Source organism: Candidatus Saganbacteria bacterium (assembly GCA_016223245.1).
GTDB lineage: Bacteria > Margulisbacteria > WOR-1 > XYC2-FULL-46-14 > XYC2-FULL-37-10 > JACRPL01.
Window position 1 is genome coordinate 1 of sequence record JACRPL010000016.1, and the last position, 57671, is coordinate 57671.

Annotated in this window: 62 protein-coding genes, 2 tRNA genes and 1 pseudogene (1 of these 65 running past the window's edge); 54 read left to right on the forward strand and 11 right to left on the reverse strand. The window is 42.5% G+C overall.

The genetic code is table 11. The features are described from left to right. The 13 genes from HZC34_06140 to HZC34_06200 all read left to right on the forward strand — a co-directional run. A partial coding sequence (locus tag HZC34_06140) for a hypothetical protein (protein MBI5701403.1) occupies positions 1-960 on the forward strand: 960 nt, incomplete at its 5' end. Between the two features lie 24 nt (positions 961-984). Further along, positions 985-2058, forward strand: coding sequence for a hypothetical protein (locus HZC34_06145; protein ID MBI5701404.1), 1074 nt, complete (start codon positions 985-987; stop codon positions 2056-2058). Positions 2059-2210: 152 nt separating this feature from the next. Next, positions 2211-2399, forward strand: a complete 189-nt coding sequence (locus HZC34_06150; GenBank protein ID MBI5701405.1) for a hypothetical protein — start codon at positions 2211-2213, stop codon at positions 2397-2399. A gap of 180 nt (positions 2400-2579) precedes the next feature. Continuing rightward, on the forward strand, positions 2580-3776 hold the full coding sequence (locus HZC34_06155) for a hypothetical protein (GenBank protein MBI5701406.1): 1197 nt from the start codon (positions 2580-2582) through the stop codon (positions 3774-3776). A 19-nt stretch (positions 3777-3795) separates the two neighbouring features. After that, complete coding sequence (locus HZC34_06160) at positions 3796-4119, forward strand: hypothetical protein (GenBank protein ID MBI5701407.1); 324 nt, start codon at positions 3796-3798, stop codon at positions 4117-4119. A gap of 56 nt (positions 4120-4175) precedes the next feature. Next, positions 4176-4367, forward strand: a complete 192-nt coding sequence (locus HZC34_06165; protein ID MBI5701408.1) for a hypothetical protein — start codon at positions 4176-4178, stop codon at positions 4365-4367. A gap of 380 nt (positions 4368-4747) precedes the next feature. After that, the gene (locus HZC34_06170; protein ID MBI5701409.1) at positions 4748-6433 is read left to right on the forward strand and encodes a hypothetical protein; all 1686 of its coding nucleotides are present in this window, start codon (positions 4748-4750) and stop codon (positions 6431-6433) included. A 69-nt stretch (positions 6434-6502) separates the two neighbouring features. Then, a complete protein-coding gene (locus tag HZC34_06175; protein MBI5701410.1) occupies positions 6503-7735 on the forward strand; it encodes an ATP-binding protein in 1233 nt (410 codons plus the stop codon). 383 nt (positions 7736-8118) lie between these two features. Further along, on the forward strand, positions 8119-9189 hold the full coding sequence (locus HZC34_06180; protein ID MBI5701411.1) for an ATP-binding protein: 1071 nt from the start codon (positions 8119-8121) through the stop codon (positions 9187-9189). 120 nt (positions 9190-9309) lie between these two features. Further along, positions 9310-11001 (forward strand): hypothetical protein, encoded by a 1692-nt coding sequence (locus tag HZC34_06185; protein MBI5701412.1) that lies wholly within the window; start codon positions 9310-9312, stop codon positions 10999-11001. Between the two features lie 3 nt (positions 11002-11004). Then, entirely contained in the window at positions 11005-11559 is a 555-nt protein-coding gene (locus HZC34_06190) for a hypothetical protein (protein MBI5701413.1), read from the forward strand. Between the two features lie 9 nt (positions 11560-11568). Then, positions 11569-12579, forward strand: a complete 1011-nt coding sequence (locus HZC34_06195) for a hypothetical protein (GenBank protein MBI5701414.1) — start codon at positions 11569-11571, stop codon at positions 12577-12579. A 1-nt stretch (position 12580) separates the two neighbouring features. Continuing rightward, a complete protein-coding gene (locus HZC34_06200; GenBank protein MBI5701415.1) occupies positions 12581-14134 on the forward strand; it encodes a hypothetical protein in 1554 nt (517 codons plus the stop codon). 17 nt (positions 14135-14151) lie between these two features. On the opposite strand, the gene HZC34_06205 is transcribed toward HZC34_06200, so the two are convergent. Continuing rightward, complete coding sequence (locus tag HZC34_06205; protein MBI5701416.1) at positions 14152-14415, reverse strand: type II toxin-antitoxin system RelE/ParE family toxin; 264 nt, start codon at positions 14413-14415, stop codon at positions 14152-14154. Then, entirely contained in the window at positions 14416-14631 is a 216-nt protein-coding gene (locus tag HZC34_06210) for a hypothetical protein (protein ID MBI5701417.1), read from the reverse strand. A gap of 170 nt (positions 14632-14801) precedes the next feature. Between HZC34_06210 and HZC34_06215 the strand changes: the two are divergent. The 21 genes and pseudogenes from HZC34_06215 (at position 14802) to HZC34_06315 (ending at position 29489) form a co-directional block, all read left to right on the forward strand. Continuing rightward, a pseudogene (locus tag HZC34_06215) lies at positions 14802-14996 on the forward strand (dihydroxy-acid dehydratase). Positions 14997-15399: 403 nt separating this feature from the next. Then, positions 15400-15714, forward strand: coding sequence for a nucleotidyltransferase domain-containing protein (locus HZC34_06220; GenBank protein MBI5701418.1), 315 nt, complete (start codon positions 15400-15402; stop codon positions 15712-15714). Beyond that, on the forward strand, positions 15698-16084 hold the full coding sequence (locus HZC34_06225; protein ID MBI5701419.1) for a HEPN domain-containing protein: 387 nt from the start codon (positions 15698-15700) through the stop codon (positions 16082-16084). The genes HZC34_06220 and HZC34_06225 overlap by 17 nt, the downstream gene beginning before the upstream one ends. Positions 16085-16255: 171 nt before the next feature. Next, positions 16256-17899, forward strand: coding sequence for a dihydroxy-acid dehydratase (gene ilvD / locus HZC34_06230; protein MBI5701420.1), 1644 nt, complete (start codon positions 16256-16258; stop codon positions 17897-17899). 28 nt (positions 17900-17927) lie between these two features. Then, on the forward strand, positions 17928-18254 hold the full coding sequence (locus HZC34_06235; protein MBI5701421.1) for a nucleotidyltransferase domain-containing protein: 327 nt from the start codon (positions 17928-17930) through the stop codon (positions 18252-18254). Next, positions 18244-18657 carry a HEPN domain-containing protein gene (locus HZC34_06240; GenBank protein ID MBI5701422.1) on the forward strand — a complete coding sequence of 138 codons (414 nt, stop codon included), beginning with the start codon at positions 18244-18246 and terminating at the stop codon, positions 18655-18657. The genes HZC34_06235 and HZC34_06240 overlap by 11 nt, the downstream gene beginning before the upstream one ends. Further along, complete coding sequence (locus HZC34_06245; protein MBI5701423.1) at positions 18654-18896, forward strand: hypothetical protein; 243 nt, start codon at positions 18654-18656, stop codon at positions 18894-18896. Before HZC34_06240 ends, HZC34_06245 begins: the two co-directional genes overlap by 4 nt. Further along, positions 18886-19542, forward strand: coding sequence for a nucleotidyl transferase AbiEii/AbiGii toxin family protein (locus tag HZC34_06250; protein MBI5701424.1), 657 nt, complete (start codon positions 18886-18888; stop codon positions 19540-19542). The genes HZC34_06245 and HZC34_06250 overlap by 11 nt, the downstream gene beginning before the upstream one ends. Before the next feature lie 164 nt (positions 19543-19706). Continuing rightward, positions 19707-19901 (forward strand): hypothetical protein, encoded by a 195-nt coding sequence (locus HZC34_06255; GenBank protein MBI5701425.1) that lies wholly within the window; start codon positions 19707-19709, stop codon positions 19899-19901. Between the two features lie 171 nt (positions 19902-20072). Then, positions 20073-20396 carry a nucleotidyltransferase domain-containing protein gene (locus HZC34_06260; GenBank protein ID MBI5701426.1) on the forward strand — a complete coding sequence of 108 codons (324 nt, stop codon included), beginning with the start codon at positions 20073-20075 and terminating at the stop codon, positions 20394-20396. A gap of 105 nt (positions 20397-20501) precedes the next feature. Further along, positions 20502-22352 (forward strand): hypothetical protein, encoded by a 1851-nt coding sequence (locus HZC34_06265; protein ID MBI5701427.1) that lies wholly within the window; start codon positions 20502-20504, stop codon positions 22350-22352. A 6-nt stretch (positions 22353-22358) separates the two neighbouring features. Next, positions 22359-22766: a nucleotidyltransferase domain-containing protein gene (locus HZC34_06270; GenBank protein MBI5701428.1), complete on the forward strand. Its 408-nt coding sequence runs from the start codon at positions 22359-22361 to the stop codon at positions 22764-22766. Positions 22767-22768: 2 nt separating this feature from the next. Then, positions 22769-23176: a DUF86 domain-containing protein gene (locus tag HZC34_06275; GenBank protein ID MBI5701429.1), complete on the forward strand. Its 408-nt coding sequence runs from the start codon at positions 22769-22771 to the stop codon at positions 23174-23176. Between the two features lie 3 nt (positions 23177-23179). Continuing rightward, positions 23180-24859, forward strand: a complete 1680-nt coding sequence (gene ilvB / locus HZC34_06280; GenBank protein MBI5701430.1) for a biosynthetic-type acetolactate synthase large subunit — start codon at positions 23180-23182, stop codon at positions 24857-24859. Between the two features lie 64 nt (positions 24860-24923). Beyond that, on the forward strand, positions 24924-25415 hold the full coding sequence (gene ilvN, locus HZC34_06285) for an acetolactate synthase small subunit (GenBank protein ID MBI5701431.1): 492 nt from the start codon (positions 24924-24926) through the stop codon (positions 25413-25415). Positions 25416-25472: 57 nt separating this feature from the next. Then, positions 25473-26450 carry an ATP-binding protein gene (locus HZC34_06290; GenBank protein ID MBI5701432.1) on the forward strand — a complete coding sequence of 326 codons (978 nt, stop codon included), beginning with the start codon at positions 25473-25475 and terminating at the stop codon, positions 26448-26450. Positions 26451-26509: 59 nt separating this feature from the next. Beyond that, positions 26510-27508 carry a ketol-acid reductoisomerase gene (gene ilvC / locus HZC34_06295; protein MBI5701433.1) on the forward strand — a complete coding sequence of 333 codons (999 nt, stop codon included), beginning with the start codon at positions 26510-26512 and terminating at the stop codon, positions 27506-27508. 12 nt (positions 27509-27520) lie between these two features. Further along, positions 27521-28747, forward strand: coding sequence for an aspartate kinase (locus HZC34_06300; GenBank protein MBI5701434.1), 1227 nt, complete (start codon positions 27521-27523; stop codon positions 28745-28747). Continuing rightward, a complete protein-coding gene (gene plsY, locus HZC34_06305) occupies positions 28737-29339 on the forward strand; it encodes a glycerol-3-phosphate 1-O-acyltransferase PlsY (protein MBI5701435.1) in 603 nt (200 codons plus the stop codon). The genes HZC34_06300 and plsY overlap by 11 nt, the downstream gene beginning before the upstream one ends. After that, positions 29325-29398, forward strand: a tRNA-Pro gene (locus HZC34_06310). The genes plsY and HZC34_06310 overlap by 15 nt, the downstream gene beginning before the upstream one ends. 14 nt (positions 29399-29412) lie before the next feature. After that, positions 29413-29489, forward strand: a tRNA-Pro gene (locus tag HZC34_06315). Between the two features lie 264 nt (positions 29490-29753). On the opposite strand, the gene HZC34_06320 is transcribed toward HZC34_06315, so the two are convergent. From HZC34_06320 to HZC34_06330, 3 genes are all read right to left on the reverse strand, one after another. Continuing rightward, the gene (locus HZC34_06320) at positions 29754-30029 is read right to left on the reverse strand and encodes a hypothetical protein (GenBank protein ID MBI5701436.1); all 276 of its coding nucleotides are present in this window, start codon (positions 30027-30029) and stop codon (positions 29754-29756) included. A gap of 8 nt (positions 30030-30037) precedes the next feature. Further along, positions 30038-34771: a hypothetical protein gene (locus HZC34_06325; protein MBI5701437.1), complete on the reverse strand. Its 4734-nt coding sequence runs from the start codon at positions 34769-34771 to the stop codon at positions 30038-30040. A 238-nt stretch (positions 34772-35009) separates the two neighbouring features. After that, a complete protein-coding gene (locus HZC34_06330; GenBank protein MBI5701438.1) occupies positions 35010-35237 on the reverse strand; it encodes a helix-turn-helix transcriptional regulator in 228 nt (75 codons plus the stop codon). 164 nt (positions 35238-35401) lie between these two features. On the opposite strand from HZC34_06330, the gene HZC34_06335 reads away from it, so the two are divergent. From HZC34_06335 to queA, 12 genes are all read left to right on the forward strand, one after another. Beyond that, positions 35402-35962 (forward strand): DNA-processing protein DprA, encoded by a 561-nt coding sequence (locus HZC34_06335; protein MBI5701439.1) that lies wholly within the window; start codon positions 35402-35404, stop codon positions 35960-35962. A 128-nt stretch (positions 35963-36090) separates the two neighbouring features. Beyond that, positions 36091-36663: a M23 family metallopeptidase gene (locus HZC34_06340; protein ID MBI5701440.1), complete on the forward strand. Its 573-nt coding sequence runs from the start codon at positions 36091-36093 to the stop codon at positions 36661-36663. Between the two features lie 3 nt (positions 36664-36666). Continuing rightward, positions 36667-37368 (forward strand): 16S rRNA (cytidine(1402)-2'-O)-methyltransferase, encoded by a 702-nt coding sequence (rsmI, locus tag HZC34_06345; GenBank protein ID MBI5701441.1) that lies wholly within the window; start codon positions 36667-36669, stop codon positions 37366-37368. 73 nt (positions 37369-37441) lie between these two features. Then, positions 37442-39268, forward strand: a complete 1827-nt coding sequence (locus HZC34_06350; GenBank protein ID MBI5701442.1) for a TonB-dependent receptor — start codon at positions 37442-37444, stop codon at positions 39266-39268. 3 nt (positions 39269-39271) lie between these two features. Beyond that, complete coding sequence (locus tag HZC34_06355) at positions 39272-39937, forward strand: diphthine--ammonia ligase (GenBank protein ID MBI5701443.1); 666 nt, start codon at positions 39272-39274, stop codon at positions 39935-39937. Between the two features lie 83 nt (positions 39938-40020). Next, positions 40021-40275 (forward strand): type II toxin-antitoxin system HicB family antitoxin, encoded by a 255-nt coding sequence (locus HZC34_06360; protein MBI5701444.1) that lies wholly within the window; start codon positions 40021-40023, stop codon positions 40273-40275. 260 nt (positions 40276-40535) lie between these two features. Beyond that, positions 40536-40973: an energy transducer TonB gene (locus tag HZC34_06365; GenBank protein ID MBI5701445.1), complete on the forward strand. Its 438-nt coding sequence runs from the start codon at positions 40536-40538 to the stop codon at positions 40971-40973. Between the two features lie 127 nt (positions 40974-41100). Next, positions 41101-41472: a hypothetical protein gene (locus tag HZC34_06370; protein MBI5701446.1), complete on the forward strand. Its 372-nt coding sequence runs from the start codon at positions 41101-41103 to the stop codon at positions 41470-41472. Further along, positions 41466-41897, forward strand: coding sequence for a hypothetical protein (locus HZC34_06375; GenBank protein MBI5701447.1), 432 nt, complete (start codon positions 41466-41468; stop codon positions 41895-41897). The genes HZC34_06370 and HZC34_06375 overlap by 7 nt, the downstream gene beginning before the upstream one ends. Next, the gene (locus HZC34_06380; protein MBI5701448.1) at positions 41882-42445 is read left to right on the forward strand and encodes a VCBS repeat-containing protein; all 564 of its coding nucleotides are present in this window, start codon (positions 41882-41884) and stop codon (positions 42443-42445) included. Before HZC34_06375 ends, HZC34_06380 begins: the two co-directional genes overlap by 16 nt. A gap of 8 nt (positions 42446-42453) precedes the next feature. Further along, positions 42454-42675, forward strand: a complete 222-nt coding sequence (locus HZC34_06385) for a DUF2905 domain-containing protein (GenBank protein MBI5701449.1) — start codon at positions 42454-42456, stop codon at positions 42673-42675. Then, positions 42672-43850: a tRNA preQ1(34) S-adenosylmethionine ribosyltransferase-isomerase QueA gene (gene queA, locus HZC34_06390; protein MBI5701450.1), complete on the forward strand. Its 1179-nt coding sequence runs from the start codon at positions 42672-42674 to the stop codon at positions 43848-43850. Before HZC34_06385 ends, queA begins: the two co-directional genes overlap by 4 nt. 9 nt (positions 43851-43859) lie before the next feature. Here the strand turns inward: queA and HZC34_06395 are convergent, their stop codons facing one another. Genes HZC34_06395 through HZC34_06405 form a run of 3 tightly spaced genes read right to left on the reverse strand, consistent with a single transcriptional unit; the run spans position 43860 to position 47631 of the window. Then, the gene (locus tag HZC34_06395; GenBank protein ID MBI5701451.1) at positions 43860-45896 is read right to left on the reverse strand and encodes a hypothetical protein; all 2037 of its coding nucleotides are present in this window, start codon (positions 45894-45896) and stop codon (positions 43860-43862) included. A 60-nt stretch (positions 45897-45956) separates the two neighbouring features. Then, a complete protein-coding gene (locus HZC34_06400; GenBank protein MBI5701452.1) occupies positions 45957-46916 on the reverse strand; it encodes a type IX secretion system membrane protein PorP/SprF in 960 nt (319 codons plus the stop codon). Continuing rightward, the gene (locus HZC34_06405) at positions 46909-47631 is read right to left on the reverse strand and encodes a hypothetical protein (protein ID MBI5701453.1); all 723 of its coding nucleotides are present in this window, start codon (positions 47629-47631) and stop codon (positions 46909-46911) included. The genes HZC34_06400 and HZC34_06405 overlap by 8 nt, the downstream gene beginning before the upstream one ends. A 75-nt stretch (positions 47632-47706) precedes the next feature. Between HZC34_06405 and tgt the strand changes: the two genes are divergently transcribed. Next, positions 47707-48807 (forward strand): tRNA guanosine(34) transglycosylase Tgt, encoded by a 1101-nt coding sequence (gene tgt / locus HZC34_06410; GenBank protein ID MBI5701454.1) that lies wholly within the window; start codon positions 47707-47709, stop codon positions 48805-48807. Continuing rightward, positions 48804-49577, forward strand: coding sequence for a C39 family peptidase (locus HZC34_06415; protein MBI5701455.1), 774 nt, complete (start codon positions 48804-48806; stop codon positions 49575-49577). Before tgt ends, HZC34_06415 begins: the two co-directional genes overlap by 4 nt. 150 nt (positions 49578-49727) lie before the next feature. Here the strand turns inward: HZC34_06415 and HZC34_06420 are convergent, their stop codons facing one another. Then, entirely contained in the window at positions 49728-50393 is a 666-nt protein-coding gene (locus HZC34_06420; protein MBI5701456.1) for a nucleotidyl transferase AbiEii/AbiGii toxin family protein, read from the reverse strand. Then, positions 50390-50587, reverse strand: coding sequence for a hypothetical protein (locus HZC34_06425; protein MBI5701457.1), 198 nt, complete (start codon positions 50585-50587; stop codon positions 50390-50392). The genes HZC34_06420 and HZC34_06425 overlap by 4 nt, the downstream gene beginning before the upstream one ends. A gap of 91 nt (positions 50588-50678) precedes the next feature. Here HZC34_06425 and secD point away from each other — a divergent pair, with 91 nt between their 5' ends. From secD to HZC34_06455, 6 genes are read left to right on the forward strand one after another with little or no spacing between them, the layout of a single operon-like run. Further along, complete coding sequence (gene secD, locus HZC34_06430) at positions 50679-52010, forward strand: protein translocase subunit SecD (GenBank protein ID MBI5701458.1); 1332 nt, start codon at positions 50679-50681, stop codon at positions 52008-52010. After that, the gene (gene secF / locus HZC34_06435) at positions 52007-52882 is read left to right on the forward strand and encodes a protein translocase subunit SecF (protein ID MBI5701459.1); all 876 of its coding nucleotides are present in this window, start codon (positions 52007-52009) and stop codon (positions 52880-52882) included. The genes secD and secF overlap by 4 nt, the downstream gene beginning before the upstream one ends. A 15-nt stretch (positions 52883-52897) precedes the next feature. Then, on the forward strand, positions 52898-55057 hold the full coding sequence (locus tag HZC34_06440; protein ID MBI5701460.1) for a DNA translocase FtsK: 2160 nt from the start codon (positions 52898-52900) through the stop codon (positions 55055-55057). Continuing rightward, entirely contained in the window at positions 55054-55866 is an 813-nt protein-coding gene (locus tag HZC34_06445) for a cobalamin-binding protein (protein MBI5701461.1), read from the forward strand. Before HZC34_06440 ends, HZC34_06445 begins: the two co-directional genes overlap by 4 nt. After that, positions 55863-56825 (forward strand): iron ABC transporter permease, encoded by a 963-nt coding sequence (locus HZC34_06450; GenBank protein ID MBI5701462.1) that lies wholly within the window; start codon positions 55863-55865, stop codon positions 56823-56825. Before HZC34_06445 ends, HZC34_06450 begins: the two co-directional genes overlap by 4 nt. Further along, positions 56822-57601, forward strand: coding sequence for an ABC transporter ATP-binding protein (locus HZC34_06455; protein MBI5701463.1), 780 nt, complete (start codon positions 56822-56824; stop codon positions 57599-57601). The genes HZC34_06450 and HZC34_06455 overlap by 4 nt, the downstream gene beginning before the upstream one ends. On the opposite strand, the gene HZC34_06460 is transcribed toward HZC34_06455, so the two are convergent. Then, positions 57584-57671 carry the final stretch of a DNA-3-methyladenine glycosylase gene (locus HZC34_06460; GenBank protein MBI5701464.1) on the reverse strand. 431 nt of this gene lie beyond the right edge of the window, so 88 of the gene's 519 nt are visible here — the last part of the coding sequence; its start codon lies beyond the right edge, outside the window; it ends in the stop codon at positions 57584-57586. The genes HZC34_06455 and HZC34_06460 overlap by 18 nt on opposite strands.

Below are 57671 nucleotides of genomic sequence, written 5' to 3' on the forward strand. Positions count from 1 at the left end.
ATAATCGCAGATGGCTATGGCAAAAATCCAATTAATTTCGATGTGTCCGATCTTAAAGGCTACAAACAGCTGGATATCACTCTCAAGCTTGGCGAAGGCGCAGGGCTGCTCCCTCCTATGGGAACTGTCCCATTGACGATCGATAAAGAAGGCAATGATATTAAATTGAGCTGGGATTTCGCAGCTTATGGGAACGATATACTTATTTATTATTTAAAAGGTGATGGGACAGGGCAATATACGAACTCTTTTGCTTCTTGGGCTCCCGCCTCTTTATATAACCCTAGTAGTGTGATTGGAAGCCTTTATGATAAAAACCAATTTCTTGACGGCGACAAAGAAAGGTATTATAAGGCTATTAAAAACGATCAAATCCCGGAGGCTAAAGTGCCGGTTGCATGGGCAGTCGGGAAAATTATTATTGACGTTTCCAAGGGGTATGATTTTATTTCTATGCCGCTTATTCCATTTAAGGGGACGTCAATTTCTAATGTATTCATGGGACAGCTTGATGTTCAGGGGGTGGAATCCTATAGTTTTGACGAATTAACCGTTATGATGTCTAAGGCAAACTTTACAAATGGCGCATGGGCCTATTCTCCAAATGTTCCTTTTGGCATTAGTTCCGGAAAGTCATATTGGCTCCAGCTTCCGGCCGACCAAAAATTATCTCTAATTGGAGCCGTGAAGACAACGCCATTTACGAAGGCAATGCCGGCAAATGGCTATGTAACACTGGGGGCTACTCTTCCTACTCTGATCGATTTTCAGACCGTAGGTTTGACAGCTAAAAATGGGGATCAGATTTACTATTTTAACAATATAACGAAACTATTTGAAAAGATAAGCGATTCCGGCGGATGGCAAAATGCTACGCCAGGACAGAAAGTATTTAGCTTCATTCCGGCGGCGGGCTATTGGTATAAGAACGAAGGAGCCTCGTTCGACTGGATCAAGTAAATTGAAATTAAAGGGGGAATTATTATGTTATTAAAGAGGTGGGCGGTCTTATTTTTGATCCTGGCTTTCGCATCTCCTGTTTTTGCGGGCGGAGCGACTGTTTCCGGAGCGGTTACAAAGCACGATGGCTCGGCCGTAGCTCAATCTAACTTTGTGGCGTGTTACGATAATTCGGTAAGCCTTATGCCAAGCGGGGCTGTTGGAGCATTGACAAGTACTACTTTTACAAATCCCTTGGTTCTTGGAGCCGACGGCAGTTTTAATTTTTGGGATGGAAGATCGTCTTTAACGGTCGGCATGTTGGCGGTTGAAGGCGTGGACATTGCATCGGTAATCACGGCAAAAGGATATTATGGATTTGGATCGTATAGCCTTGGCGCCGTTACAAGTACGCCAACAACGCCTACGGTCAATATCAAATGCAATTATAAGGCGGATTCTCCGTATGCCCCTTCGATCACTAAATTCGAAGAAGTATCGGCGACCGATCCGGTAAAAAATACTAAAACTTCATCGTTAAAGGTTACGGCGAACGAAGGTTCGGGTTCTACAGGCGATAGGGAGATTAAATCTCATGGATGGAAGTATTGGATCCCAGCCGATCCCGCCAACGCGATGGCCTCTGCTCCGCCAACTGAAGTTGCGGGTGCTACATCGACTGTATTGGATCTGGATTCGACAAAGGTTACACCCGGCAAACAATACGCATTTATCTGTAAAACCATAAATCAATGGGGGGAGACTTGGAGTAGCCCGCAACTTTACACAATCGGCTCCGGCGGCACTGGCGGCGTTGCGACATCTTTCACCTATGACCTGTTAAAATCGGAAGCCGGGAAAGTTGTTATTAACGCAATTTCTTCTCCAAAAGATATACAGGCATTCGAATTGGCTAAATTGATAAATGCGGCAAAGTCGGGCGATCCGGCAAAGCCGGCGAACGTCGTTATTGCGATCGGGCACTGGACAGGCGCCGCCTCCGAAGCATTTATAGTAGACGACAAGTCCGGCGCGAGCAAAGGATTTACGATACGAGCCGGCGAAGGCGTCCAGGTTTATGTTAATGACGATGTTAAGGGGTTTAAGCTAAGTAACTAAAGAGGAGGAGTGAGCATGGAGCCGTTGTCAATTGTATATCTTTCACTAATAATTATATCAATAATAATGCTAGTCGTTTATTTTTTGTTCGGCAAAAATACGCCAAAAGGGATCTTGTAGGATAAAAATGGCATTAAAGAAAGGGTTTAAATATGAGCGATAGATATAAAGAATTTTTAATCGATCTAATAGCAAAATCATTCCAAATAATCTTTGCTGTTATGATCATTGCGCCTATCGCAACTAGATCGTTCGATATCCCGTTATTAATTTCCGGCTCGGTTATAGCGATAATTTTGATATTATGGGGCGGGAGTATTTCCGCAAAAATGGAGGAATAAAATGAGCGAAATGGCATGGTACTGGGTTTTTATCGGAATATTTCTTGTTGTTTTATTCGGTTTTATGACTTTTGTTTTTCCAAATCTTGTCGCGAGAAGGAAGCATTAGCGAGTCAATTTTGGCGGGGTTAAAAGTTCCGAGAGAGAAGACCGAAAATTAAAAGTCGGAATTTGAATAATATGAAAAAATTATTATATATTTTAATATTTACATTGTTGGTCATTGGAAATTGGTCATTGGTCATTTGCGCAGCGTCTCACGCGGCGTATTATTACCCCCAGTATTGGATCGGCGGGACAATACAAGACCCTGACGCGAAAGCGACGGGCATGGCCGTTTATTTTTATGAATTCCTGAACAAACTTCAGGATGGGAGCGGGTTTGCCTATGGGCTAGCTGAAAAAGATAAATATTTATTAAATGCCGGCAGTACGCCGATGACCGATCCGTTCTTGTTCCTCGGCGGGACCGACTATCACGTCTTTATCCCGAACAGCAATCAAGCCGATCCGGCAAACGGATATGGCGCAGATAAAGTCGATGTGAAATTATCAAGGTCGGGGATCGATTATGCGAACCTTGTGCTTACCAAAGGCGGCGGCAAGATTGACGGCAATTATGTATTTCCTCCGGCTCCGGCGGCAGGCCCGGGGGCTGGCATAGCGTATCCTCCGCCGTTATTCGATTATATAAAATTCGGCAACCGAATTTACCAAAAGGCGTTGGTTGAAAAGGGTGATAAGTTCATAGTGCCTGCGACGCCAAAAATATTGGCGAAAGTCCAAAGCGAGCTTGCCTTAAAATCCGGGTCATTATCGATCAAGATCAACGAATCCGGCGGGCCTACGCCAGCACTCACAATTGGCGAGACAAAAATAACCAACAAAGAGCTGTCTGCATCGGGTGTTGGCGCAAAAAGCGTAAATGCCCTGTCTTTTTCATACGATGTGCCTGAGGAAAACAAATTGGGCGAAGGGGTTAATACTATAAAGATATACGTCGAGAACGCCGACGGCACAGCTACGTTTGAGGTCGCGACAGTTACCGTCATGTCAGGCCCCGCGTCGATACTGGGGCCAGTGCTTACGTTCCCATCGCCTTTCTCCCCGACAAAAGATAAGACGGTTACGATCCAATATACCCTTTCGACGGCAGCCGACATCGATGTCCATATCTTCTCGCCGACAGGCGAAATTGTCAAAAAATTCATACTGCTTTCGGGGCAGGAAGGCGGCAACGCGGGCGTCAACAAGATAACCTGGGACGGCGTGAAGCCAACAGGCCTGACGCTCGGCAATGCTATATATTCCGGCGTCGTTGTAAGCCATGCGCAGGGAAAGATCCTTGGCAAGTTCATGTTGAGCGTTGTTGATTGATCTTTGAGGAGACAATTAAATGGCCGAAGAAAAATTAAAAAAAGAATATTTTGAAATACTCTTAGAGGGCATAAGAAGCGATGTTAAGCTTGTTCTTGAAGGACACGCCGTATTAAATAAAAAGATCGATAATGGGTATGCTGTATTAAATCAAAAGATCGATAATGGGTATGCTGTATTAAATAAAAAGATCGATGATGTTAAAGAGCTGGTAAAAGCGGTGGACAAAAAAGTGGACCAGAATTACAAGATGCTGGATTATGATATCAAACAAGTGGGAAAGAGCGTCGGCGAAGTCAAAGAAAAGCTTAACGAGCATATACGTATGCCGGCTCATGCGTGAAATGGTTATCAGGCCGGTTTCAGGTTGTTGGTCGATATTATAGGGAGAAATTGCAAATGAACAAGGAAGCAAAAAAATATTTTGTCGATATATTTGCGAGAATGTCCCAAGTAATATTTACGCTTGCAATAGTTTCCCCTTTTTTCATAAATCTTTTTAGCTTAACAACGTTTATTTTTGGCGGAGTGTTTTTTGGTGTTATAGTTTTTTTGGGGTATCTTATTTCCAATTCAATATCGGAGGGATAGATCATGGTTAATGAGGCCGCTTTATATTCATTTTTGTCTATTGTCATATTAGGGGCTATCGTAGTAACGATATTTTCTGTATTTTCCGGCAAGCCTCCAAAAGGGATGTTGTAGGGGAAAATGGATATAAGGAGATCAGGTAAAAAACCTGATTATCTGATCATCAGATATTCTGCCTACTGATAATCTGATACTCTGGAGACTAGTTAGGAACCTGCGAGTGAACCCTGCCTGCCGGCAGGCACGGTTCGCGGTTCCTAACTAGTCTCATATTGGCAGTTAGATAGAGTTGCCATTCGTAAGGAATGATTTTTGGCAAGTTTTTGTTATCGGTTGTTGATTGATGAAAAAGGGGGAAAATTGATGAAAAAGGGGGGAATATGAAAAATAAAATACTAGTTTATTCGCTGTTAGTTGTAAGCTGTATGTTCCTGCTGTCTGCTGTCTCATTAGCGGAAATACCGAGGACTATTAATGTCCAGGGGCGTGTTAGCGATAAAGGCATTCCAATTTCTGACGGGAAATATCAAATGTCTGTTGACTTTACGGACAAAGATGGGAACACGATCGCAGATGGCACGGAAAAAATATTTAATGATAAAGAAATAAAGAATGGCATGTTTAATTTGCAAATTAATTTGACTGGTGCCAATGATTGGCAATTAAAATTTGATAAGCCTTATTGGGTTCTTGTTGAACTTCCGAACTTAGGCTTGAAGTTTTTGCAACCCTTAACCTCCGTTCCATACGCCTTAAACGCGGATAGCCTTGGCGGCCTCCCTGCGACTTCGTATGCCACAAAAGATGCAAGTGGAAAGATCATTGGCGCATCGGGAGATTTTGTGAAAAAGAGCGGGGATGATATGAGCGGGGTACTTGGGATTTCAGCTAAGGATGAAACAGCGGCTTTACGCGTTACGGACGACAGGACGACTATTACTCCTCCATGGTTTGGAATACCTTTTGGTGCTATTGCCGCCAAGGGCGATGGAACGGTTGGCTTAAGCGCATATAGTAAAAACAATATGGGGATTTATGCTAAATCAGATTCAAAGGCAGGAATATTTGGAGTTGGGAAAGAAGCAGGCGTACATGGTGAAAAATCCAATGATGTCTTTGGCGAGCTTGGGACTGCTCGTTATTTCGCAGGCGTTTATCCGCCCATGGGCGTTTTTGGAACATCAACGGATATAGGTATTTATGGCTCAGTGGGGGAATCCTCCAAAGCGACGACATTGTCAGGCAAAAAGATCCCGTCAATTGGTGTTGCAGGCTGGTCGCCTGATGGGAGAGGGGTTAGCGGTGGAAGCTCCACTGGGAGTGGCGTCTATGGAAGTAGCTGGTATGAATTTCCGGATACTAGCTTATGGGTAAACAATAAGGATTACGCAGCAGGTGGATATTTTGAAGCACAAAAAGGATTTGGAGTAATTGGAACTTCTTTTTCGAATAATGGCGGAAATGGTGGCGGAGTTTTGGGAAGAAGTTTGGATACAAACGATGTTGTATCAGGCTTTTTTGCGAAAAATTTTGGTGTTGCAGGAATTAGCAATAAAGGAAATGGTGTTTTTGGCGTTAGCAGTATGAACGATGGAATTTATGGGTACTCGCATGATAAAAACCATGCTGGGGTCTACGCGACGAATGCTGCCGCCACAGGAAACGCGATAAAAGCAGATGGAAAAGTTCAAATTGGATCGACAAAGGACCAATATTATGCTGATGTTGTTTTGGAAATTAATAAAGGGAAAATACAAATAGATAACGAAAGTAAAACAACTACTGTTGGGCCTGCAGCTTATTCAATTCATAATGTGGAGATAAATAAAATCGTCGGGAAAGTAACATTAAACGCTTCCAATTCCAATTCTTACAATGGCGTAACTGTAACTAATGGTTACGTGAAAAAAGATTCTATAATATTATTAACTATTTTTGACTCAAGCTTTTCTCCCGCATCGGCGCACGACCAAGCTCTAGTTATCACTAAGCAATATGATGGGGGCTTTGAAGTTGTTTTCAGGTCAAAGCCAATAGGTGGATTTAATTTTCTAGTGATCAATTAGTAAACTGTAATCTTAGCCGCAAACGCCTATCCGCTTGACAATTATACTTAAATAAACTATACTTTATATATGCAAGGTAAAAATAATGTTCTAATTAGAAGCTTGGAAGAAGTAATTAATAATACAATAAAAGAGAAGCACTCCGCTCTTGTGTTCGGGCCGCGCCAGGTAGGGAAGACAACGCTAATAAAAAAGTGCCTATCAAAAACAGAAAATCTGGGATCGTATTATCTGCAAAACCCCGAAATACGGGAACAATTTGAGAAAGACCCTTCTTTGCTAATCCGCCAGGTTGAAGCTATTGACGGGAACCCGTATATTTTTGTCGATGAAGCCCAGAAGGTGCCGGAACTTTTTGACTCGATGCAGTACTTGATCGACGACAAAAAAGCGCAATTCTTGATCACGGGGTCTTCCGCTAGAAAATTGCGGAGGAAGGGAGCAAATATGCTTCCTGGCAGGGTGAAATCCTGCCGCTTAGACCCGCTAAATTGGGGCGAATTCGGATGGATAAAAGGAAGCCATATCAAGGAATTAAAAATTGACAATATCAATTCGAGAGTTGACTATTCGCTGGAAAAAATGCTTGTTTTCGGAGCCCTGCCCGGCATTGTATTGATCGAAGATGAAGAAGAAAGAAAGGATATCCTGAAATCGTATTCGAATATTTATTTGGAAGAAGAGATCAGGGCGGAATCCTTGAGCAGAAAGATCGGGGCATTTTCAAGGTTCCTGGAACTGTCGGCAAACGAATCGGGGACAAGCCCGAATCTGTCGAAGCTTTCAATGGAAGCAGGGGTAAGCGCTCCTGCCATCAAAGAATTTTATAACCTGCTTGTTGATACGCTTGTGGCTGAAAAAGTCGAACCATACCTGAAAAATGCGAGAAAAAGGATACTATCATCGCCAAAATATTATTTCTTCGATATCGGGGCAAGAAATGCCGTGTCCAGGATGCCATTGAAAATGGAATTGGTAAATACGCAAAAAGGGACGCTTTTTGAGCATGCTGTAATTCTGGAAATCATCAGAAGAATAAGAGTATTAGGCGAAAATTATAAAGTTTGTTTCTGGAGGACAAGTGGAGGGGCTGAAGTGGATTGTATCCTCGATCTTGGGGATAGAGTTGTACCTATAGAAATCAAGGCCAGCAAGAAGGTCGCATTATCCGAGGTTAAAGGCTTGGAAATATTTTTGAATGATTATCCCGAGGCCGAAAATATTGGTTTTGTAATTACCATGGGGGATAGGCCGGAGAAAATAACAGATAGAATAATTGCTGTTCCGTGGGATTACATATAGTCGCTCACTTTTAATTGATCGGCGCATCATCCATCCCTATAACGATCTAATAATAGATATTTTATTTTTGATTCAAGTTTTAAAGCTTCACCGGCACAGGATCAAGCGCTTGTCATCGCAAAACAATATGATGGCGGCTTTGAAGTTATGTTTAGGCCAAAGCCCACGGGCGGCTTTAATTTTCTTGTTATAAATTAAATTCATAGGCCCGTATTTGTAGTTTCTTTATCCGCCCAAAGTAATTTTTGGGCGAGGTTTTTTTGAGTATGAGGAATGTAAATACTTGAAACTTGACAAATACAAGGAATATGGTATGATTATTGCAAATGTTGCCACGCTATTATCAGAATTTAGAGGAATATCTACATCCCAATAAGGTTTTGGTGATATATGGTGCAAGGCAAGTTGGCAAAACTACGCTTCTCCAAACTTTTTTCAAGAATACTAAGCTTAAATATAAAATAGACTCTGGTGATAATATTAAGGTTCAGGAAATATTGGGTTCACAAGATTTTTCAAAAATATTGGATTACGCGTCAGGGTATCAGCTTATAGTATTGGATGAAGCGCAAAGGATCCCGAATATCGGAATGGGGCTCAAGATTCTTGTCGATCAAATCCCGGGGATTCTAGTGATCGCTACAGGGTCTTCTTCTTTCGAGCTTTCCGGCCAAATTGGCGAGCCGCTAACCGGACGGAAAAGAACCCTTACAATGTATCCATTGTCCCAAATAGAGCTGCTCAAGCTATTTAATGCCCATGAATTAAATGAAAAGCTAGGCGAATGGCTCATTTTCGGAGGATATCCAGCAGTCATTACTTCAAAAACAAGAGAAGAGAAAATTAGCGTACTTGAGGAATTGGTGAATTCCTATTTGTTGAAAGATATACTTGAACTCGAGAAAGTTAAAGGAGCCCAGGTGCTAGTTAATCTTCTCAGATTGCTTGCTTTTCAGGTTGGGAACGAGGTTTCTTTGTCCGAACTCGCGAATAAATTGAATATTGATTATAAAACCGTGGCTCGGTATATAGACCTTTTTGAAAAAGCTTTTGTCCTATTTGGCTTGTCTGGATTTTCGAGGAATTTAAGGAAGGAAGTTACAAGGAAGAAGAAATATTATTTTTATGACAATGGCATCCGAAATGCCATCATTTCAAATTTTAATAATCTTGATATGCGCGATGACATAGGAAAATTGTGGGAGAACTTTTTAGTCTTAGAAAGGCTTAAAACACAGGAATATATGCAGGTACACGCAAATAACTATTTTTGGAGAACTTGGGACGGGAAGGAAATTGATTGGATCGAAGAGAGAGAAGGGAAACTCTTCGCTTATGAATTTAAATACAAAAAAGATAAAGTTGGCTTGCCTAAAGATTTTATAACCTCATATCCAAATTCGGCATGGGAAATAATAACATCTGATAATTATTTGCATTTTCTCCTGACTTAGGACACCCCCACTAATTGTGCAAAAGGCCGCGCATAAAAAAACCGTGCGAGGCGTTTCAATTATTCCTGCTGCACAATGGCTTGCCCCCCCCCCAGAAATATGCTATTATTTGCCAATAAGATGAAAAGAGTATTGTATATTTTATTGGTCATATTATTGGCAATTAGCTCAAGCGCTTTTGCAGCTACCCCGCATATTATAACTGTCCAAGGCAGATTGTTGCGATCTGGCGGCATCCCCGTCAACGGAATTAAAACCGCGACCTTTATGATAATCGAGGAGCCAAATTTGTTATTATGGTTGAGCGATCCAATGCAAGTAACCCTAATAGCGGGTGTTTTTTCAGTTGATCTCGACTTGGATAAGGTTGATGACGAAAGCTTGAGCTCCCCGAATCTATTAACTTTTGATAAGCCTTGTAAAATAATTACTAATATTGATGGAACGGTTTTTGAACAAAAGATCGCTGCGGTTCCTTACGCCTTAAACGCGGAGAAACTTAACGGTATGAATATCACGAAATTTGCAACACTGGATGCGAGCGGCAATATTATCGGCGCGAAGGCGGAAAAGTATGTAAAAAAGACTGGCGATGTAATGAGCGGCGGGCTTATTATATCAAGCGGCGGGGCAGATTTTGGGCTAGTGGCGAGCGGTGAAATCGGGGGTGTTAAAGGAACATATCTGGACAATAGCGATGCTATTGGGATGCTTGGTTACGGCAAAAAGCTGGGATTTGCAATTGTTGAGGGGAAAAAAATCAGCAAGGGAACCGAATTTTATGGCGCATACGGTAAATTCACCGATCTCGCGCAAGGAGGTCTTGGCGTCCAATTCCCCGGGAAAAAATCGTTCGGAGCCTGGGGTGTCGGCGGCGTTGCTGGGGGTTATTTTGAAAGCCAAAGCGGATATGGCTTGATTGCGATCGCAAGCAATGGGTCCGAAGGCGGGGCTTTGGGCGGCTATAATGTATTTGATACATCTGATACTAAGTTTGGAGTTGCAGGAATAAGCGATTCTGGCAATGGAGTTTATGGCGATGGCGACGCGGCCTATGGCGGGGAAATAAACGGGATATTTAAGAAAGCCGGTGTTTTTGGAAAAGGCGGGGCTAAGACGAGCGGTGTTCTGGGGTATTCTGAAGTCGACAACCCAAATCGCGCAGGAGTTGTCGGTATCAATCCTAACGGATACGCGGGGATATTCTCCGGCATTAAAGGCATGAATGTATCAGGGTCTCTTGAGGTAAAAGGTGATATCCGAGGAATTGATTGGATAAGCTTTGCACCATTTGATAAAAATTGGCCTGCACCTTTCCCGACCGACCTGGCCGACACCGTGATAGGTTATTCGAGCGGCGGCATGTTTGAAGAAGCTGTTCAGGTTGTTTCTCCAACAGAATCAATGGACCCGTATATTGTCTTTGCAAGCTCCTATCTTAACACTCCTAAGAGAGGAAAGATATTGATCAAGGCAACAGGGACTGTTCAGACTTCGGATGACGGCAACTCTCCATTTTGGGTTTCGGTCAAGCTTTTACAGACAACTTACCAAGGAACGACGAAGAAAGAATTGCCAGGCGATCTTATTACAGTGGCAGGCACAAAAGCCAGCAAGATATTCAAGTATCCGTTCACTGTACAGGGGATGTTTGATGTTTCATCTGGTTTCCCAACCTTGTTTAACCCTAATAACTACGCCGCGCTTATTAGCAATCAATTTACTTTATCTTGCGCCATGAAAACTTACGGCGGAAAGCCTTTAAATATTACGGGAAACATTCAGGCAATTTATATGCCGAATATTAATTAAATCATGAAAAAATTATATAAATTAATAATTACATTGTTGGTCATTGGCCATTGGTCATTGGTCATTATCGCACCGGCGGCCGCTATTCCCAACAAAATAATTAACATCCAGGGAAAACTGACGGACGATCACAATAAGATCGTCAAAAGTGTAAAACAGATCCGTGTCAGCATGGTTGATTCGAACAATCAAAGCATTTGGATTTCGCCTGTTATCACCATAACGGTAAATAATGCCGGAATATTCAATGCTGAATTTGACCTATCTTCCGCAACAGGCGTTGATTTTAATTCGCCTTACAGCCTTATTATTAATGTTATCGATGATGCCGACAAAGTTACGACTCTCAATCCGCAGTCTTTGACCTCTGTTCCTTATGCTTTAAATAGTGACAAATTTAACGGCCTTTCATCTTCGAGTTTTGTCGTGCTCGATGATTTTGGGGAAATTGCTGGTGAACTTGCGGGCAATGTTAAAAAATCCGGGGATTCAATGTCCGGGAGCCTCAAGATAACAGGCGGTGAAAGCGATGATTATGGCGTCGAGGCAAGCGGGTAGTCGGGCGCAGTGAAAGGGACATGGATAGGGGATAATAATTTCTTCGGGGTATTAGGCGGCTATAGTTACAAATATGGGGACGATGTGTCTTTGCCCGGGGTGTATGGGCAGCATTCAAGTTATACTGGCGCTGCCAGAGGAGGCCTTGGCGTTATAAGAAATATTCTATGGTCTTTTGGTGTTTGGGGAAAAGGGCTGACCGCGGGCGGATATTTTTCTAGCGCGAACGGGACAGGTGTCCTTGGAAAATCTACGGGAACCGGCGGAATATTTGGCGCTTATAATTCAAATTCGACAACTGACAAGTATTATGGAGTCGCAGGTGTTAGCGTTGCAGGCAACGGGGTGTATGGCGAGATAACTAGCGATACGTTTAGCAGCGAGTGGAAAGCAGGGGTTTACGGCAAAGGAGGCGCAAAAACCTCTGGAGTTATGGGATACACAACAACAGATAAAGACAATGCGGCGGCAATTGTCGGGATCAATCCAAAAGGATACGGAGGGGATTTTACAGGAAAAAACGGCGTAAAAATAAATGGGCCGCTTGAAGTTTCGGGCGGGATACAAGGCAAGGGGCTTCACTGGGCGGAAAAAGGAATTACCGCATCTAATTTTTTTACCAAGACAAGCATTGGCGGTTATTATTACCATAAAATGATCAAGCATATATATGTGACATTCCCATATTCAGGCTATGCCCTTGTTCAAGCAAGCGGCATATTCTCAAACAATGACGAAAGTTTTTCCCAAATGTCCGCGCAAATAACCGACAACGAGTATTTGGATCCTGACGGAAAAAACTTTATTATTGATGGATCGGTCGCTGTTGTGGGATTAACAAATCCAACTGGGCAAGGATTCTATCCATCGTTTCCATTTGCGTCATCAAGGGTTTTTGGAGTGGAAGGAGGCAAGTCGTATCATTTTCATTTGATCGGATTTCTAAAAACAACGAAAAGCGACGTTAAATTTAATTTTGATGGCGCCCTTAATTGCATGTTCTTCTCGAGGAAATACTGATATGAAAAGATTATCTATGAATATAATTATTACATTGTTGGTCATTTATCATTGGTCATTTGTCATTTGTGCGCCTGCGCGCGCGGATGTCCCCAAAATAATGAATATCCAAGGCAAATTGACCGATCCGAATTCCAAGGCTGTTTCCGGGGCCAAAAAATTAAGATGTTCTCTGGTTGACAATAAAGGCGCGGCTGTTTTCAATTCTAAGGTTTATGATATCCCGCTAAATAGCGACGGAGTGTTCAATGTGGATATTGACATATCTTCCACTCTCGCAGATTTTAATTCGCCATATACTTTGAATATTATTATTATCAATGAAGACGGGTCGACTTCTATTCTTGAGCCTAAGGCTCTAACTTCCGCACCATATGTATTAAATGCCGGAATGCTCGGAGGGCTTAAGCCCGCCTCTTTTGCGGCAAAAGATGCGGATGGCAAAATAGTCGGGTCGGTCGCCGGTTATGTCAAAAAAAGCGGGGATGAAATGAGCGGGGGCTTAAAAGTGAACGCCGGTAAATCTAATTTCGGGATCGAATCAAGCGGAAAAACGGCAGGGGTCAAAGGTTTATCGGCTTCAAGCGGCGATAGGTGGGGAGCGCTTGGCGGAGAGAATTATGGCGTTTACGGTCAGTCAACGGCTAATGCGATAGGCATAATAGGCGTTTATGGCGTTTATGGCGTTTATGGCTCTGGAAAAACGTTTGGAGGGTATTTTCAAAGTTCAACAGGTATTGGCGCTATCGGGAAAACAACCGGCGCTAATGGCGGAGTGTTTGGCGGATACAACACCGCAGAGGCTAATGATAAATGGTTTGGGGTTGCAGGGGCAAGCGATTCGGGAAACGGGATATATGGCGAAGTAGCCAGTAATACTTTGGACAGCGATTGGAAGGCCGGAGTTTACGGCAAGGGGAGCAATACGACGAGCGGAGTTTTTGGATATACTGATTCAACGAGTGGCGCAGGCGTTAAGGGCGTAGATAATAGCGGATATGGGGCGATATTTTCGGGGGAAAAGGGCGTAAAAGTCGACGGACCTGTAAATATTTCAGGGACAATTACCGCAAACAATTTGCCGGGAATTGCTTACGATAACTATTTTAATTTTTCTAATACCAATCTAAAGTCGAGCACGGCAGTAATCATTAAATCTGTTGAAATAGATGTGCCTGCTCCCGGGTATATATTGGTCCAATCAAGCGGAACCTTGTATTCATACGCCACTACCGATGTTTTAATTGGCTTAGGAATACTTAATATTGATAATTTCTCTTCTCAAGTCTTTTATGATGTATACTTTGGGACAAATCCATTGGTTTCGTATGTTTTTCTAGCGGATAATTCGAAATTTAATTTTTCATGCCAGTTTGAAGCAAAAAAATCGATGGGCCCCAATATATATTTCCCATTTTCTACAAGCAATGTATTTGAAACGAAAACTGCCGGCAAACAAAAGTTTTATTTGACGGGATATCTTAAACATTCTGCTTCTTCCGGCCGATTAGATGTTTCAGGCTCGATACAAGCTATCTATTTCCCAAGCAAGTAGTTTAATGTTCTACGATTTTACCGATAAATATCTTTCCGATGCCCAATTCGAAGTATTATTATAGTTTTGCTTTTTTGCTCAACGTCGTACAGCACCCTATAATCCCCGATACGGATACGGAATTGTGCTACATCGTCAGCAATAAGGCGTTTCACTCCATCAGGAAAAGGGATTGATTCCAGTTTCATAATTGCCGCATCAATACGTTTAACCTCAAAATGATCAATTTTTTTAAGATCTTTCTTGGTGCGAGGAGTGATAAGTATCTGATAAGCAGACATTTAGTTCCGTCCGACTAAAAGACGATATTTACGATAGGGAACGGCTTTTCCTCTATTGTGATCTTTTCTGCCTTGACGAATAGATTTTTTTAGCTGTTTGGAAGTTGTCTCAAGGATTATATCCTCCACCAGCGACCAGTCCTTCAATATCTCTTCTTGGAGTCTTTCTATTCTGCCCAATTTCTTTAAAATAAGATTTTTTGACGCTTCCGTCATTTTTTCACCCAAAATAATTTTAGCATATATTTCTGATCGAGTCAAAAAGGGATTGGAATTGAGTCCATCCGTCCCTATCTTTTTTATGTTATAATTTATAGACTTAGGAGCTGATTTTATGCGAAGCGATAATATTAAAAAAATGGGGCCGCCCCGCGCCTTAGTCCACCGGCCTTCCTGCCATTTGTGATTGGATCGCCATGGGACACAAGGGGATGCATTATTCTCTGCCATCGAGAGAACTCATAGCAGACACAGTTGAAACAGTAGCCGAAGCCCATCAATTAGATGGTCTTATTTTGCTAACTGCTTGCGACAAGATAACACCCGGGATGCTTATGGCGGCGGCACGGTTGAATATCCCTTCTATGTTAATCATTGTTGTAGCCAGGCTTGATAAAGTTATGGGAGAGTTGGAGAAATTCCGCGAAGATAGGGTTCTCGCAAAGAAAAAAGACGACGACCAGGACGAGAAATTGGCGGCGCATGAAAAGAGATTGCTTCGCGTTGAGTCAAAGGTTGGAGTTTAGAACCGGATACCCAGGGAATTTGGATAATAGGAACAATAATTTTTTCCAAATAACCTAATCTCCCAATTCCCAGTCGCAAATTTCCCAATTACCAAATTTCCTCGACAACGCGATTGCCCAAAAACCGCATCATTATGGTATAATTCACAAAAGAAGAGAAAAAAGGTATGACGCTATTAGTTGAGGCCAGGGCTTCAGCGTGATTTGTTCAGCCGCGCTCGGGGTAAAGGAAAAAAAGATGGACGAAGAAATAAAAAATATAACAAAGCGGATCGCCGAAAAATTTAATCCCAGAAAACTCATTCTCTTTGGCTCGTCTGCTTTAGGTGCGAGAAAAGAAAATAGCGATGTGGATTTATGCGTAGTTAAAGACTATATCCAAGATCGGACAATGGATTCAGTCGCGATCAGGAAAATTATTGGGAAAAATTTGATACCTTTTGATATTGTAGTTTTAGGCAGAGATGAATATGACAGCCGGAAAAATATTTGGGGAACTTTGCAGTATGAGATAGATAAAAAGGGAATAGTTCTTTATGAGCGCAGAGATTGAAAAAGAGAAAGCCGTAATAATAGGCGAATGGGAGCGGAGAGCGCTTGATGACCTTGTATCGGCGGAAATCATATTGAAGGAGAGCGATAAATATGAGATTTCCGTCTATCATTCGCATCAGGCAGTTGAAAAATTTTTGAAAGCAAACCTGTTAAAACTGGGGCAAACATTTAAATTCACCCACGATATTGATGTTTTGTTCGAACAAGTTTTTGGCGATGATAAAGATAAGGCGGCAGCCGAAAAAATCGCCCATCTTAACGCTTTATATCCGTCTTTAAGATATCCCTTTGGGGAAAAGATAACCAAGGACCAGGCGATTAATTGCCTGGCGATAGCAAAAGAAGCGATTAGCCGGTTGCGAAAATAGTCGTGGCGGTGGAAGGCTATGGGAAATAAGGGGGTTAGACATAGAAGATAGAAGCTTGTTTCAAGAATCCACAGTCCAGCATCCAATTTCATAATTAGCTTCCGAAACTATGGCCAAGATAACCTCAAACGATTATTTCATGTTATAATTGCTTCCTCAGGGGGTATCATCATGCGAAGCGATAATATTAAAAAAATGGGGCCGACCCGCGCCTTAGTCCACGCGACAGGCGTTTCTGATAAAGAACTTTCAAAACCATTTATCGGCCTTGCTTCCTCATTTACCGACTTGGTGCCGGGGCATGTTGATATGCGATCGCTTGAAAGAGTTATAGAAAAAGGGATACATGCCGGCGGCGGAGTTTCATTCACATTCGGCCTTCCTGCCATTTGTGATGGGATCGCCATGGGACACAAGGGGATGCATTATTCTCTGCCATCGAGAGAACTCATAGCAGACACTGTTGAAACAGTCGCAGAAGCCCACCAATTGGATGGTTTAATATTGCTCACCGCTTGCGACAAGATAACACCCGGAATGCTAATGGCGGCCGCGCGATTAAATATCCCTTCTATTATAGTTACAGCAGGCCCAATGCTCGCAGGTTGTTATAAAGGCGAGAGGCTTGATCTTGTCCACGACGCTTTCGAGGCAGAAGCGGCTTACAAGCAGAAAAAAATATCAAAAAAAGATTTCGATAGTTTAATTTTAAGCGCGTGTCCCGGAGCCGGTTCGTGTTCCGGTTTATTTACCGCAAATACTATGGCCTGTGCGACGGAAGCGATGGGAATGTCCTTGCCATTCTGCGGGACATCCCTTGCCGTATCTTCCAAGAAAAAAATGATCGCCTATGAAAGCGGCAAAAGGATAGTTGAGTTGGTATCCGAAAATCTTACTCCAAGAAAGATCATGAACATGAACTCATTCATGAATGCGATACGCATCGATATGGCGCTTGGCGGATCGACGAATGCTGTATTGCATCTGACAGCGATCGCGCAGGAAGCGGGGATCGATCTGACGCTTGATATATTTGACAAGATAAGCCGTGAAACCCCGCATATTACAAATATCCGCCCCGGCGGAAACCATTTTATGGAGGATTTTGAGAATGCCGGCGGCATTCCCGCCGCTTTTTCCGTCCTTCAAAAACTCTTGAAAGATAATCCAACAGTTTCAGGGATGTCGGTCAAACAGATCGCAAAATCTGGAGTTGTTTATGATCGCGAAGTCATAAAAACATTGGACAATCCGTATCATAAGCAAGGAAGCCTCGCCGTTCTTAAAGGAAACATCGCTCCTGAAGGGGCAGTTGTAAAACAAACCGCGGTTTCACAGAAAATGATGAAATTTTCGGGAGAAGCGATTGTTTTTGATTCCGAAGATGCGGCGCAAAAAGCGATCGTTTCCGGTAAAGTCAAAAAAGGGCATGTTGTTGTCATAAGATATGAAGGGCCAAAAGGCGGACCCGGGATGCGGGAGATGCTTTATCCAACATCGGCTATCGCCGGTATGGGGCTTTCTGATTCAGTCGCATTAATTACTGATGGGCGATTTTCCGGTGGAACAAGAGGTCCATGCATTGGCCACGTCGCGCCGGAAGCCGCTTTAGGCGGACCGATCGCGGCTGTAAAAAATGGGGACGTTATTGATATAGATATTCCGAACAGGAGAATAGAGTTGCGGGTAACGAGCAGCGAGTTGAAAAAACGATTGGCGGCTGTAAAACCGCATGAGCCGAAGATCAAAGCCGGGTGGCTTGCGAGATATCAGAAGCTTGTAACTTCGGCAAGTGTGGGCGCTATACTTAAGTAGGATAGCAGGAGGTCACTCTGAAGGGAAAATGAAAACAGATAAAATTGATGAAAGTTTAATTAAAGATGCCGCGGCTAAGATAGCGGCAAAGCTTAATCCTAAAAAAATTATTCTTTTTGGGTCGCATGCATGGGGGAAAGCTTCGGGAAGCAGCGATTTAGACCTTTTTATAATAGCACCTTCGGTTTTACGTCGAGATGAAAGGGGGGTTGAAGTTTCCAAACTTTTTCCAGATAGGTTGTTCCCACTCGACGCGCTTGTATATACCCCGGAAGAAGTTGAGCAAAGTTTAAGGCGAAAAAATCCGTTTGTGAAAGAAATTTTGGAAAAAGGGAAAATTCTCTATGGCGCCTGATTCTTTAAATTTTGAGGATTGGTTTTTAAAAGCGGGAAATGAGATAAAAGCCGCTGATGGGATTTTCTTCTATTATGAAGATCCGCCGACGGACATGATCTGTTATCATGCCCAACAGGCGGCGGAAAAAACGCTTAAAGCTTTTTTGATCTATAAGTCCGAACTGGCCCCCAAAACGCATGATTTGGTTGAACTTGTAAATTTGTGTATTAAGCAGGACAAGGATTTTTTAAGCCTGAAAGAGCTTATTGAAGTTTTAAATAAGTATTATATTGAATCAAAATATCCACCGGACAATCCTATTATTTATTCTAAAGACGAAGCAAAGAGCGCTATAGCGCTAGCAAAAAACATTTTGAAATTTTCAAAAAGCAAGGTCTCAAAAGGGGCGGTGTTAAGATGAGCCTCCCAAAATATTTCAAAGGAATATTGTGGTTCGCAGATTTCAATAAACTCTCCCTAAAAGAGGACAGAAATATTATTTTGTTCCAAGCGCTTGAGAAGGGTAGAATGGAGCACCTCAAATATCTGAAAAACAAGCTTGGCGCAAAAGCGATCGTTGATTTTGCAAGAAAAAATTCGAATAAATTCAGCAGGAAAAGCGTATTAACTTTCGCGGAAACGGTTTTTGGTGGCAAATAGGATGCAGCCGCTTCACTTTGAGGTCCTTGATGAGAAAAGAATTAAAGCGTTCAAGGATATTTCCGCTATATTGGACGAAAAATATTATCTTGCCGGTGGCACAGCGCTGGCTCTTCAGCTCGGGCATAGAAAATCCTATGATTTTGATGTTTTCGGGAACAAAGATATAACTTTTGCCGTTAAAAAAAAGATTATAAAAGGGCTTAGCGGCTATAAGATCAAAACGCTTGTAGATTCCTCCGATGAATTAAGCCTTATCCTTAATGAAGAGATCAAACTTACAGTCCTGAATTATTATTGGGATCCGATAAAGTCGCTTGTAAAGCTTAAAGGCTATCTTCCTCTTCTTTCAATATTGGATATCGCGGCAACAAAAGCATACGCACTTGGAAGAAGAGGCAATTACAGAGACTATTTCGACCTTTATATTATCATAAAAAATGAGTATGCGACTTTAAGAGCCATAATTTCTTGCTGTAAAAAAAAGTATGGAGAACTCTTCAGCGAAAAGATGCTTCTTGAGCAATTGACCTATATTGGCGATCTGGACGAAAAAGAAAAACTCATGTTTTCTTCGGAGAAATTTGTTCCGTCGAGGAAAATAATAGAGTTCTTTAAAAATAAGATCAAGGGGAACTCGCATTAAAGAAGCGTGCTATACTTAGGAAGGCGTAATGCGTAACGCGCGATGCGGGATGCGAGGGGGAATTATATGAAAGACGCAGCTGTTAATTGGTTTGCAAAGGCAGATCTGACAAAATATGCGCAAGCAGGAGATATTGTTGATCGATTTGTAAAATAAATGTTAAAATGAAAATAACAAAAAGATCGAAAGAATATTTTATAGATAATATTTCGCGGACAAACCAGGTTGTTTTTACAGTGCTCATAGTCGGCACATTTGTAACAGGGTTCAATATTATTGTTTTTATTATCGGCAGTATTATTTTTCTTTTACTTTTGCTTGCAGGAACTTTTTTAACATCAAAAACGGAGGATCAATAATATGAACCAATATTTAAGCTTGGTGCCGATGGTGATATTTTTAGTTGTAGTTTTGATCTTTGTGGCTATTGTTGCGTTTAGCGGCAAGCCGCCGAAGGGGATACTATAGGGGCTATCGGCGCAAGCAGGAGATCAGGCAAAAAATCTGATAAAGTGAAGGCAGGGCATAATATGGCAAAAGAATATGAATTAGTTGTAAATAATTTTTTGGATAGGATAAGCGCCTTAAGGCCAAGCATCAGCAGCATGTATCTTTTCGGTTCGCATGCAAGAGGGACCGCTCGACCGGATTCTGATTATGATATTCTCATTGTTGCGCCTAAAAAAAATAAGGAATTAAAAAGCAAGCTGTATGACGCTGTAATGGATATTGAGTTGGAAAAGGGCGCGGACATTTCGTTGAAAGTGTTAAAACAGGACCAATTTGACAGGCTTCGGGAATTTAACACGCCATTCATTAAAAATGTTTTAAAAGAAGGGATTAAAATTGCATAACAGCGCGTTAATAAAAGAATTTATTTCGGAAACTAAGAAGATTTTAAAGATCTAGAAAGAAGTTCCTGTTGACTGTTGTTGATTGATAATTAGGAGGAAATAATCATGAAAAAATTAATATTGTTCCTGGCCCTGTGCTCTGCTTTCTGCTTTCTGCTGTCTGCTGTCTTATTTGCCGATGTGCCGAGGACAATAAATATCCAGGGGCGATTGACGCAAAAAGATGGCGCGCCGATAAAAGACGGCCACTATGATTTCACGTTTTTCTTGGTAGATGAAAATAACAACTTCATGTCAACGATACTTAACGGTATAAACCCGATAGTAAATAATACAAACAAGCAAACTCTTACTATAGATAAAAATGGGATATTCAATGCAATCCTTGAATTTGATCCAACATTTAGTTTTGATCCCGCTGTTTATCAGATCAAAAAAATTGTTTTGGTTTCCAATGTCATAATTGACCCAGGTCAGCCCAAGGGGGTTGGCTTTGCGCAAGATATTACAGCTGTCCCTTATGCGATAAATGCTGCAAATGCCGATAAGATCGGCGGAAAAACTTTTGATGAAGCGCTAAAAGCAAGTGGTGTTTCCGTAGGCGGTGGAGGCGTTGTTAACGAAAAATTTGATCATTTGTATGTTGGCGATCAAAACAAAAATCATATAACTATGGTACCGCAAGGCAATAGTCTGGCTATATATGCTAAAGGAAATTATGTTGGCATTAATGCTGTTGGTTATAGTTTTGGCGGAACATTTGAAGCTGATCCTGTTAAAGGAGTAGGGGTTTCTGGAGCTGGTGGAATTGGCGTGCAGGGCATTGGCGCAACATATGCTGGTGGTATTTTTTATGGGCCAAATATAGGCGTTTTCGGTGCGTTATCTAGCGGACCACAAAATGGAAATAATTATGGCGTCTTAGGTGTAACGTCTATTGCTGCTGGGAAGTATCTTCCTGGCACCATTAATTCTTATGGGGTTGCAGGAGTATCAGATACGGGAACTGGCGTTTTCGGAAAGAGCGATCAATGGATAGCGATAGATGCAAAAACTAACTCGACAAAAGTTGAAGTGGCGGCTGTACATGGAGAAGCATCCAATTTTAAAGTGTTTGGCGAACTTGGGGTATCCCGTTATTTCGCAGGCGTTAATCCGCCCATGGGCGTATTTGGAACATCAACGGATATTGGCGTTTATGGTTCCGTCGGAGATTCCACCAAAGTGACGACATTGTCAACAAAAAACATCCCATCAATTGGTGTAGCTGGCTGGTCGCCAGATGGGAGAGGCGTGAGCGGGGGCAGCAGTAGCGGGACGGGGGTGTTTGGGGTCTCACAAGATGGTCTAGGCGGCAAATTTGAAAGCAAAAGCAGTGATGGTATTCATGCTTCGGGTATTTATGGAGTGTATGGCCTAAGTACTTCAAAAGATGGGATAGGAATATATGGCGCAAATGTTAATGGTATTGGAGTTAGAGGATGGAGCAGTACATCTATTGGAGGAAAATTTGAAAGTGTGAATGATGCAGGAATTTCAGGATATAGCATGAAAAGCAATGGCGTCCATGGGATTAGCGATCAATCATACGGTGTCTATGGAATTAGCAAAAGCGATTTAACCGCCGGAGTGCGCGCGCAAAACCAAAATGGCGGCCCCGCATTGTTTGTTGACGGCCCAATTCAAATGCCTGCAGGCAACGCCTCTGTAACTAGCGGCTCGCCCACAGCGACAATAAATAAGGCTGTTGGCAGGGTAAATATTTCCGGGACATCCCAGTTTGATGTAACGGTAAATAATTCTTATGTGCATAAGGATTCTATTATATTATTGACTATAATAAATTCTAATTCTAATTATGATCAGGCTGTGACGATCAAAAATCAAGTTAACGGGGCATTTACTGTCGGGTTCCGCTCAATAACTCAAGGGTTCAATTTTCTTGTTATAAATTAATCTATAATGAATAACACGTATATTAATAAGGAATTGCTTGCAATACTGGATAAATATAGCCCCATGCTAGTATATTATTTTGGGTCGGCGTCAAGGGACAAGATGGGGCCCATGAGCGACATTGACCTGGCGGTTTTATGGCCTGAAAATGAAAATACCCCAATGGTAAAAAGCTTGATCCTGCAAAACGAGATCCAAAGCCGGCTAAATAATAAAAAATACGAAATTGGCTGCCTGAATAACCAATCTTTGAGCTTTTGCTATTCGGTAATATCAACAGGCAGATGCATATATGGTTCGGATCCGAACAGGGTCGCTTATGAAACAAAGATATTGGACGAATATCTTGATTTCGGATATTTGTCCGATATTTATAACAAAGAATTCGACAAAAGGATACTTAAAAATGGATAATCATGGTCAATATTGAAGAAATACACCATAGGCTCTCGGAAATAAAGGAAGCGCTCGATTATCTTGAAAGCTCGCATGAACAAATGCGGTCGAGCAGGGATAAGTTTTTACTTGGAAGATATTTCTTGCAGGTAATGCTTGAGGCTGTATTCACGATAGGCAACCAAATAATATCCGATGCCGGGCTCAGAAAACCTTCAAATTATAAGGATATCCTGCTGATATTAAAAGAAAATGGCATAATAAGCGCAAATGAACACGAAACAATGATAAAATTTGCGGACCTAAGGAACCGGCTTGTGCATACTTACTGGAAAATTTCTTCAGAAGAACTTTTGGAAATAAGCTCTGATCTTATGATATTCCATAATTTTTCAGGAATTATAGTGAGATATATTTCAAAAAAATAACAAATGGAAAGCTCAGGCGCAAAAGCGCTCCTCGAATCCCTAAAGCACGAAGGCGTGGATATCATATTTGGATATCCAGGCGGCACTGTCCTGCCTATCTACGACGCGCTCTACACTTTCAAAGATATTAAACATATCCTCGTTCGCCATGAGCAGGGGGCGGCGCATGAAGCTGATGGATATGCCCGCGCAACAGGCAAAGTTGGCGTGTGCCTTGCGACATCAGGACCAGGCGCTACAAATTTGGTTACGGGAATTGCAACAGCAAACATGGATTCGGTTCCTATGGTTGCCATTACAGGCCAGGTTGCAACAAATTTAATAGGAAAAGATTCTTTCCAGGAAGCGGATATTACCGGCATCACAATGCCGGTCTCAAAGCATAGTTTTCTTGTAAAAAACGCGGATGACCTGCCAAGGATCGTAAAAGAAGCTTTTTATATAGCAAAGTCGGGAAGGCCGGGGCCGGTGATCATCGATATCCCAAAGGATATACAACTTAAGAAGATAAAATTTAATTATCCGGATAAAGTTGATATTCCAAGCTACAAGCCGAACATGGCCGGCCACCCGAAACAGATAAAAGAAGCCATCGCGCATATCGTGGCATCAAAAAAACCTGTCATTTATGCCGGAGGCGGGGTTATCTTGTCTAATGCCGCGCATGAATTGAAAGAGTTCGCAGAAAAATACAATATTCCTGTCACAACTACACTTTTGGGCAAAGGGGCTTTTCCCGAAACCCACGAGCTTTCCTTGGGGATGCTCGGGATGCACGGGACAGCATTTGCTAATTACGCCGTGACGGACTGCGATTTGCTAATTGCGATAGGTGCCCGTTTTGATGATCGAGTGACTGGGCATATTGAACATTTCGCGCCGAACGCAAAAATCATCCATATCGATATCGACCCTGCTGAAATAGGAAAGAATGTAAAGATCGATGTCCCGATAGTCGGCGACGTTAAAAATGTGCTTAAAGCGATACTAGGAAAAGCCTCTCCAAAAGGAGCATGCGAAGAGTGGATGAGCCAAATTGCCGATTGGAAGGCCAAGTACCCGCTTTCTTATAAGCAAGTTGGCGGCAGTATTAAACCGCAATATATTATCGAACAGATATACGAATTGACAAAAGATAAAGATACAATAATCTGCACAGAGGTTGGCCAGAATCAGATGTGGGCGGCAATGTTCTATAAATACACAAGGCCCAGGTCTTTCATAAGTTCCGGGGGACTGGGTACTATGGGATTTGGACTTCCTGCGGCGGTTGGGGCGCAATTCGGGCGGCCGGACGCGATCGTCTGCGATATCGCGGGGGACGGTTCGATCCAAATGAATATCCAAGAGTTAACTACCGCGGTAAATAATAGATTGCCGATAAAAATTTTTGTTTTGGACAATTCTTTTTTAGGGATGGTCAGGCAATGGCAGGAAATTATCCACGGGAAAAGATATTGCGCGACAAACCTTTGCGCGAATCCCGATCTTGTGAAAATAGCTGAAGCGTATGGCGCCAAAGCTTTTCGCGTTGAGCAACCGGAAGAAGTAAAAGAGGCGATCAAGCGCGCGTTAGAGATAAAAGACGGGCCGGTCCTGGTTGACTTTGTTGTGGCAAAAGAGGAAAATGTTTTTCCTTTTGTCCAGCCGGGGCAAGCGATCAATCAGATGCTGATTGATTAATGACAAATTACAAATGCCATGCCTACCGGCAGGCAGGTCAAATGACAAATGATGGAGTTGTTTTATGAAACACACTATTTCTGTAATTGTTGAAAATAAACCCGGGGTGCTCTCGAGAGTATCGGGTCTTTTCGCGCGAAGAGGTTTTAATATCGAATCTCTTGCGGTGGGAGTGACCGAAGATCCGCAGGTTTCCCGTATGACAATTGTTGCCGAAGGCGACGAAGCGGACCTCGAGCAGATAATTAAACAGCTCTACAAACTTATTGATACGGTAAGGGTTTTTGACCTGCCGGCAGATAGATCTGTCGAGCGGGAATTGGCATTGATAAAAGTTTCCGCTAACGACAAGACAAGATCGGAGATAACCCAGATCGCAGACGTGTTTCGCGCAAGGATTGTCGATGTTTCGGACAATTCGATCATTATCGAGATCTCGGACGAACACTCGAATGTTGAAAGCATCGAAACAATGCTGCAAAAGTTTGGCATTAAGGAAATGGTAAGGACGGGAACGATCGGATTGCTGCGCGACTTGACACAAAATACAGTCTAGAGTAAGCTACATACACTATGTGTTAGTTGATTGCAGTATTGGCATATGGAAGGTGGAATGATGTATTTCAACCCGCAAGTAAAAGAAAAAAAAGAAGATTTTTATAATTATCAAATATTGCAGGAAGAGCTCAAAAAAGCTGTTTTAGATAAGTTGATCCCACTGATAGCAGTCTATGGGTTGAGGCGAACAGGGAAAACCAGCTTGATCCATGTGGTTCTTAATTCGCTGAAAAAGAAATATGTGTGGCTAGATGGGCGGGATATAGAATCCAGAGAAGATTTTCAGGTAAAAATTGCGAATGAAGTTAGGAAAATGAAGCGATTCAGCATAAAAACCATTTCCATTAAAGGTTTGCAGGTGGATATCGGGCTATTCAAAGAAGGGCTGAATTATTTAAATCAACGCAAAACGATCTTGGTAATAGATGAAGCCCAGTTATTAAAAAGAGCCCATTTAGATAAAATTGTCGCCTATATTTACGATAATTATCCGGATATTAAGATCATTCTATCGGGATCCGAGATCGGCATGTTGATGGCTTTTCTTGGGAAAGAAGATGCGCAGGCGCCGCTTTTCGGCAGGGCTGTTTTTGATATCCATACCCATAGGTTGGAAAAGGAGAATTCATTAGGCTTTTTAAGTATTGGCGCAAAACAAGCTAAATTAAATTTCAAAGAAAATGAAATCATGGAAACGATCGCCAATCTGGATGGAATAATCGGATGGCTTACAAAGTACGGCTGGTATCGGTTGAATTTTTCGCACAAAGAGGCCTTGCGCAAGACGATCCAAGACGGCAAGTATATCGCTAAAGAGGAATTCGGCAGGTTTTCGATCCGGTCGGAAAAGAAATATAATTCAATTTTAAGAACATTAAAAGGCGGGGCTGGATGGGAAGAGATAAAAAAGAAAACAAGGATTTCCGATAAACAACTCTCATCGATGTTAAAAAGAATGACAAGCTATGGTTTTATCGAAAAGCATGACCGGATATATACCATTGCGGACCCTCTTCTCGAGGCCGCTTTTTAAGATTTAGAAAGATGTAAGGACGGGAACGATCGAATTATTAAGAGGAGGAGTGGAGTAAAATGGCAAAAGTATACTACGAAAAAGACGCGGATCTCAATGTTTTGAAGGGTAAAAAGATAGCGATAATCGGTTTTGGGTCGCAAGGAGCCGCGCAATCGCAAAATCTTAAAGACAGCGGACTCGATGTAGTTATAGGACTAAGAGAAGGTTCGGCTCATTGGGAAAAAGTTAAAGAAGCAGGATTAACCCCAATGACTATCGAAGAAGCCGCAAAAGCGGCCGATATCGTCCAAATTTTAACCCCTGACGAAACTCAAGCCGATGTGTATAAGCAGTCGATCAAAAAATATATGAAAAAAGGCAAAACTCTGGCTTTCTCGCATGGTTTCAATATCCATTTCAAATTAATTAAACCATCAAAAGATATCAATGTCATCATGATCGCGCCAAAAGGCCCCGGCCCAATGGTCCGCCAGATGTATGTCCAGGGTGGAGGCGTTCCATCTCTCATCGCGATCCATCAAGATGCGACTGGCGATGCCAAACAAATAGCTTTAGCTCATGCCAAAGGGCTTGGAGGGGCTAGAGCCGGAGTTTTTGAAACAACTTTTAAAGAAGAAACAGAGACCGATCTTTTTGGCGAACAAACTGTCCTTTGCGGCGGCACAAGCTCGCTTATTATGGCAGGGTTTGAAACTCTGGTTGAAGCGGGATATCAGCCCGAGATGGCATATTTCGAATGCTGCCATGAGCTAAAACTCATAGTCGATCTGATCTATAAAGAGGGCATTGCAGGTATGCGCAAAGCGATCAGCAACACGGCTGAATACGGAGACCTGACCGTTGGCCCAAGGACAATCGACGCACGCGTCAAGAAAAATATGGCAAAAGCGTTAAAGAGGATCCAAACCGGAGCCTTTGCAAGAGAATGGATAAAAGAGAATAAAAATGGCTGCACCAATTTTAATGCCATGCGCGAAAAAGATAAAAACCATCAGATAGAAAAAGTCGGCACCAATCTTCGAGCTATGATGCCGTGGCTTAAGAAGTCCAATTAAATATAATGAAATATGGCAATAATTGTTCATAAATACGGCGGGACATCCGTTGGGACTCCCGAAAAAATAAACAACGCCGCAAGGCGTGTCAAAAGATTGCATGACGACGGGAATCAGATCGTCGTTGTCGTGTCGGCAATGGGCCATACGACGGATGAATTGATTGGCCTAATGGATAAAGTAACCTCAAACCCCAATCCTCGCGAATACGACATGCTTGTATCGACCGGGGAGCAGGTTTCGGCGGCACTTTTGGCCATGGCTCTTCAAGAATTGGGCTGTCCCGCTGTTTCATTGACCGGAGGCCAAGCAGGGGTTGAAACAGAGGACATTTATAAGAGAGCCCGCATAAAGGACATTAAGCTTAATCGCATCAAATCCGAACTAAAAGATGACAAAGTTGTCGTTGTAACCGGATTCCAAGGGATCGATAGTAAAGGCGATATCATAACGATCGGCCGCGGTGGATCGGATACCTCGGCGGTCGCAATTGCGGCGGCGCTTAAAGCGGATGTTTGTGATATCTATACGGATGTCGACGGCGTATATACGACTGATCCCAGGATCGAGCCCAATGCCCGAAAATTAAAAACAATTTCATATGAAGAAATGCTCGAGCTTGCTTCCCTTGGGGCGCAGGTCTTGCATCCTCGTTCTGTTGAATTGGCAAGCATCTATGGGATAGTTATTCATCTTAGATCCAGTATCAGTGAAATAGAAGGAACATATATCAAGGAGGCATCTGAAATGGAAAAGAAAGAAGCGGTGAGGGGGATAGCATTGGACGAGAATGTCGCAAAGATCGGCATCTTAAAAGTGCCGGACAAGCCCGGGACCGCCGCAAAACTCTTTTCCGCATTGGCCGACGATAAGGTAAATGTTGATATGATAGTCCAAAGTATCCATTCGGGCGGCGCTTTTGCCGATATGGCATTTACTGTTGAACGCCCCGATGTGAAAAAAGCCGTCGATGTCACACAAAAAATATCAAATACTCTTGGAGCCGAAAAAGTCGTTTCAGATCCGGGTGTTTGCAAGGTATCGCTTGTTGGCGTTGGGATGGTATCCCAGCCGGGCACCGCGTCACAAATGTTCAAAACGCTTTCCGACGAAAAAATAAATATTCAGATGATAACCACATCTGAAATAAAGATCTCATGTGTTGTGAAGCTTGAAGACGGCAAACGAGCAGTCAGAGCGCTGCATAAAGCTTTCAGATTGGATAAAATTGTTCAGTAATCTTTTTTTTGCAATAGTAGTCTCGTATCTTATTGGTTCGATCCCCTTTAGTTTGATCTTTGCGAAATTATTTACGGATACAGATGTTAGGCAAAAGGGCTCGGGCAACGTCGGCGCTACAAATGTCCTTGTCACGACCGGAAAAAAAAGAGCCGCGATCCTATCGGTGTTTTTTGATATTCTAAAAGGATTTGTCGCTGTCGCAATTTCTAAGATATTATTTGGAGCCGATATTTATGCCTATACTGCCGGATTGTTTTCGATAATAGGACATGATTTTCCTGTTTTTCTTGGATTCAAAGGCGGGAAGGGCGTTGCGGCCACGACAGGGGTCTTGATCGCTCTTAATCCAATAGCAATTTGGTTTTGTCTGCTGATCTATATTGTTTCGATCTCAATATCCCGCTATCTAATATTATCGAGCATAATTACGATCGGATTTATTCCCTTTATCTTGTGGTTTTTAGGTGAAGGGTTATTTGGCATAATATTTGGTATTTTGGCGTTTCTTTTAGCTTTATTCGTCCATCGTAATGATATAATAAGACTCCTTTCGGGCAAGGAAGCAAAATTTGATCGGGGCGTAGCTTAGCTTGGTGGAGCACTCGCTTGGGGTGCGAGAGGTCGGCCGTTCAAATCGGCTCGCCCCGATTCTAATCTTTTTTCGGAGCGTGGCTCAGCTTGGTAGAGCGCCTGGTTCGGGACCAGGAGGTCGTGGGTTCGAATCCCGCCGCTCCGACCAGACTGTACTCTGTGCGGTTTCGGCGGACGATGGGGAAAGGCCAGCAAAACAGCCCTGCGCGATTTTTCCCCTGTGTTCCGCCACAAAATTATACGGCTGCCGCCATTCCCATGAGCATATTGAGCAGTTATCGCCGCACCACATTCACCACACCGCAAAAGACCAACAAAAGGGAAATTATGGCCGCTTTTTGTTTTTCTAGGTTTTGAGTTATCTTTTAACACTTTTTGAACGGCTTCAAAAGTCGCTCGGGAAACAATTGGATCAAACTTGCCTTCGTAAGCTTCGCCGTTGTGGATTATCACAACTCAGGCGATCACTTAAACTTGCTAATGTATGCTTGCCATCTGCAAATTCTTCAAAGGCCAATTTGATAATTCTTGCTTTCACTGGATCTGGATCAATGTTTCTAGTTTTGGGATTATTCACATAGCCAAGCGGAGCCAATCCATTCCATTCACCGCGCCTGAGTTTTTGACGTTTCCCGCGCTTCACATTTTCAGATAAGTTATCTGAATAATAAGAAATAAGGGAGGGCATTATAATTCCTAATCAGAAGAAATCATCTGCTTATCAATTCCACCATATTGATTTATAAAAGATAATACTCGAAGACCGCCGTTCACTCCTTCTTCTGGAAGTTGAAGGATATTAGGATTTTCTTGGGCAATGGTTCTGGCACGTGTCCCAACATTTATACTTAAGGCCTCAGGAAAAGTCATAAGTAGTTCGCGATCAATTTGATGTGTTCTGGCTGAATCAGCCATAATAAGCGTGCTAGTCATATCTATTCCTAAGGTATTTATGCAGAATCTAGCAGCATCTTCTTTGTGTTGTAATACAACCTTAACGCTGGTCCTGCCAGCTTTATAGAGTTTTACTTCAATTCCGGTATCAGACAGCATTTCTCTCGCTTTTTCAATAAAGTGGTTTCTCGGACTTTTAACATGGCGTAAATCTATTCGAAACTCCGGGTTAATGCGGGGCGTTCTTTGGTCTATTTCAAATTGACCCTTAAAATTCTTATCTAGTAAAGCTATAACTCTTTGGCGAAAATCAGTAGTTATGCGACTTTTGCGATTATATTCTTCCAGATAAACTTTTGACCCCGCAGCATCAAAGGTAAATCCTCTGGTGGCACCATCAGAAAAGATCACTAGTCTATGGCGCAATGCTGCAGGAATATATTGAACAACCCTTTCATCAACATTAGCCTCAAGGTCTTCAGTTTCTAAAATGAATCGTTTACCATTCCCAAGAATATCAAGTATTTGCTTAAGCATGCTACCGGAGAGATGCTCATCGGTTACGACTAATACTCCGTCAAGGTCAGCAATGACATTATCAATTTTAGTAATTTTAGAAGGTTTATCTGTTTTTGTTTCTATTGCTACCCCTAACATGTTGGCTAGTTCCCTGTAATAAAAACGGGATAGATTGGCAAACCTTTTTGATCTAACCACCCCGTATCCTTCTTGGTAAGCCAAGTGGAACTCTTTGAAGTGATCTTTATCATCAAAAAATGCAGGGGTATGTCTGTCACCATACATAAATTTTTGTCTTATTTGATGAGGAACTGCATCGGGTTCCGCGGCCGCTTGGACAAATATCACTGCCGGACCTTCTATTTTAGAAATGTCATCCAACCTGGCCGCTTGTGTATTCTTCTTTTTCCCCACTCGTAAATAAAGGTACTTATTGCCAGGGTACCAGAAATATAAACGATATGGCTGAGCCTCTTTAGGTTTATCTGCTTCCTTTTTTATGGTACTCACCAATTTGTTAAATCCATTTGTGCGGGTTAACCCATCCAAGAAATCTCTATCTTCTCCAAAATCCTCAGGAACCACATTGCCCAAGAGAGCCCTATTTAGTGCCATAAAATAATTACGGTAACCTTTAAAGGCATCCGGTATGTGCGGTGATGTCCTATGCGGATCACTAACTGAAGTAGAAGCGTCAACTACGATGACAATCGGGTTTTGTTGAACCAATGTTCTTAATTGAGAAGAAGTAAAAAGATTAAGATTTAAAACATATTCATTAGTATGGCTTTCGGTGGAGCCAACTTTTGTACTTACAACCGGGATATTTGTACCTACAATTGTCTTCCTGCCATGCCGTTCCTGCAAAATTGGTGTTAAGGCTACCTCGCCATAAGAAAGATTTGCAACGACCATCACTTTTCGCCCAATTGTTTCAGCATGTTTTTGAATTTCAAGGATTTTTTCTCTTAGAAGATGTGCCTCATAAGCAACTGCGCGAACCTGAAGTTTCAGCTCTGTGGGAATATCTCTTCTATAGAAACGCCCTTTTTCGCCTTCTTCTACCATAACCAGATATTCTTCAAAGGTTAGTTCTTTTGGTGAAGATCCTTCCACCACTTTAATAGCATCAAAATAATTTAGGAGTAGGTGCAAGGGATTATTTTTATCAAAACTACCATGTATAATTTCTCTTTCGGCTTCAAATGACGGAGAAATCGGCAATAAAGAGTCGAGCATGTTATGATCGGCCAAAACATTTAAGGCCTGGAAAAGCTTGTCCATTTTATTCCCAGCTATTTCTCTCAGCCCTTTTATGTCCCCAGGTTTAATTTTCTCCAATACTTTTGCATTTAAACTAGACGTAATTGCCTTTACATAATCCAAGTAACTCTTAACACGTTTTCTTTTCGTATCGTCAGGGAAATTTACCAGTATCATCCCACCAGGGCGGCTATTGTCCGTGAAATACTCATATTCTTCAAAATAATCAATAAATTCTTTTATTAATACCAATTGTCCTATGCTTTCTGCCCCCCTAAGAAGCTCTGGCACAACATTTGATCCCAATGCCTTAGTTTCGCCCTTCCACCATTCCTCATCATGCGTAGGTAATTCGGGTAACAACGTCGCTTTTAAATAGGCCATTTCGTCCGTTATACTTTCATGAGACTTGCAAATAGCCGCAAGCAGTGCTTTTAACCCCATGTGCCACTCGCTCAATTCTTTCGTGCTTTTTGCTTTCGAGATTAATATAGAAAGAGCAGATTGAACGTATGAACCAACAGCATCAGATGCGCCAAGGATAAACCAGCTATTGTTGTCATATATCCTAACTTCTTTATCAGCAATTATAGCTTTTGCTTCATTGTCCCATTCTTTCAGTTCCGCAGTGTTTTTTACCTTCCCAAGCAAAATTGGAAGTGTATACTCTAAGTGCCAATCGGGCGATCCAAATTTCTCAAAATAATCAACAAGCAGGGTCATGATTTCTTTATTCCATTCTTCTAGTTCTTTAACATTTTCAACTTTTGAAAGCAAAACTTTCAAAAGTTTTACGCTGTCATTGATTACATCCTCAATTCTAGAAAGGGAAGATTTTTCGAATTTTTGAAAATAATCAGTAATCAGTAATAGAATTTCTCTGTTCCATTCTTTTAATTCATCAAAGCTTTTTACCTTCCCAACTAAAATGGGAAGAACTTCTTTTGCATAGGTATCGGCCGTAAATAGTTGACGGCAATCAGCAACCAGAGACTTTATGCTTTTTAATTCTTCAATACTTCCTACCGCTTTAATTAAAGTTAGAAGGGCGCTATTTTTGTAAATATACGGCTCTCCAGCAATCAGGGATAGGATTTCTTTACTCCATTCTTTTAACTCCTCGATGCTTTTCACCTTTTCAAGTAAAGCGGGAAGAATTTCTTTTATATAATGATCGGACTTTTCGTTGGGTGGCCAATGATATTCTGGACCAAGTAAATTAATAAGTCTGAATACAAGATTCATTGTTTCATAATTTGTTTTATTCTTTTCTTTAATAATTTCGGGCCACAATTTAGATAACTTTTGAGATGCAATCCGGGATATAGTCTGAGCACATGATCTCTCCATCTCTTCTCTTTGTGCTTCTTTTTCTTTACTACCCCATAAGTCGCCAATAATTCTGAAAAGCCCAACTTCGATTGGTGCATATTTCATTAATGTTGGTTTGCTATCTCTTGTTGCATGGAATTCAAGGCTGATATATTGCTTTGAAAATTCAATAAATTCTTCTACATTTGAAAATTCATCGGCGTTCCTGCTCGCTATTTTAATCTTTAGTGCTTCTATTAGCCGATTCCTAATTTGTTCCCCATCTTCATGATCGTAAAGGGCAATTTGAAGCCATAGATAAGCCAATAAATATGACACCTCGATGTTTTCACCGCTTAATAGATACGGCAATAAATTATAAAATAGAGGCCTACAAATAGTAGCAAGCTTATCTTTTTTGCTATTTTCCTTACAGATGTACGCAAAGGTAATAAATGCTCTCTCTGATAATAATGGTGCATTAAGTGCTAGTGTTTTTAAAAATTCAAGACATTCTTCTGAACTGCTTTCAAGCATAAAAAGACCTAACGTCTGGATGAAAAATCCATTTTCTTTAAGATTTGGCTTACCAGCGGCTTCTTTAATCAATATCCCGGCAAATTCTGCTTTTTGCTCAGGGCTGATATTATGATAAATATAAGACATAATATTGTAAATATCTTTATTAATTTCACGAAATATATCCCGATGATATCCGCATGAATCTAACGGCATAACGATCCCTAGCTCAAGTATCTTTCTTGCAAATTCTATTTTTTGGTCAGAAGGGAGATTATATGCAATCTGATGCATAAGATATGTCAGCCCCTTCTCGATAGATAGGAAGGGAATGCCTAATTTCCCCTTTGTTTTTTCGCCAAAGCCTGCATATAAAAGACGATTCCAACAAAACTCTTTCGTAAACTTGAGAAAATCAATCAAAGTCCCTGCAAGTAAAAAGCTTTTTCCTGTGCTGAGAAAAGGCATAACCCTACTTATCTTAATCATGTTTTGATAGATCTTTAGATGTGTTTTTAATGCAATCTTGTCTTGAGATGAGTGATATAATTCTTTATCTCCAACCTTTGCAAGCAATTCTTGCAATCTTCCGATCAGTCTCAGCCCTTTTCTTTCTTTGCCGAAAGGCAAACTCAAGCATTGAGAAGTAAATGTTTCTGGGATTACGCTAAGGTCAAATGCTATGTTTGTTGCCTCTTTTACTCGGATTGGGTTAATTTTCAGTCTTCCAGTAAATCTACATAGAACATCTCTTCCCTTTAGTGCAGTCATGGTTTCATCAACCAAATGAGTTCTTTCAGCTTCTGTCTGAGCAACGGAAGATTTAATTAGAGCATTTCTTAAAAAAGGATTACCTCTTCCAAAATGATAGCCAATAAAGCCGCGTGTTCGATAAAAGATAGGGCTACTGACCATTTTTAACATCTCCCTTTAAAAATAGACAACACGAGTTCAATAAGCAAGTATATACTGTGCTGATTTATTTTACATCCTTTTCTGTCGACCCTCTCAGCGGACCCACATATACATCGTGAAATTTCTGCCGAAATTTCAATATTTTTCTATAACTCTCTTTGGTATTTGTGTTCAACGTTTTAAAAAGTGGGAATGAAGATATAAAGCGCCGCGTGGGAATTATTGGCTTGCTATCGTCCTGTTGACTTTAATGGGTGTTCCTTTTCTTCTTTTTAGGCACAAATTCCAGAATATCCCCAACGGAGCAGTCTAATAAGGCGCAGAGTTTTTCCAGCGTCTCAAATTTAATGCCGGAAACTTCCTCATTGTAAAGACTAGATAGGGTATTTGGATTTATTCCTGTTTTTCTGGCAATCTCAGCGGCGCGCATTTTTCGCTCCCCTAGCAATTTCCCCAAATGAATTTTTATTGGCATTCCCCCTTTTCCTTTGTTGTTATCAAATTATACGCCCACAATAATACTTCAGTCAAATGCAATAATAGAAAGTACCATTTTGGGCATAAAAAGCTCTTGACATTTATACTACTATATTGGTATAATATATTATCGGAAGCATATAAATATGGAGGGGGGTAGATATGAAATGTGTTGGTATCGAGGGTTCAAGAAGTCTGCCAGATAATTTTCGCTTTCATGTTCGCGAGGTTGTTTCACATCTTCTGGCAAAAGGGTGTTACATAAATTCTGGCGGCGCAATGGGAGCTGATTCATATGTAATTGCCGCGCTTCTCAGATACGGCAAGGCATACAGAGGAGTGATCTATTCGGCATGGAGTTATTTCTCTGGTTTTCCCTATTCGGTAAGGCAGGAAATCGGCGAGTTCGCCAAAAGAGGCGGGAGAATAGATTGGGGTACGGTTCAGCCCGACCCGATGGGAAAAGAAGTAATCGCTGGTCTTTTGGGAAGAAATAGAAAATTAGTGCAAAATTCTGATGCGCTAATTGCGTATTTTTATGGAGAATCCAGAGGAACAATATATACGATAAGGGAAGCAAGAAAAAAGAACCTCCCGATAATTGTTTTTGTTTGCGATCCTGTTTCATCCCGATTATATCAAAATCTCGACAGACAAATCGGTGGCCAAATCAAAATCTTCGAGATCAGCACACAATCTATGCCGGATAAACTTTTTGTTTGATGAATATTGTAAAATCGCTTATAATAATGTTTGTTCTCAGCCAGAGGCTGATCCGCCTTTGGCGGAAAAATAGGTTCGAGCATCGTTCAGTATGTTCGATGTGCCTTTTTCATGGTATAATAACAATTATGTTCATTCCCCATGACACTCACGGGAAGCCAATTCGCTTCGCGATCCTACTTATTGTCGTATTTGCCGCTTTATTTTCATTTTACGGCTTAAAAGAAACCCGGGACAAGCAGCAGACAAGAGAACTTGAAGCAAAGGTCAAGAAGATCCAAAAAAAGCTCGATTCAACCCCTTCCGGCTGGCCGTTGCGCGGCGCGATCAATTCCGGATATGGATATCGGTATTCCCCATGGCGCGGAATGCATACAGGCATAGATATCAAGGCATCATATGGGGATCCTGTCAGGGCTACTGCCCCAGGCTTTGTTTCTTATTCGGGATGGATGCAGGGTTATGGGAAAACCGTAGAGATCGACCATAAAAATGGTTTCAAAACTTTGTACGGGCATAATAGCGTACTCGCTGTCAATGTCGGAGAAAAGATTGAGAAAGAGCAAATTATTTCTTATGTCGGCCTGACCGGCTTTTCAACCGGAGCCCATCTGCATTATGAAGTCAGGAAATATGAAAGCCCGATCAATCCGGTCGCTTTCTTAAACTTAAGCGTATTATCTGCCGGCAAGTATTTCTGATCGATGGGAACCCTGTATATTGTTGCAACGCCTATCGGCAACCTTGAAGATATAACTTTCCGCGCGGTCAGGCTCCTCTCCGAAGTTGATCTAATTGCCGCAGAAGATACAAGAAAAACAAAGATACTCCTTGATCGGTATAATATCAACAAACCTCTTACTTCTTATCATAAATTCAATATCAGGACAAAAACCAGCCATATTATTGGATTATTGAATGAAGGGAAAAATATCGCGTTGGTGTCCGATGCCGGAAGCCCTGGGATCTCGGACCCGGGATTTGAGCTTATCAGGGAATCAGTTAATCAGGGCATCAATGTTGTTCCAATACCCGGGCCATCAGCTGTGATTACCGCTCTTTCAGTGTCCGGTTTAAATACCGACAAATTTATTTTCTTGGGATTTCTTCCGAGAAAACCGGGGAAGCAAAGAAAAATATTTACCGGATTGATTAATTTCGACGGAACGATTATAATCTATGAGTCGCCGTTCAGGGCCGTTAAGACTTTAAAAGAAATACTTAATATTTTTGGCGACAGGAATGTTGTCGTGGCGCGTGAGCTTACAAAAAAATTCGAGGAGGTGGTGCGAGGGAAAATATCACATGTTTTGGGACACTTTACTGCGAAAGATGTTCGCGGCGAAGTTACGGTCTTGATCGAAGGAAAACGATCCAAGCAAGCGGCTCAATCGGGAGAGATATAAACGGTACGCAGGTTCTAATCCTGCCTTGCGTGGAATAGAGTAACCCGGAGCTCTACTTATAAGGAGTAGAGTTGTGAAAAAAGTTATTAGGTTGGTTTTGTGTCTCTGTGTCGCTATGTCTCTATGTCCAATGGTTAATGCTATCGAGCTTCCCTCCTTTTACAGCGAAGAAATCGTTGTTACCGCTGCAAGGATGCTTCAGCTCAAAACAAGCATTCCGTGGAGCGTTTCGATAATAAACAGCGATGACCTCAGATTGAAGGGCGCGAAATACTTATCGGATGCCTTGAACGGAGAAATTGGGACAGATATTGTCAACTATGGGGGCCTGGGCGCCCTCTCTTCTGTAAGGCTTAGGGGCTCTTCATCCCAGCAAGTTTTGATCCTGGTTGATGGAAAACGAGTGAATTCGCCATTGAACGGCGGAGCTAACCTTTCGAATTATCCAGTGGATGAGATCGAGAAGATAGAGGTTGTCCGAACGCCTCTTTCGGCGGTTTATGGGGCGGATGCGGTGGGCGGGGTAGTTAATATAATCACAAAGAAGCCGGTTGGCGGGGAAAAAGCCGTAATTGTTTCTCTGGGTTCTTTTAACGAACAGAAAATCAGGTTGTCTTATAATTATTCCGATGATAAATGGCGAACATATTTTAATGCCGGACTAAACAGGGCTGACGGATCCCGCGCTAACAGCCAATTTGCGGAATCGGATTATAATGTAAAACTCAGCAGGCTTCTAACCGATATAACTGATCTTGAACTGGAGTATTCCAATTTCTCAGCCGATAAAAGGATTCCCGGATCGGCATCTTCCCCTTCGCCAAACGCGTTGCAGGAAGACAGGAATAACATCCTTGGTGTTTCGCTTAGGTCTTCGCCCGACCCAAAATCAAGCTATCTTGCAAAGATTTATCAAAGGGGAGAAAACAGCCGTTACAAAGATCCCAATCAATTAACCGACAACCCCTATCAGGCAATAATTTCAGGAATTGAAATTGAAAAGCGCGCGGATAAATTAGTCGTTGGGATTGATGCAAGGCAGGACGCCGCGGACGGCAGCGCAATTTCAGGTTATAAAGCAGTCAGGAATATAGCGATATTCGCTGAAAATACTTTTGGTCCGTTGTCGCTTGGGTTAAGGGAGGATTTGCATTCAACTTTTGGCTCAATTTTAACGCCGAGAGCCGGAGTCGTAAAGCAAATAAACCAAAATACTTCTATTTCATTAGCATATTCCGGCGCATTCAGAGCTCCTGTCTTAAACGAGCTTTACGGCAATTATCCCGCTTATTACGCAGGAGGGCTCCCCTATCTGGGGAATCCCAATCTTAAGCCGGAAAAAGGGTATTTAGCTGAAATTTCAGTCGAATACTCTCAACAAGCCCGCATAACCGTATTTTCTGGAAAAACTTCCGATCTTATAACGCCCAGCTGGCCGGTTAATGCTTCGTTTACGGCTTATTCTCCAGTAAATCTCAATTCTATCACCCGGCAGGGAATAGAGCTCGAGTATAAACAAGCAATTACCCCATTGCTAAGAAGTGTTTTTAATTATACGTATCAAAATTGCGTAGACGACAGCAACGGAGATAAAATTGTTTACCTGCCGAACAATAAAGCCAATCTGAGTTTGTTGATTGGCGATAGTATTGGTGGTGGAAGTTTCGTTGCCAAATATGTAGGGGAAAGACCTTATTTTGCTTACCCTGCACCAACTTATGCGGCAACTAAAGCCCTTTTACCAGACTTTTCTACAGTAGATCTTCATTTGTTTAGGAAAATAGGGATGGCAGAAGCTTATTTGGGAGTCGAGAACCTTTTTGATAGAAGCTATCAGTTGATAGCCGATTATCCTCAGCCTGGTCGGAGATTTTCATTTGGAATGAAATATGGGTTTTAGACAATGAAAGCTTTCGTCTCCTGGAGTGGCGGAAAAGACAGCGCCTTCGCTTGTTACAAGGCGATAAGGCAAGGATTAGAAATAAGTTGCTTGCTTAACGCAGTGAGAAAACGCTATGGTCGCGTTGCTTTTCACGGCGTACGCAGAGAACTGATTAAGCTGCAAGCGGAAGCCATTGGCATGCCGCTCCATCAATTTATGGTCAATAAGGATAATTATGAGGGAAAATATAAGGAAGCGGTTTCCGCCGTTAAAGCTTGGGGGATCAAGGGTGGGGTGTTTGGCGATATATTTTTAGAGGATGGCCGCCAATGGGTGGAGAAAGTTTGTCGGGCGATGAGGATCAAGCCGGTTTTTCCTCTTTGGAAAATAAAGACCGAAAAGTTGATCAAGGACTTTGTTGCCGCTGGTTTTGAAGCTTACGTCGTTAGCACCCAAGCCAATCTTTTAGGTAAAGAATGGGTAGGCCGAAGGGTGGATAAAAGTTTTATCAACGATCTTAAAAGGTTAAAGAATGTGGATATTTGCGGGGAGAATGGGGAATTCCATACTTTTGTTGTAGACGGTCCGATCTTTAACAAACGGATCAAGTTAATGAAAACCCGCAAAGTCCTTATTCGAGGATACTGGTTCTTGGATATTAGAAAATACGTATTGATCGATAAATAATTTCCTGAGTGCCCGGGTGGCGATATTCTTTTGATGTGAAATGTGAGTTATAATTTGGTATAATCTGGATAGGAGGGATGCAAATGATTATCGATTATATCGAAGCCGCATTAAAGAAAGCGCACTACGACATGATCCAGGATCAAGAGCCGTTTTATGCCGAGGTGCCTGGGCTTGACGGGGTCTATGCCAGCGGTAAAACATTGGAGGACTGCCGCAAAAATCTGGCAGAAGTAATTGATGATTGGATCGTTGTTCGGCTGAGAAGGGGATTGTCGATTCCGCCAATTGAAGGGCATAAGATCGAAGAATTGAAGGAATTGAAAATTAATGCCTAAACTTGGCCCAATCTCCTGGAAAGAGCTCGTCCGTCGACTCCGAGAGTTCGGTATCGCGGAGAGATTGGAGTTGATCTTTTAAACAGGATGAGACTAGTTAGGAACCTGCGAGTGAACCCTGCCTGCCGGCAGGCACGGCTCGCGGTTCCTAAAATCTACGAGGAAACCGCGACGCTTGTCCCGATTCCCACATCGGGATTTAGTCGCTGGTTTCCGAGTTGCTAACTGGTTTGATCGCGGCGTCTTTTAGTGTTGTTTTCATGGTAAATCACAAAGCAAGGACAACACAGGCCCCGTTGTTTGTTTATGATGAGATGGTAGCGACAAAGGCAAGCATCGCAAAACCTGCGGCTGAACGCCGCGGTTTAGAAGCGGCAGTGGGAACCGATACGTTTAGTGTCGGGGGTCCCGCCTCAGCTCCTTTGCCCATCATTCCTCCCCGTATTATTTCGCAGGTATTGCCAATATATCCCGAGTCTGCTATACAAAGCGGCGCAGCTGGCGTTGTAATTATCGAAGCGGCGATCCTCTCCACTGGAAATTTGGGACCCCTCAAAGTTAACACGACATCCGGCATCGCCGAATTGGATCAAGCAGTTGTAACGGCTGTTTCACAATGGAAATTTTCTGCGGCAACGCAGGGCGGAGCCGCTATCGCGTCGGTGTTTAAGATACCGATTAGGTTCGTATTGCGTTAAGCGGCAGCGATACGAGAAACGGAATGCGATACGCGAAACGTTTCGCATTTCTCAGCCGCATAACGGAGGACTCAGTTAAGTGGCTTTAGAAGGACTAGGCAGGTTACGAATATTCATTGGGGAATAAATGGCAAAAAATAAAATCATTAAAATCTTAATCGTTTCTCCGAAGCCGGACCAGATTTTTGAGCTTAATGCCTCTCCAGTAGAAACGGATCCCATCATTTTAAGCGCCAATATAATCCAGGATGGCACAGATATTACTGGGAAAGTTAATATAAACTGGAAGTTAAGGTTAAGTTGGGCGACAGGATACAAAACTTATCAAACGCTATTTGAAATTTCTGGTAATCCCGCGGAAGTGAAGGTTGAAACCGGGGGAATATTGAGGGTTCGGGCGGCTGTTGTTATTGATGGAAAGGAATATTCGTCAAGAATCAAAGCCAATATTGTCGGAACTAATCCAACGCGAGACGAGACCAGATCAATAATATGCTAGAAAGCGATATTCTTAAGGCACTTGCCTGGCAAGAAAGCACTTGGTTGCAATTTAAAGATGATGGGCAGCCATTATTGCCTAAGATCAAAATAAAAAAAGGCCAAAAAATTCCTGCGATGAGAGGACTTTTTCAAATCAGCGAGTATTGGTGGGGGAGAGATAAAAGGATAGAGCATCAAGATCATAATCGGGTTGCCTGGCAATGGGATTATAATATCGCAACGGCTAAAGAAATTCTAAATCTGTTGCATGGTTTAGTTCTGGCCGCATATCCAGATGAAAGCGAGGAAAGAAAATGGAATAGAACTATTAAAGCTTTTCACGAAGGCGGAAGCAGCATTAATACAAAAAGAATCCCCGATGATTTTTGGTATGTTTTAGAAGTCAGAGAAAAGCTGAAAGGGAAATTATGGGAAAAGCATTAGGCTGTTTTCTTTTCCTAGCGTTGTTTTTTTGTTCAACTGGTATAGCCGGTGCGTCAAATAAGGCTATTAAGGAAAAATTAACAGCCCAATATTATACTGATATCAACGGAGACGGCAAAAGAGAATTACTGGTACATGATTTTTATGGCGGGACAGCCGGTTTTGGCGAACTAAGAATTTATAATTCAAAAGGCATTCTTATTTTTCGTAAAAAAGTTGAGGGCGATCCTTATCTCTGGCATCCAGTCAAACATGTTCAAGCCCTTAACCCTGATTTTTTTCCAGATTTAGATAAGGATGGCATAGTAGAAATTCTTGTTGGATATCGCGGTGAAGATGGCCATGTTTCCCATGTTGACGAACCCTGGTGGTTTGATATATATAAATGGAATGGGAAAGCTTATATTTTGGCGGATGATCAATTTCCTGGATTTTATAAAGAAGAATTGTCCGGATATAAATCTTTTGCCAAAGAAAAAGGCGAATGTGAATTAATCAGGGAATATATTAGAAGGGCAGAAAGATTTGCAGGTCTGGAAGAGGATTAGGAGATAGCATGGCATTAGAAGGCTTAGGTAGATTACTTATCTATATAGGCGTCATAATCGTAATGATAGGCGCCTTCCTTCTTTTGGTCTCAAAGCTTCCGTGGTTTGGAAGGCTGCCAGGGGACATCGCGTGGCAAAAAGACGGCTGGACGATCTACGTGCCCTTGACGACTATGGTACTGGTTTCTATTGTAATAACAATAATCTTAAATTTTGTTTTTCGTAAATGATCCCAATCGACCTTAAAACATCCGACTTCGATTATGATCTTCCCCAAAGTTTGATCGCTCAAACACCGACCAATAAACGCGACGAATCGCGATTGATGGTCCTCAACCGAAAAGAAAAAACAATCGAACACAGGCTATTCAAAGATATTATTGACTATCTAATGCCCGAGGATCTTCTGGTATTAAACGACACAAAAGTAATGCCCGCGAATCTTATTGGGAAGAAGGCTGATGGGACGGCGAGGATTGAAGTTCTTCTTGTTCAGCGATGGAAACCTGCGACTAAATCCCGATGTGGGAATCGGGACAAGCGTCGCGGTTTCCAAAAATGGACATGTCTTGTGAAACCCGGCAAACGATTAAAAATAGGATCGAAAATAGTTTTCTCGGGAAAATTAACAGGTACGATCCGTGAGAAATTAGAATCCGGAGAACAAGTTATCGAGTTTATAGGCGAACTTCAGGGATTTATGCGTGAGCATGGGGAGATACCATTGCCGCCTTATATAAAAGTAGCTAACTCACCCCCTCAATCCCCCTCTCTTATTAAGAGAGGGGGAAGCCCGAAGGGCGGGGGTGAGTTGATCGCTAGATATCAGACAGTCTACGCCGAGAAAGAAGGCGCCTCGGCGGCGCCAACGGCGGGGCTTCACTTTACCTCCGAACTTTTGGATCAAATAAAAGCAAAAGGCGTCAACATCGCGAAAATAACCCTTCACACTGGGCTTGGGACCTTTAAACCAGTTTATGCCGAATATATTAAAGACCATAAGATGTTCGAGGAAGAATACGAGGTGTCTGCGGAAACAATACGCGCGATATCCCGATGTAACATCGGGATGAAACGCGTGATCGCGGTCGGAACAACGAGTGTTAGGACATTGGAAACCATTTACCCACACTTACATCTCCCTCTTATCAAGGGGGAGAACGAGAGGGGGTCAACCGACATCTTTATCTATCCAGGATTTAAATTTCAAATAGTTGATGCCATGATTACGAATTTTCACATTCCAAGATCAACTTTGCTGATGCTTGTTTCCGCCTTCGCACAGAATGCTTCGGCGGACAAGTCCGCCTTCGCAGGGAGAGATTTTATTTTTCGTGCTTATAAAGAAGCGATAGATAAGGAATATAGATTTTTCAGCTTTGGCGATGCGATGCTTATTATTTAATTGCTATAATTAAAAGAAAATAATCCTTTTTACCTCGTTTAACAAATCGCAAAATTTTTCGTAGGATGCCTCAAATTCTTCAGAGTTTTGAATAGAGTCTTCCAATGCTTTCAATTGGCCCAATATCTTCTCTTTTAATTCGGGTCGCAGTTTTCCAATGCTTGCGGCAAATAGGTTTCGCGTCTCCGATATTTTCTTTTTAAGCCTTAAAACTCTTGATCCAGCCATCTCAAGGTCGGAAATAAAAGAATAAATATATACTTGCGCCTCTGTCAAGAGCGCTTCATATTCTTTCCTTTCCGCGGGAATGATTGAAAATCTTTCAATCCTCCCGATAAGGGCCGCTAAATCGCCATTTGGCCTTTTATTTATTTTTTCAAACTCCTCTTTGATCTTTAGCAATTCTTTTATTATTTGGGGCCTTTGGCGCCTGTAATTTTCTATTAGCGCAGAAGCCTCGAGGCTGTAGTCCGATTTTATTTCAGCGTCAATTTCCGCCTTAAGGCGCGATATCCTTGCCTTAACTTGCGGCATTAAATTCGCTTCGTCGCGCTTCACCGGGTATGCCCATCTTCCATAAGCGGCAAGTTTCTCGTGCGCCAAAAAAGGAGAGGCTTCGCCTTCGGCTTTTTTTGCGAGTTGAGCCTGCTCTAAATAAAGCTTTAATCTTATGAATTGCAAGTCGCTAAAATCTCCCGGGATCAAAGATGCCCCCTTAAGGGCCATGATTGCCTCCGCAATAAGCTCTGCCGCAACAGATTTAAGAACGCTGTTATTTTCTTTCTTATAATCCTTGCTGAAAACCAAGGCGGTTTTTACGGAGCTCAAGATGGAATATAAGCACCTGTAGCCAACTAATACGTCATCGGGTATCTTATTAAAAATTTCACGGATAATTTTATCCAGGTCTTCGTGGGATTTAGCGTCTTCAAGCAGGGCATTGGACAAAGCAAACCCTAAAACGGCAAAATCGCGGATAAAGCTTTTTTTGCTTTTGGCTGATGTTTCAAGGATTTTCAAAGCCGTCGCAAGATAAGTTGCGTCTCTTTTCCCTTTTCTCGAATTGATAAGCTCTTTTGTCAGGGCAACAAAATCTTTGAGACTAGTCCAAGCATGGGCTTTTGTTTCATCCGGCATAATATCAGATGTTGGCAGGGATGGTTTTCGTGTTGTTCTTAAGGATTCGGGGATATTAGGATTTGGCACTGCTTCAGAATCGACAGCTTGGGCCCAAGCCTTCAAGCTTTCAAAATCCATCTGCCCGCGATATTTTTGTTTAATTGGGTAAGATAGGTTAAAGATTGTTCTTTGGAAGGATTCGCTCCATTGGGAGGCAATTGCAATCTTAATTAAAAAGCCTGCAACTTTTTTTCTCATTCCATCACTCATCTGCCAATCTTCAATATAACCAAAAAAGCCCAATAATATTGGGTTGCCGTTGTTTTTGATATTTAGCTCATTTTTTACCACAAGAAGAAATGCGATGGCATCCGTAATGCCTTTTGTCTTATCGGCGAGAAAAGCTTCAACAAATTCGATATTCTTGTCCCAATTCCCCATTTCTTCGGTGCGGAGCTCTAATTTTTGGCTTCCCAAAGTAAAGGCATTTAGAGCCTCATCATAAGCCATCCGCCTTGATCTTGCATATTCCTTTACAGCATTGTCAAATTTCAAAAGATCGACGTCGTCAATGTTTGACGCTTCTGGTTCTTTTTGCGCTGTCTTATCCCCATCAAGATGCCATCCCCTGGCAATTGTCCTAACAAGAACAAACTGTTTCGGGTCTATTCCTAATGCCATAAGCTCTTCAAAGCTTAAGCCGTCGCTTAGATCGATTTTTGTAAATGTTTGGTCGGCAGATTTGTCATTTTTATCTTTTATGACAACAACATTTCCTGAAAACTTTGCGTAAACAAAGGTATCGGCGCTTCCATCGCCTTTATCGTTAGTGTCGCCGATCTTCTTCAGTTCATCTTTTTTAAGGAACAGATTCCAAGAAGAAATAAGGCGCACATAAAGATTTGTATTTGTTTTTAATTCCGCCATGCATAATGATCGAAAATAATTTAAGCGGATTTCAGGCGGGCAACATTTATTTTTTAATTTTTACAAGTATTCGGGCGAAAAAGAAATGGATATATATTGGCTGGTCAGCTCCGATTGGAACGCATCCGCCATGTATGCGTAATCGAACGAAAAACCCGATGCTTTTAGCCCCAAGCCAAAAGTATAATTGTTCGCTATATTACTTTGGCCGATCGCTTTTTGACTAACGCCCGCCCTAAATGATAAATTTTGAGCTACTTTCCACTCCGTCCCAAAATGTAAAAGCAACGGCTTTTGTTCCGATAATGAGCTTTCGCTGTCCGCGGCAATAAGGATACTGGATCCTATCAATTTATATGATCCGCCGAGCCTCAATGCCGCCGGGAGCTTATCGGCGTTGCTCGATCCCCAAGAAATATTGCCTCTCAAGAAATTCTGGAAGCTTAATCCAAAATTAAAATCTTTTGGCCCGGCTAATATCAGCCCGAAATCGCAATCTATCCCGGAGCCGTTTCCGTCAACAACGCCTCCCAGGAAATTCCTCATATATTTGACATTGAGGCCAATAGACAAGTTTCCCATGGCAGGGCTTACTTTCATGATCTTATTCATATTTTGCGCGGCGGTCAAAATAAACATCGAGCTTGAATATGAAATAGGGGAGGCGGAAGCCATGCTTGCCTTATCTGTCGTGCCGAATCCCGCAGGGGATAATGCGGAAATATAATTGAGGCCGAAAAACCCGTTCATTGCGGCGATTGTCCCGCCATACAATTTATAATCGACAGTGTTCAGGGCCTTTGTCTGCATGGTAGTTGCTTCAAAGGTCTTCGTTTGTGAAATTCCAGCGGGATTGAACGCGATCGAATTTGAATCCCCAAAGATCGCCGTGAACGAATTGCCCATGGCAAGGGGTCTTGCGCCGACGCTTGAATTTAGGATATCGGTTGACAAACCCGCGAGACATATCTTGGGAAATATTGCCAAAAGACAAATGCTTATTAATAATTTATTAGTCATAGACAGCTATTTGCCCATATTTAATGACTTTTCCCTGATAAATAATGATATATGGATAAGCGCCGTTGCCGACTTGCGATCCAAAATCGGTATTTCCGTTCCATGAGACCTCGTTGTATCCCTGTCTGCCGCCGAGCCCAACACCCGCCGAGTCCTGTGCTCCTGCAGTTCCGGTCAGGCGCTTTACCATATTTCCGTTAAGATCATAGATATTTATTGATGTGTCGCCGTCGTCGGTCAAAGTATATGTGATCTTTGTTGTTTCGCCGTGAAGCGGCTTAAAAGGGTTTGGATAATTCATTGCATTGCCGGTGACAGTTACAGTTCCTAGGACCGAAACCGAAAATGTCGACGTGGAAGTTTCGGCCCCAAGGTTATTTGCGCTAACTTGGATTATATGGGAGCCTTTATCGAGCGCCGAAGTTACAGTATACGTTGCCTCATAGGATGTTTGTCCTTCGGTTGTGGGAGATATTGTGAAAGTTTTAATGCCGCCATCGATCGTAAGAGAGATCGTCATTTTATTAATGCCTGTCGCGTCTGAAATTTTTGCGGAAATTATTGGGAGCCGTCTTACCGTTGTGCCGGCGGAAAGAGTTACTCCGTCCGTATAAATTGTTATAGTTGGAGCGGCGACCGCTTGCGCGGTAATGACCAATGACCAATAACCAATGACCAATAATGAAAATATTATAATAGCAAATATCTTTTTCATTTGAAGACATTATACATCAAGACATGGAAACCTGCGACAATATCGTCGCGGTTTCCAATATGGTAGAATAATAAAATGTTTAAGTTTGAAGTTTTCAAAAAAAGCAAAAGATCCAAAGCGCGAGTCGGAAAAATTTATACGGACCATGGCGTCGTCGAAACTCCGATCTTTATGCCCGTTGGGACGCAAGCGACAGTTAAGACAATGTCCCCGCGCGACCTGAACGAAGTCCAATCGCAAATAATTCTCTCAAATACTTACCATCTATATTTGAGGCCCGGACACGAACTGATAAAAGAAGCCGGCGGGCTCCACAAATTTATGTCGTGGGATAAGCCCATTTTAACCGACAGTGGGGGATTCCAGGTATATAGTTTAGCCCACAACAGGAAAGTTTTGGAACATGGAGTCGAGTTCGCTTCTCATATCGATGGATCAAAGCATCTATTCACTCCAAAAAAAGTAGTTGAGATCCAAGCGGCGCTCGGCTCCGACATCATGATGCCTCTCGACGTCTGTGTCTCATATCCTTGCGATAAAATTGAGGCTAAAGATGCAGTAGAAAAAACTACACGTTGGGCTGAAGAGGCTAAGGCAACCCTCACCTCTAACCCCTCTCCCAGTGGGAGGGGGGAAGAGCGAAGCGAAGGGGTGAGGGCTTTATTTGGCATTGTCCAAGGAAGTACCTTTTTAGATTTGCGAAAACAATCCGCGAAAGAAATTTCTGATATCGGATTTCCCGGCTTTGGGATCGGAGGATTATCCGTCGGCGAGCCGCAGGACCAAATGTTTGAAATGCTTGATGCAGTTACCGATATTTTGCCGGAAAACACTCCAAAACACTTAATGGGAGTGGGTTTCGCGTCGGATATTCTTGGGGCGATCGAGCGCGGGGCGGATATGTTCGATTGCGTCATTCCAACGAGATTAGCACGGCACGGGTCTTTTTTGACCCTTGACGGAAAGACAAGTATTCGCTTGGCACGATTTACTAAGGATTTTACGTCCATCGATCCGGAATGCGATTGCTACGCCTGCAAAAATTTCACTAAAGCATATATCAGGCACCTGTTCTGGGCAAGAGAAATATTAGCAATGCAATTGCTGACAATTCATAATATCCGATTTCTTTTAAGATTAGTCGAGAAAGTTAGAAAGGATATTATTGAAGAATGAAAAAAAATGCCCTCACCCAGTTTTTCCAATTTAGTGAGCATAAACCTATTTCCCCTCTCCCAGTGGGAGAGGGGTTAATTGAATCAAGTCTCAAAACCAAGAAGTTGGGTGAGGGATATTGGAAACTTATTTGGATTTTGGTTTTAGGATTTTGGATTTCGTCTGTAGCTTGTGCGATTCCAAGCAAAGTCTTTCTAAATGTTCCTTTCATCCCCCAAGCCCCGAACGGCATATGGAATGACATATATAATGAAGCATGCGAAGAGGCGGCTATCATTATGGCGACGCGTTATGTCGAAAATAAGGGCTTGAGCAGGACAGAAGCCGATAAAGAAATATTGAAACTTGTCGACTATCAAAAAAAGAATTATGGCGGACATTTCGATCTTCCTGTGAAAAAAACCGCTCAATTAATGAAAGACTTTTATAAGTTCATGAACTTTCAAATCATAAATTCCGCTTCTATCGAAACGATGATCGATGCCCTAAGCCGCGGGGACCTTGTTATTGCGCCATTCGCGGGAAGGTTGTTGAAAAATCCTTATTATAAAACTCCTGGGCCTGTTTACCATATGCTTTTATTTAAGGGATATGATCTTTCAAGGAAGGAATTCATTGTAAATGACCCCGGGACCAAGCGCGGGTTGAATTATAGGTTCAAATTCGATGTCATCGATAATGCCTGGCACGATTGGACCGGGACACCGAATAATATCGCTAAAGGCAAGAAGAACTTTATCGTTATATTGGACAAAAAAAATATTCTTTGATACAATTAACTCACAGTTAGCATGAAAAACACAAATCAATTCCGCCTGCTCATAATTTTTGCCATTCTAGGCGCTTCAATTGATTCCATGGCTGGAGTTATTGCGAGAGGGAATCGGAACGAATTGCCAACAAGGCTATTTTGAAGCCATTTAAGGCTTAATGATCCTATCTTTTAGCGCTTTTGCTTCTGATTCATAATAGCTTTGCCAATCCGACTCGTTCAATTTTTCAAGCAATTTTGGATAATCTTTTAATTCTTTTGCAAGCAATAACTGCGCTCCCAGTTTCAATAGGTCTATATGCCAATCAAACTTAATCCTTGCTTTTTTTAGGAGATCGTTGATTTGGAAATTGTATTTTTTATTTATCATAAATAGATCCATAAAATCCCTGGAACGGGGGTTCTGATAAATAGTAAAGATTTTATTGACCGCGATATCCAAAACACTGTCAATCCTTATCCCGCCGATAGTTTTTGGCTTTTCAATTGACGGGAACGGAAAATATGTGAATTCCGATTTCAGCATCTTATTATTGCCGAATCTCAAGACGATAATATTGCGATTATAGCTTGTATTTAAGTCGAACTTTTCAAACCCCAGGCTGGTTTTAATGGATTTTAGGAAAACAATAATGGAATTAATGTCGATCTCATTTTCAGAGAAAAAATCCAGATCTTCGGAAAAGCGGTAGGGAATATAGTATTCAGCCAAAGCTGTGCCGCCGGAAAGATAAAAATCGTTGACTATATTTTTGTTTTTTGACAACAGGCCAAGAAAAACCTTTTGCCTGCCGCTTAAAATAGATTTTTTCATGAAGAGTGCAAAAGAAATCCTAAATATTTCTTCTTTAAAGGATCGATGTGAAGTTTTCCTATGTTTGCTTCAAGCTCTTTTTGATCAAGTTTTTCGCCTGAAAGGCCGTAATTTATAAGCTGTTCTAAACGCCAAATGGCATATTTTTCGGGGTATTTTTTGAGTTTTTTAACATCAACTGACCAATTGTACATAATATTATTATATCACATTTAGTGAGCATTTTGGCGCAAATTTCAGTTGGACAAAAAAAATATTCTTTGATACAATTAACTCACAGTTAGCATGAAAAACACAAATCAATTCCGTCTGCTCATAATTTTTGCCATTCTAGGCGCTTCCATTTTTGTACTTTCACAAATGCCGATCACGCTTGGCCTCGATCTCCAGGGCGGGACCCGTTTGGTTTTTGTGGGAGAGGAAACCGCAAAAGTAAAAGTTTCCGATGATTCAATGGCAGGCGTTGTCGCGGTAATAAGGAACAGGATCGACGCGCTTGGGGTAGCAGAGCCTGTCATCCAAAGAAAAGGCCGCGACCAAGTTATTGTCGAACTTCCCGGGATCAAAGATCCCGATCGTGCGATCAAACTTATCGGAGATACCGCGCTTTTGGAATTTGTCGAAGCCGAATGGGCGCCGGGATCCGAATCCACTCTTACTCCGGAAAAAGTCAAAGAATTTTATGGCGCCGATGCAAGGCTCGACAAAGTATCCGATATCAAAGATGGCCAAGTTGTTTCATCCAGATTAATTATCCTCAAGAAAACAGCATTATCCGGCGGCGACCTTAAAGCCGCTTATCCGCAAGTCGACGAATACGGCAACCCCTCGGTCGGGTTTGAATTGAATTCCGAAGGCGCGAAAGCTTTCGCCGACCTTACGACGAGGCACATAGAAAAGCCTATCGCAATAATCTTGGATAAAAAAATTATTTCCGCCCCGAACGTTAAAACCCCTATCACAGAAGGTAAAGGCATTATAACCGGCAACTTTTCTGCGACCGAGGTGCGCGATATGATAATTAAGCTTAAGGCCGGCTCTCTTCCAATTCCTGTAAAGCTTATTGAAACGAGGATAGTTGGCCCGACCTTAGGTAAAGATTCGGTAGATAAAAGCAAAATCGCGGGCGCAATAGGTTTTATCTTTATATTTTTCTTTATGATCCTTTATTATCGCCTGCCAGGGCTTATCGCAAATATCGCGCTATTCCTTTACATATTCTTGACCCTAGCCGTTCTTTCTATCCTGCATTCAACTTTAACTCTTCCAGGAATTGCAGGGTTCTTGCTTTCGGTGGGTATGGCTGTTGATGCCAATGTTATCATTTTTGAGCGCCTAAAGGAAGAATTGAGAATCGGGAAAACCATTAAAGCGGCTATCGACACCGCCTTCGAAAGGGCATGGGCCGCGATATTAGATGCGAATGTGACAACCATTATTGCCGCAGTGACCCTGTTTTTTGTCGGAACAGGGACTATCAAAGGTTTTGCGGTAACGCTTACGGCAGGCATATTGGTTTCCATGTTCACAGCGATCACTCTTACAAAAATGATGTTAAATATGATGGCGGACAGCAAGATCATCCCGAATTCGGATTCGAAGCTGGTGTACAAATGAGCTTTCACATAATTAAAAAAACAAGGCTATGGTTCATGATATCCGGGCTGCTTATAATATTATCTCTTGGGGGGTTGGTATTTAATTCTGTCAGCCGCGGCCGCGCAATGAACTTCGGCATCGATTTTACAGGCGGGACTTTGATCAATATCCGCTTTGCAAGCCCGACATCCGTCGCTCAAGTAAGGGCCGTTTTAAATGATTTCAAGCTTGCGGAAACTGTTATCCAGCGATCAGGTGAAAATGATATTTTTATAAGGACCGAGCCTCTTGAGACAGAAGTACGGCAAAAGATAGTCGCCGCGCTTTCCGAAAAATACGGTGGCGCGGAACTTTTGGAAGCCGATACGATAGGCCCTATCATCGGTTCGGAATTAAGGACGCAGGCTTTTTGGGCCTTAGTCCTCGCGTCTTTAGGCATCGCGATATACGTAGCTTTCCGTTTTGAAATGGTATTCGCGGTAGCGGCGCTGTTCGCCTTATTCCATGACGCGATAATTACTACTGGATTTATGGCCATTCTTTGGAGGAATATTGATATAACTTTCATAGCAGCCTTGCTTACCATCTTGGGGTATTCAATAAACGATACGATCGTAATATTCGACAGGGTCCGCGAGAACTTGAAAAAACCTGGAGCCTCAAAAAAGTCTTTTGGCGAACTTGTGAACGCAAGCCTTTGGGAAACGATGGCCCGTTCAATAAACACCGTCCTAACTGTTGTCGTCATGGTGCTTGCGTTGTTGTTTTTTGGCGGAGCCCCGCTGCGCGAATTCTGTTTGACGCTGCTTGTTGGTTTTACGCTGGGCGCATATTCATCGGTCTTTGTTGCATCTCCCCTTATCGTCCTATGGCATCACGGCAAAAAATAGTGATATAATACTCGCGTGGCCCGCAAAAAAAACAATGAACCATCTCCGTTCGCGCAAGACCTTACAGGGATACTGCTTGTCGCCTTGGCTGTTTTTATCCTGGTCTCGAATTTTTCGTCCGGGACCGGGCTTGTAGGGTTGTATGTGATAAAGCTGGCCTTCAGGTCGATCCTAGGGATAGGCATTTACTTGCTTCCTTTTATCCTTGCCGCATACGGAGTGATCCTTCTCTTCAGGCATGAAGTAAAAGAGCTTGCGACAAGGCTGACCGGGCTTTTGATCTTGTTTTTCACTTTTATCACTGCAGTCCAATTTTATGCTCCAAATTATTTTGAGACGAATGCCCAATATAATATTGTCCAAGGAGCCGGCGGATTTTTGGGGTATATTTTCAAATTCGCCCTGGAGCGGAGCATTGGCGCCATGGGCGCATATATTGTAATTTCCGCATTTGCGCTGATCTCGCTCCTATTGGTATTCAACATAACTTTTTTAGATATTTTCTCAAGATTAAAACTTTGGCTTTCGCTCGCGCCCAATAAAAAGGCGCAAATAAGCAAAAAACCAGCAATTCCTGTAAAAACAATGGACGAAAGGTCTATTCCGGCGCAAATACCTCTTATAATAGAATCTTTTCCTATGAACGAGCCTGAGCCGCCAAAGGACGAAACAGAAATTGTGATCGAAGAAAAAAAACCTGGCCTGCCGGCAGGCAGGGAAAAACAGTCCTACAATAAATACAAACTTCCGCCATTGAGCCTTCTCGACGACCCGACAGCCAAAGAAAAGCAAAAACAGGACAAGCTTAAGGAAACCACAGAATACAGGAGAAAATTGCTTGAAGATACTTTGAAGAATTTCGGCGTCGGCGCCCGGGTTGTTTCGACAAACCAGGGGCCGGCGGTGACAAGATACGAGCTCCAGCCCGATCCCGGCGTCAAGATAAGCAGGATCGCATCTCTTTCGGATGATATTGCATTGAACCTAGCGGCACAGGGCGTTCGAATAGAGGCTCCGGTGCCTGGAAAATCGGTTATCGGTATCGAGGTCCCCAATGTTTCTGTAACTCCTGTAAGGCTAAAAGAGATCGTAAAAACAAATGAATTCATTAACAACCAGTCAAAATTATTCATCGCTTTGGGAAAAGACCTGTCGGGGACCCCGATTTACGGCGATCTTGCGAAAATGCCCCATTTGCTTATAGCGGGTACGACAGGGTCAGGTAAATCCGTATGCATAAATTCATTGATCATTAGCCTTCTTTTGCGGGCGCGCCCCGATGAGCTGAAATTCATCATGATCGATCCCAAAATGGTCGAGCTTTCCGTTTATGATGATATTCCGCACTTATTGGCGCCTGTTGTTACTGATGCCATGCGCGCGGCTCTTACCTTGAAAGAATGGGTAATGAAAGAAATGGAGCGCAGGTACAAACTTTTTTATGATGTCGCCGCCAGGAATATTTTTGCCTATAACAGCAAGAAGCCTGATGAAAAGATCCCGCATATTGTAGTAGTAATAGACGAATTGGCTGACCTCATGATGCTTGCGGCATCGGAGGTTGAAACGACGATATGCAGGCTTGCCCAAATGGCGCGCGCTACAGGAATCCATCTGGTGATAGCCACGCAGAGGCCGTCGGTTGACGTCATTACGGGCCTTATCAAAGCGAATATCCCGTCCCGCATAGCTTTTGCTGTTGCAACACAGATCGATTCGCGCGTCATTCTCGACGCGTCAGGGGCCGAAAAACTGCTTGGCCGCGGCGATATGCTTTATAATCCTGTAGGAGCCATGAAGCCGATCCGCCTGCAGGGATCATATGTTACGGACAAAGAAACTGAAAAAATAATTGATTTCATAAAAGAGCAGGCCGCACCCGAATATTTGGAAGAGCTTGTGTCATTAAAAGTTGCTGAAGGCGATACTGTATTCAAGGACAAGGAAGAGAACGGCCGCGATGCGCTGTTCATTGAAGCGGTGAAGCTTATTATTGAAGCCCAAGTAGCGTCGACATCATACTTGCAGCGCAAGATGAGGATAGGATACAATCGCGCGGCAAGGCTTATGGACGATATCGAAGCCGCAGGAGTAGTTTCAAAACCCGAAGGCGAGCAAAAGACTAGGCGCATCGTTGCTACTATGGACACACTTGTTTCTTTAGGCGTTAAGTGAGCAACGCATCCCGCATCACGCTTCTCGCGTTACTTTTTATTCTTATCGTTTCCCCCGCGTTCGCTTTTCCCCAAAGGATCATCTCAACTATGCCCTCTATTACTGAAACTTTGTTCGCGTTGGGTTTGGGGGACAGGGTAGTTGGTGTTACAACCAATTGCGATTATCCGCCAGAGGCCAAGAAAAAAGAAAAAGTGGGACAGATGGTCATGAATTTAGAGAAGATCGTATCACTTAAGCCCGATCTCATAATAATGCTCCAGGATGCCCAACAGTATGATATATGGCGGCTAAAGGGCAGGGGATTGCCGGTCGTCACAATAAATCCCCATTCTGTTTCAGACGTTATGGATTCCATAAAATATATCGGATCGATCACAGGCGTTACATATGAAGCGCAGTCGCTGGTCAATAGATTGAATTATCGGCTGGATCGGATCGGATATTTAACAAAAGGAAGAGTTCCTAAGTCCGCATTTGTCATGGTGGGATATAGGCCGCTTGTTACGACCGGTAAAAGCACTTTTGTGAACGATATTATCACTCGAGCCGGTTTCCAAAACAGCATGCAGGGCGGCGGAGAGTATCCTCAAGTCAATTTTGAGGAGCTTTACAGGATGAACCCTGATATCGTCATTATTCCGGTAGGGTTAGTCTCATCGTACGAGGTAATAAATGACGCAAAATTATCGAGGCTAACGGCCGTCACATCTGGTAAAATACTATGGATCGATCCGGATATCTTCTTTAGGCCGGGACCAAGGATAGTTGATGCCGTTGAAGAGATATCGGGATTTTTATTCCAATGAGAAAAAGAACAGCAATATATTTTGTTCTAGCCGGACTTGTGGTCGCTTCGATCATTTCCCTTTTTCTTGGCCCTGTCTTTGTCCCCCCCCAATATATTTTAAAAAGCGAGATCTTGTGGCAAATAAGAATCCCACGCGTTCTTCTTTCGGCGCTAGTCGGCATGATGCTTGGCCTCTCCGGTGTCATGCTTCAAGGGATATTGCGAAATCCGTTAGCCGATCCATATATTCTTGGGGTATCGTCTGGCGCAGGAGTTGGAGCAGCAACTGCATTAGCGCTAAAACTTAATTTTGTATTTCTCGGGATGAGCTCGGTCCCGATCCTTGCTTTTATTTTTGCGATCATCGCGGTTCTCGTGGTTTATAGGTTATCTTACGTTTCCGATCGGAGCTCTCCTGAAGCCTTGATACTTGGCGGCGTAGCTGTCTCCGCTTTTGCATCGGCAATACTTGCTTTAATAATTATCGTTTCAGGCCAGCTTCAATCGATCTATTTCTGGCTTTTAGGATCGTTATCAATGGCCTCATATGTTGATGTTGCGACTTTGATACCGTATTTGTCAATTGGTTTGGTAGTAGCGTATTTTCACTCAAAAGAATTAAATGTTCTTCTGCTTGGCGAAGATATGGCTCTCACTATGGGCGTCGAAGTTTCAAAGATAAGATTTCTAATGATAGTTACCGCAACACTTATGACTGCGGCGGCAGTTTCGGTTTCAGGTCTTATCGGATTTGTCGGACTTATCGTCCCACACTTTGTAAGGCTAACAATTGGCCCCAACCATAGGTCTTTGATCCCGATGTCGGCCCTTGGCGGCGCATTGCTCATGGTGGTTGCCGATTCAATAGGCAGAACGGTTTTCACTCCGGTTGAAATGCCGATAGGGATCGTAATGGCGCTTGTCGGAGCGCCATTTTTTCTATATATCCTGAAAAAGCGGAGACTTGGCAAGAAATGAGCGCATTAAACGCACTTGAAGTGATAAATTTGCACTGCGGTTATGAAGATAAAGTTGTTATCCAAGGCGTTTCATTCACCGTAAAGACAGGAGAATTTGTCGGCATCGTCGGAGCCAATGGTTCCGGTAAAACAACTCTTTTAAAAGCAATTACAGGCATTCTGCCGATCACCGCAGGCGAGGTCAAAGTTACTGCAAAAGAAATGCTTTTATTTTCAAGAAAAGAAATGGCAACGCTCGTAGCTTTTGTCCCCCAGCTTATGGAGCCGATCCAAGGTTTTTCGGTCCTTGAAATGGTGCTGCTTGGACGGACCCCATATTTGGGAAGGTTCGAGTTTGAATCGGAGGAAGATTATAACGTCGCAAAGTGGGCCATAGACGAGCTTGAAATAGGCGATCTATCACAAAAAGATGTGACGCAATTATCAGGTGGTGAATTCCAGAGAGTTGCGATAGCAAGAGCTTTGGCGCAAGAGCCAAAAATTATGCTATTAGACGAGCCGATCTCGCATTTGGACCTGCGGTATCAAATAAAAATACTTAAGCTCCTGCGCAAGATAAGGCAGCAGAGGACCGTTATTGCCACTTTTCACGATCTTAATATGGCGTCGCGCTTTTGCAACAGGCTTATTTTATTAAAGAAGGGCGAACTAATTGCCGCGGGCTTACCTGACGAGGTTGTAACTGCTGAGAATATTTGGAAGGCGTATAGAGTGAGGGCTCAAGTTAAGAAAAATCCTCGTACAAAGCACGCGAGCTTAGTCTTTTTGCCTTAAAACGAATCTGTAAGGCTTCTTTGCCCAACTACCTGCATAGCCAACACCAATTCTTGGGGTTCGTTTTATT

Bases quoted from the DNA above. Each gene is read 5' to 3' on its own strand.
- HZC34_06145 (MBI5701404.1), top strand. From the start codon at position 985: ATGTTATTAAAGAGGTGGGCGGTCTTATTTTTGATCCTGGCTTTCGCA.
- HZC34_06150 (MBI5701405.1), top strand. From the start codon at position 2,211: ATGAGCGATAGATATAAAGAATTTTTAATCGATCTAATAGCAAAATCA.
- HZC34_06155 (MBI5701406.1), top strand. From the start codon at position 2,580: ATGAAAAAATTATTATATATTTTAATATTTACATTGTTGGTCATTGGA.
- HZC34_06160 (MBI5701407.1), top strand. From the start codon at position 3,796: ATGGCCGAAGAAAAATTAAAAAAAGAATATTTTGAAATACTCTTAGAG.
- HZC34_06165 (MBI5701408.1), top strand. From the start codon at position 4,176: ATGAACAAGGAAGCAAAAAAATATTTTGTCGATATATTTGCGAGAATG.
- HZC34_06170 (MBI5701409.1), top strand. From the start codon at position 4,748: ATGAAAAATAAAATACTAGTTTATTCGCTGTTAGTTGTAAGCTGTATG.
- HZC34_06175 (MBI5701410.1), top strand. From the start codon at position 6,503: ATGCAAGGTAAAAATAATGTTCTAATTAGAAGCTTGGAAGAAGTAATT.
- HZC34_06185 (MBI5701412.1), top strand. From the start codon at position 9,310: ATGAAAAGAGTATTGTATATTTTATTGGTCATATTATTGGCAATTAGC.
- HZC34_06190 (MBI5701413.1), top strand. From the start codon at position 11,005: ATGAAAAAATTATATAAATTAATAATTACATTGTTGGTCATTGGCCAT.
- HZC34_06200 (MBI5701415.1), top strand. From the start codon at position 12,581: ATGAAAAGATTATCTATGAATATAATTATTACATTGTTGGTCATTTAT.
- HZC34_06205 (MBI5701416.1), bottom strand. From the start codon at position 14,415: ATGTCTGCTTATCAGATACTTATCACTCCTCGCACCAAGAAAGATCTT.
- HZC34_06210 (MBI5701417.1), bottom strand. From the start codon at position 14,631: ATGACGGAAGCGTCAAAAAATCTTATTTTAAAGAAATTGGGCAGAATA.
- HZC34_06220 (MBI5701418.1), top strand. From the start codon at position 15,400: ATGGACGAAGAAATAAAAAATATAACAAAGCGGATCGCCGAAAAATTT.
- HZC34_06225 (MBI5701419.1), top strand. From the start codon at position 15,698: ATGAGCGCAGAGATTGAAAAAGAGAAAGCCGTAATAATAGGCGAATGG.
- ilvD (MBI5701420.1), top strand. From the start codon at position 16,256: ATGCGAAGCGATAATATTAAAAAAATGGGGCCGACCCGCGCCTTAGTC.
- HZC34_06235 (MBI5701421.1), top strand. From the start codon at position 17,928: ATGAAAACAGATAAAATTGATGAAAGTTTAATTAAAGATGCCGCGGCT.
- HZC34_06240 (MBI5701422.1), top strand. From the start codon at position 18,244: ATGGCGCCTGATTCTTTAAATTTTGAGGATTGGTTTTTAAAAGCGGGA.
- HZC34_06245 (MBI5701423.1), top strand. From the start codon at position 18,654: ATGAGCCTCCCAAAATATTTCAAAGGAATATTGTGGTTCGCAGATTTC.
- HZC34_06255 (MBI5701425.1), top strand. From the start codon at position 19,707: ATGAAAATAACAAAAAGATCGAAAGAATATTTTATAGATAATATTTCG.
- HZC34_06260 (MBI5701426.1), top strand. From the start codon at position 20,073: ATGGCAAAAGAATATGAATTAGTTGTAAATAATTTTTTGGATAGGATA.
- HZC34_06265 (MBI5701427.1), top strand. From the start codon at position 20,502: ATGAAAAAATTAATATTGTTCCTGGCCCTGTGCTCTGCTTTCTGCTTT.
- HZC34_06270 (MBI5701428.1), top strand. From the start codon at position 22,359: ATGAATAACACGTATATTAATAAGGAATTGCTTGCAATACTGGATAAA.
- HZC34_06275 (MBI5701429.1), top strand. From the start codon at position 22,769: ATGGTCAATATTGAAGAAATACACCATAGGCTCTCGGAAATAAAGGAA.
- ilvB (MBI5701430.1), top strand. From the start codon at position 23,180: ATGGAAAGCTCAGGCGCAAAAGCGCTCCTCGAATCCCTAAAGCACGAA.
- ilvN (MBI5701431.1), top strand. From the start codon at position 24,924: ATGAAACACACTATTTCTGTAATTGTTGAAAATAAACCCGGGGTGCTC.
- HZC34_06290 (MBI5701432.1), top strand. From the start codon at position 25,473: ATGATGTATTTCAACCCGCAAGTAAAAGAAAAAAAAGAAGATTTTTAT.
- ilvC (MBI5701433.1), top strand. From the start codon at position 26,510: ATGGCAAAAGTATACTACGAAAAAGACGCGGATCTCAATGTTTTGAAG.
- HZC34_06300 (MBI5701434.1), top strand. From the start codon at position 27,521: ATGGCAATAATTGTTCATAAATACGGCGGGACATCCGTTGGGACTCCC.
- HZC34_06320 (MBI5701436.1), bottom strand. From the start codon at position 30,029: ATGCCCTCCCTTATTTCTTATTATTCAGATAACTTATCTGAAAATGTG.
- HZC34_06325 (MBI5701437.1), bottom strand. From the start codon at position 34,771: ATGTTAAAAATGGTCAGTAGCCCTATCTTTTATCGAACACGCGGCTTT.
- HZC34_06330 (MBI5701438.1), bottom strand. From the start codon at position 35,237: ATGCCAATAAAAATTCATTTGGGGAAATTGCTAGGGGAGCGAAAAATG.
- HZC34_06335 (MBI5701439.1), top strand. From the start codon at position 35,402: ATGAAATGTGTTGGTATCGAGGGTTCAAGAAGTCTGCCAGATAATTTT.
- HZC34_06340 (MBI5701440.1), top strand. From the start codon at position 36,091: ATGTTCATTCCCCATGACACTCACGGGAAGCCAATTCGCTTCGCGATC.
- rsmI (MBI5701441.1), top strand. From the start codon at position 36,667: ATGGGAACCCTGTATATTGTTGCAACGCCTATCGGCAACCTTGAAGAT.
- HZC34_06355 (MBI5701443.1), top strand. From the start codon at position 39,272: ATGAAAGCTTTCGTCTCCTGGAGTGGCGGAAAAGACAGCGCCTTCGCT.
- HZC34_06360 (MBI5701444.1), top strand. From the start codon at position 40,021: ATGATTATCGATTATATCGAAGCCGCATTAAAGAAAGCGCACTACGAC.
- HZC34_06365 (MBI5701445.1), top strand. From the start codon at position 40,536: ATGGTAAATCACAAAGCAAGGACAACACAGGCCCCGTTGTTTGTTTAT.
- HZC34_06370 (MBI5701446.1), top strand. From the start codon at position 41,101: ATGGCAAAAAATAAAATCATTAAAATCTTAATCGTTTCTCCGAAGCCG.
- HZC34_06375 (MBI5701447.1), top strand. From the start codon at position 41,466: ATGCTAGAAAGCGATATTCTTAAGGCACTTGCCTGGCAAGAAAGCACT.
- HZC34_06380 (MBI5701448.1), top strand. From the start codon at position 41,882: ATGGGAAAAGCATTAGGCTGTTTTCTTTTCCTAGCGTTGTTTTTTTGT.
- HZC34_06385 (MBI5701449.1), top strand. From the start codon at position 42,454: ATGGCATTAGAAGGCTTAGGTAGATTACTTATCTATATAGGCGTCATA.
- queA (MBI5701450.1), top strand. From the start codon at position 42,672: ATGATCCCAATCGACCTTAAAACATCCGACTTCGATTATGATCTTCCC.
- HZC34_06395 (MBI5701451.1), bottom strand. From the start codon at position 45,896: ATGGCGGAATTAAAAACAAATACAAATCTTTATGTGCGCCTTATTTCT.
- HZC34_06400 (MBI5701452.1), bottom strand. From the start codon at position 46,916: ATGACTAATAAATTATTAATAAGCATTTGTCTTTTGGCAATATTTCCC.
- HZC34_06405 (MBI5701453.1), bottom strand. From the start codon at position 47,631: ATGAAAAAGATATTTGCTATTATAATATTTTCATTATTGGTCATTGGT.
- tgt (MBI5701454.1), top strand. From the start codon at position 47,707: ATGTTTAAGTTTGAAGTTTTCAAAAAAAGCAAAAGATCCAAAGCGCGA.
- HZC34_06415 (MBI5701455.1), top strand. From the start codon at position 48,804: ATGAAAAAAAATGCCCTCACCCAGTTTTTCCAATTTAGTGAGCATAAA.
- HZC34_06420 (MBI5701456.1), bottom strand. From the start codon at position 50,393: ATGAAAAAATCTATTTTAAGCGGCAGGCAAAAGGTTTTTCTTGGCCTG.
- HZC34_06425 (MBI5701457.1), bottom strand. From the start codon at position 50,587: ATGTACAATTGGTCAGTTGATGTTAAAAAACTCAAAAAATACCCCGAA.
- secD (MBI5701458.1), top strand. From the start codon at position 50,679: ATGAAAAACACAAATCAATTCCGTCTGCTCATAATTTTTGCCATTCTA.
- secF (MBI5701459.1), top strand. From the start codon at position 52,007: ATGAGCTTTCACATAATTAAAAAAACAAGGCTATGGTTCATGATATCC.
- HZC34_06450 (MBI5701462.1), top strand. From the start codon at position 55,863: ATGAGAAAAAGAACAGCAATATATTTTGTTCTAGCCGGACTTGTGGTC.
- HZC34_06455 (MBI5701463.1), top strand. From the start codon at position 56,822: ATGAGCGCATTAAACGCACTTGAAGTGATAAATTTGCACTGCGGTTAT.